Source organism: Streptomyces panaciradicis, assembly GCF_023516615.1.
In the GTDB taxonomy this organism is placed as follows: domain Bacteria; phylum Actinomycetota; class Actinomycetes; order Streptomycetales; family Streptomycetaceae; genus Streptomyces; species Streptomyces panaciradicis.
Window position 1 is genome coordinate 1 of sequence record NZ_JAMGBF010000046.1, and the last position, 55,246, is coordinate 55,246.

A 55,246-nucleotide genomic window follows, 5' to 3' on the forward strand; every position below is an offset into this window, starting at 1 on the left:
ATCGAGATCCGCAAGCAGAACCCCGCGTTCGGACTGGGCACCTTCACCGAACTGCAGTCCTCCAACCCGGCGGTGCTGGCGTTCCTGCGCGAGTACAAGGACGATCTCGTGCTGTGCGTGCACAATTTCTCCCGGTTCGCCCAGCCCACCGAGCTCGATCTGCGCGAGTTCGACGGGCGGCATCCGGTGGAGCTCATCGGCGGCGTGCGCTTCCCCGCCATCGGCGAACTCCCCTACCTGCTGACCCTCGCAGGCCACGGCTTCTACTGGTTCCGGCTCTCCCGAGTCGCATCCCGCATCGGCCGACGCCTTTGAACGTGCGCCGAGGAAAGGACGCGTCACCATGCCGAAGACCGCATCACTGAGTCCGAGACAGGCCGTCGTCACCGATCCCATGGCCTCGCTCGACGGGCTGCTGCGCGAGTGGCTGCCCAGGCAGCGCTGGTTCGCGGGCAAGGACCGGCCGGTCACGGAACTCGACCTGCTGTCCCTGACCGAGGTGTTCCCGGGCTGTCTGCATCTGCTGGTGCAGGCCGGACCGGACTGCTACCAGCTGCTGCTCGGCGTACGGGAGCATGTCTCGCCGCGCCTGGGCCGGGCCCTGATCGGCAGGGCCGAGACCGGTCCGCTGGCCGGCCTGACGGTGTACGACGCCCTTCAGGACCCCCGGTCGGCCCAGCTGCTGCTGGAGCGGCTGCGGTGTCCCGGCAGGTCGGGCCCGCTGCTCTTCGAGGCGGCGCCCTCCATGCCGGTGCCCGCCGGGCTGGTTCCGCGGGTCCTGGAGGCCGAGCAGTCCAACTCGTCGCTGGTGTACGGCGAGGAGTTCATCCTCAAGGTCTTCCGGCGCATCCAGCCGGGCGTCAATCCCGACCTGGAGGTGCCGGTCGCGCTGGCCGACGAGGGCTGCCGGCGGGTGCCGGCGCCGGTGGCGTGGTTCCGGACGACCTATCCGCACGAGGCGACGCTGGGAGTGCTGCAGCCCTTCCTGCGCAGTGCCTCCGACGGCTGGACGCTGGCGCTGCGCGCGCTGGCCACGGGCGACGACTTCGCCGCGCAGGCCCGCGAGCTGGGCCGGGCGACGGCAGAGGTGCACCTGGCGCTGAGCGCCGCCTTTCCCACCGGCACGCATGACGAGGGGGCGCGCACGGCCGCGGCGATGTCCGAGCGCCTGGACGCCGCCGCCCACGCCGTCCCCGCGCTGCGCCCGTACGTCCCCGGGCTGCGCACCGCGTTCGGCGCCCTGGTCGCCTGCGACCCCGGGCCGCCCGCCCAGCGCGTCCACGGCGACCTGCACCTCGGTCAGGTCCTGCGGGCCGGCCGGGAGTGGTTCGTCATCGATTTCGAGGGCGAGCCGTCCCGGCCCCTCGCCGAGCGGCGCGTCGCCCAGTCCCCGGTGCGGGACATCGCCGGGATGCTGCGCTCCTTCGACTACGCGGCCCGGCAGCGCCGCCCCTGGCGCCCGGAGTGGGCGCGCCGCTGCCGGGAGGCGTACTGCGCGGGCTACGCCGACCGGGCCGGCTGGGACCCGCGCAAGAAGCACGGCCTGCTGCGTGCCTATGAGACCGACCGGGCAGTGTACGAGGTGCTCTACGAGGCACGGCACCGACCCGACTGGCTACCCGTACCGATGGCGGCGATCGAGCGTCTCGCCGTAAGAGGAGGCTGACCCCATGGCTCTGCGCGAGACCTCGCTTCCCGAGCCCTCCGGCCCTGCCCTGTCCGGGGCCGCCCCGCCGATGGACGACGGGGACCGCGAGCGGCTGCTGTCCGGCCGCCACCACGATCCGCACGCGCTGCTCGGCGCCCATCCGGTCCCCGGAGGCATCGCGTTCCGGACCCTGCGGCCCTACGCCCGCGCCGTGAGCGTCGTGATCGGCAGGAAGCGCCACCGGCTGACGTCGGAGGGCGACGGTCTGTTCTCCGGCGTGCTCCCCCTGAAGTCGATCCCGCGCAAGTACAAGCTGGCGGTGGCCTACGAGGACGGGGAGCACCAGACGGCCGATCCGTACCGCTTCCTGCCCGCCCTCGGCGAACTGGACCTGCATCTGATCGCCGAGGGACGGCACGAGCAGCTCTGGAAGGCGCTCGGCGCCGAGCCGATGACCCACGAGGGCGTGACCGGCACCAGGTTCACGGTGTGGGCCCCCAACGCCCAAGGCGTGCGTGTCGCCGGTGACTTCACCTGCTGGGACGGTACGGCCCTGCCGATGCGCTCACTGGGTTCCTCGGGTGTCTGGGAGCTGTTCGTGCCCGGCATCGGTGAGGGCGCGCGCTACAAGTTCGAGATCACCTCCCGGCACGGCCACCGCTTCCTCAAGGCCGATCCGATGGCGCGGTGTGCGGAGGTGCCGCCGGACACGGCGTCGATCGTGCACGCCTCCCACCACAAGTGGGGTGACGCGAAGTGGATGGCGCACCGCGGTGACGTCCCGGTGCACGAGGCGCCCTTCTCGGTGTACGAGGTCCACCTCCCCTCCTGGCGGCCGGGCCTGACCTACCGTCAGCTGGCCGAGGAGCTGCCGTCGTACGTCCGGGACCTCGGCTTCACGCACGTGGAGTTCATGCCCGTCGCCCAGCACCCGTTCGCCGGTTCCTGGGGCTACCAGGTCACCGGGTTCTACGCGCCGACCTCGCGGCTGGGCACGCCCGACGACTTCAAGTACCTGGTGGACGCCCTGCACCAGGCCGGCATCGGCGTGATCGTGGACTGGGTGCCGGCCCACTTCCCCAAGGACGACTGGGCGTTGGCGCGCTTCGACGGCGACCCGCTGTACGAGCCCGGGGACTCCCGCCGGGCCGAGCACCCGGACTGGGGGACGTACGAGTTCGACTACGCGCGCACCGAGGTGCGCAACTTCCTCGTCGCGAACGCGACGTACTGGTGCGAGGAGTTCCACGTCGACGGTCTGCGCGTGGACGCCGTTGCCTCCATGCTCTACCTGGACTACTCGCGGGACTCCGGCCAGTGGGAACCGAACGTCTTCGGCGGGCGCGAGGATCTGGCGGCGGCGGACTTCCTGCGGGAGATGAACGCCACCGTGTACCGGCGCAACCCCGGGGTCGTGACCATCGCGGAGGAGTCGACCGCCTGGGACGGCGTGACACGGCCGACCGACAGCGGCGGTCTGGGGTTCGGCCTGAAGTGGAACATGGGCTGGATGCACGACTCGCTGCAGTACATGAGCAAAGAGCCGGTGCACCGCAAGTACCACCACAACGAGATGACGTTCTCGATGGTGTACGCCTACAGCGAGAACTACGTGCTGCCGATCTCGCACGACGAGGTCGTGCACGGCAAGCAGGCCCTGGTGTCGAAGATGCCCGGCGACTGGTGGCAGCGGCGCGCCAACCACCGCGCCTATCTGGGCTTCATGTGGGCCCACCCGGGCAAGCAACTCCTCTTCATGGGGCAGGAGTTCGCGCAGGGAGCGGAGTGGTCGGAGGCGCACGGGCCCGAGTGGTGGCTGCTCGACGCCGACTACTGCGCCGAGGGCGACCACCGCGGGGTGCGGGACCTGGTCCGCGACCTCAACCGTCACTACCGGCGCACGCCGGCGCTGTGGCAGCGGGACACCGATCCGGCGGGCTTCCGGTGGGTGCTGGGGGACGCGGCCGAGGACAACGTCTTCGCGTTCCTGCGGTTCGACGCCGGCGGCAGCCCCCTGCTGGCCGTCTCCAACTTCTCGCCGGTCGTCCGGCACGACTACGCACTCGGCGTCCCCGACGAGGTGCCCGTCTGGCGGGAGGTCCTCAACACGGACGCCGCGTGCTACGGCGGCGGTGATGTCACGAACGCCGACGACCTCAAGCCGGAGGACGGAAGGATCACCCTGACCCTGCCGCCGCTGGCGACGGTCTGGCTGGCCCCCTTGGCGTGACCGTCAGGGGGTACCCGGGGACGTCGTAGACCCCGCGATGTCCCGGAGGCAGTTCAGGTGCGCACTGTCGGAGTGGAGGAGGAACTCCTCCTGGTGGGCCCGGAGACGGGTGAACCCAAGGCGCTGTCCGGCGCCGTCCTCGCCCGTGCCGAGCACAGCGGCACGGGCGAGGGTGTGTTCGAGAAGGAGCTGTACGGCCAGATGCTGGAGTTCGCCACGCATCCGCAGGCCGACATGAAGGACCTCGGCGACGAGATCGTCCGGTGCCGCCGGGAGGCGGCCCGGCACGCCGGGGAGATCGGGTGCACGGTGGCGGCGCTGGCCTCCTCGCCGCTGCCCGTCAGCCCGTCCGTCGGGCGGGGCAGCCGCTACCAGTGGATGGCGGAGCAGTACGGCATCGCGGTTCAGGAGCAGCTGGTGCTGGGCTGTCACGTACATGTGGCGGTCGAGTCCGACGCGGAGGGCGTCGCGGTCCTGGACCGGATCCGGCCGTGGCTGTCGGTGCTGGCGGCGCTGAGCTCCAACTCGCCGTTCTGGCAGGGCAAGGACTCGTGTTACGCCAGCTACCGCAGCCGGGTGTGGTCGCGCTGGCCGTCGGCCGGGCCGACGGAGGTGTTCGGCTCCGCCGAGCGCTACCACCGGCGGGTGGCGGACATGGTCGCGAGCGGGGTGATCCTCGACGAGGGCATGGTCTACTTCGACGCCCGGCTCTCCCAGCGCTACCCGACGGTGGAGATCCGGGTGGCGGACGTCTGCCTGCGGGCGGAGACGGCCGTACTGATCGCCATGCTGGCGCGAGGACTGGTGGAGACGGCCGCGCGGGAGTGGCGGGCCGGTCGGGCGCCGGTGGGCCACAGTGTGAGCCTGATGCGGCTGGCGGCCTGGCGGGCCGCGCGCTCCGGCCTGGGGGAGGAACTGCTGCATCCCTCGACGATGCGCCGGCTGCCCGCCGAGACCGTGGTGGCGGGGCTGTTGCAGCACGTCGAGGAGGCGCTCGGGGAGAGCGGTGACCTGGAGCGGGCGCGCGCGGCGTGCGACACGCTCCTGGACGGCGGGACCGGTGCGCGGATCCAGCGCGAGCTGCTGGAGCGGACCGGGAGTCTGCGCGAGGTCGTGACCACCTGCGCACGCCTCACCCAGGAGTGAGGCCGCGCGGCGTGCTCAGAAGATCAGGACCAGCGCGTACCCGAGGAGGAACGCGGCGACCAGCACGACGAGAGCGATGATCAGCGTCAGGGGTCCCTTCGCCCAGCCCTTGGTCGGGTTGTGCGTCTCGCGGGGCCCCGCCTCGGGCATGCTGCTCTCCGCGGGCGGGGTCTCACCGGGCGGCACTCCCCCGCCCGGCTCCAGGCCTGTGGCGCGTTCGGGTTCCGGATCGGGATTGACGTAACGCATGCCCGCCGAGTCCCCGGATCGCCAGCAGATCATCACGGGTCCGCAACTTCGCACGTTCCGGTCACCATCCGCACGCACCTGGGCTAGATTCGAGCACCGCCGACAACGGAACCCGTCGGCATGGTCACCCTCCGTACAGCTCAGGAGCAGCGCATGCGCGACGTCGCCCTCGCTCCCCCCACCGTTTCCCCCCTGACCGGCGGGCTGGCCGACAGCATCTTCGACACGGCGGCCCTCGACCCCACTCTTCCGCTTCTCGCCCGCCGGGCCGACCCCGCCTCCCCCACATGGGAGGAGGTGAGCGCCGTGGAGGTGCGCGACCAGGTCGTGGATCTGGCCAAAGGGCTGGTGGCGTCCGGGATCTCGCCGGGCCACCGCGTCGCGATCATGGCGCGGACCCGTTACGAGTGGACGGTGCTCAGTCACGCGCTGTGGACGCTGGGCGCCGAGGTCGTGCCGTTGTATCCGACGTCCTCGCGCGAGCAGGTGGAGTGGGTCCTCCGGGACGCCGGCTGTGTGGCCGTCGTGGTCGAGGACGAGCAGGCGGTGATGACCGTCGGCTCGGTGTGCGGTGCGCTGCCGCGGCTGCGTCACGTCTGGCAGCTGGACGCCGGGGCCATGGACGACCTCGTCGCGCGGGGGCGGCTCATCCCGCTGGCCACCGTCGAGTCGCTGCGGCGCATCGTGCTGCCGGACTCCACGGCAGCCATCAGCTACACCTCCGGCACCACGGGCCGGGCCCTGGGCTGCGCCCTGAGCCACCGGAACCTCGCGAGCGCCTGCGACACGCTGCTGACCGGCTGGGGCCACACCGTGATTCCGCCGGGCGAGCGGCAGGCGTCGGTGCTGGCCTTCCTGCCCTTCTCGCACGTCTACGGCCTGCTGGTGCAGACCCTGTGCGTGCGCGGCGGGATGCTGATGGCGCACGAGCCGGACATGAGCGAGGAGGCCCTGGCCGCGTCCCTGCGCACCTTCCGGCCGTCGTATCTGTGCGCCGTCCCCTCCCTGCTGGAGAAGATCTACAAGAACTTCCTGCGCGCCGCCCAGGAGGCGGGGCGCGGGGCGCTGTTCGAGCGGGCCGCGGACACGGCCCGGGACTTCGCCGCGGCGCTGGAGCGGCAGCGGCTGGGCGGCGGTTCCGGCCCCGGGTTCGACCTGCGGCTGCAGCACGCCCTGTTCGAGCGGACGGTGTACCGCAAGCTGCGCGCCGCCCTCGGCGGCCGGGTGCAGCGGGCCACCTCCGGCGGCTCCTCCCTCAGCCGCGAGCTCTCCCTCTTCTACGAGGGCATCGGCATCTACGTCAACGACGGGTACGGCCTCACCGAGGCGGCCGGCGGCGTCACCGCGCAGCCACTGGGCCGGGAGATGTCGGGGACCGTCGGCCAGGCCGTGCCGGGCACCGACATCATCGTCGCCGACGACGGCGAGATCCTGGTGCGCGGGCCGTCGGTGTTCCAGGGGTACATCAACGCCGAGGCGGCGACCCGGTCCGTGCTGCGCGGCGGCTGGCTGGCCACCGGCGACCTCGGGCGGCTCGACTCGGAGGGTTACCTGACGATCACCGGCCGCAAGAAGGACATCATCGTCACCAGCAGCGGCAAGAACGTCGCGCCGGCCGCCCTAGAGCAGCGGCTGAGGATGCATCCGCTGATCCACCAGGCCGTCGTCGTCGGCGACAACCGGCCCTGCGTGGGGGCGCTGATCACCCTGGATCCGAAGTTCCTGGCCTACTGGCGCGGCTCTCTGTCGCTGCAGAGCGGCATGCCGAGCCACCAGGCCCGTGAGGAGAACGCGCTGCGTGAGGAGATCGGCCGGGCCGTGGCCGCCGCCAACAGCGCCGTCTCGCGCTCGGAGTCGATCCGGGTCTTCCGGGTGCTGCCGGACCAGTTCGACATGGCCAACGGACTGATGACCCCGTCCATGAAGCTGCGCCGGGACGCCATCGTGCGGCATTACGCGTTCGAGATCGACGCCATGTACCAGGCCCGCTCGCGAACGGCGCGGCAGACCGTGCCGGACGAGCTGTCGAGCTGGGACGAGTCCGACGACGTGTTCCGATGAGCGGCCGTGACGTACGGTGTTCGTCACGCCCGCCGGTTTCGGGACGCGTAGCCCTCGCGCACTCGGGAACCAGGAAACGACAGGGACAAAGGGGCGGGGCTGTGACGTGACCGCCGAGCGGGAAGGCGAGATGGCAACCGATCACCGTTGGCAAGGAAGTCCGGTCTCCGGCAACATGCCGGAGCGGGTCGCACGCTACCCGGGCGAGCTCCACAATGTGACGGACGCCCGTCTCGACGCGGAGCAGTTCCTCGACGATCTCGCCCAGGTCACACCACCGACCGCCCCGGAGCACTGGGACGACATACTGCTGGTCGTCACGGAACTCACGGCGAACGCGGTCCAGTACGCTCCCGGACCCATCGAGATCCGGCTGCGCCCGACCTTCGACGGGGTGCATCTCGTCGTTCACGACACGAGCAGCACCCCTCCGGCCCCGCGTCCGTTCCACCGGGACGGAAGCGGCGGGGTCGGCTGGCACCTGGTGCACGCGCTGTGCAGCCAGGTCAGCGTCGTCACCAACGACGCGGGGAAGGACATTCACGTCTTCCTGCCCTGGTGAGGGCGGTCACGGCGTGGCGCGCAGGGGCACCAGGACGCTGATCGTCTTGCCTCCTCCGCCGCGCCGGTCGATGACGATCTCGCGCGCCAGGCGGATGATGAGCGGCCAGCCGTAGCCGTTCCCGTGGTGGCTCACCGGCAGGGCCCCGGAGCCGTACGCGACGTCCGGGATGTCGTCGCTGTTGTCGTGCACGGCGAGCCGCACCCCGTCGGGGGTGAGGGCGACCTCGAAGGCCGCCAGCCCGTCACCGTGCCGGATGGCGTTGGTGACCAGCTCGGACACGACGAGGAGCAGGTCGACGACATCCTCTTCGCGCGCCGTCCGCGATGCCGTGTCCCACCGCTGCCGCACCATCGACCGGGCGTACTCACGTGCCTCGGCCGCGGTCGTCACGTGCGGTGTGGCCAGTGTCCCGCGGGGCATGCCGCCGTTCTCCTCGGCCGTCTGGTCGGACCGGCTCACCGCTCCGTCACTGCCCAGGGCATCTCCACAGCCGACCGGACGTCCGGGGCGAGGACGAAGAACCTCGCGGTGCCTGTCACTTCAAACAGCCTTTCGATGCTTTCGTTCAACGGTCCCGCCACCACCAGCGGCCTGCCACCCGCCAGGTGGGCCTGCTGTGCCTCCAGCAGCACGTGCAGGATGGCGGAATCGGCGAACTCGGTGGCCGAGAGGTCGACGACGGTGCGCGCGGACGAGGCCCGCTTCGCGTCGCTCAGCGCCTCCGCGAGCCGCGGGGCGCTGTCGATGTCGACGTCCCCGTGCACGCTCACCACGGTGACGTCCTTGTCTCCCTCTCGTACACGGTGCTGGACGACGGCAGGTCTCTGATCGTCGGACATACGGTTCACCTCCGGCTCAGGAGGTGAGGGAGTCTGTCGGCGCGGACCCCTCGTGGGGGCCGACGCTCTCCGGGCATGCCGGATCCATGGTCACGCTGCTCCTTCCAGAATCGGTGACGAGTCGCCGCCGCTTGCTTCACAGCAGCAGTTACCCGGCTCGCCCGATCACATTCGGTACGACTTTCCACGGGCGCCCCGCTCAGCCCGTCCCCGGCCGTCCCTGGCCGCCGGAGGCCTGCTCGGGGGCGGTGAGATGGCCGAGCGTGCCGGTCATCTCAAGGACGCGCTCCAGGGCGACGGGGCGCTCCTCGAGGACGAGCCGGACGCCCGCCTCGTCGGCACGGCGCCTGAGCAGCAGAAGGGCGGACAGGCCGGAGGAGTCCAGGCAGCGCAGGCCGGCGAAGTTCAGGCGCACCAGGTCGGCGCTCCGGTCCCGCGCCGAGTCGCCGGTGGTGAGCAACGGCGTGACCGCGTCCACGAGTTCACGATGGGTCTCGTAGTCGAGGTCGCCTTCGACGCGCACCACCGCGCCGTCCGGATCATGGTCGACCTGGAGGCCGAACAGCGGTGGGTGAGGGTTCGTCATACGTGCTGTCCGTCTCCTGGCTTCCTCGGTTCCGGCGAGTGTGTGGCGAGTGTTTCCCGTGCCGAGGCGAGAATGCGCGTCGCGCGAGGGAAGTCCTGGAGCCGTTGCGCGAGGAGTTCGAGCGCCGGGTCCAGTGACCGGGCGGGCACGTCACGGGCCGTCAGCACGTCGGCGGTCCAGGCGATGAAGTCGCGGAAGAGGTCCTCGTCGGCCACGTACAGGGCCGCCGCGAGGTGGTCGAGGATGTGGCCGATGTCCTCGGCCGTGCGCTGCCGCTGCCGATCACTGTAGGCGCGCATCGGCGGGAAGCGGTCCTCCAGCCCTACGAGGGTCTCCTTGAGCAGCTCCCGCCGGGTGCCGACCACCATGGTGTACTCCTGGTCGGTCAGGTGGGGCAGGTCGTCCACGGTCTGCCGGACGGCCGGCAGATCCGGCCGGGTGAGCCCCCGGTCGAGGACTTCGGCGGCCTCGCGGGCGTGCGCCGCCCAGGCGTCGGCGCCCAGGGCGCGGGCGTGGCGCCCGTCGGGCCCGAAGGCCGCGCCGCCCGCGACGACCGGCACCCCGACCGCCTGGCAGGCGGTGATCGCCGCGTGGGCCGTGGGCAGGTGCGGGGAGAGCGTGGCGGACAGGGCGACGACGCGGGAGCCCGTCTGGTGCAGATGGGCGATGAGGTGGGGGGTGGGCACCTGCGCGCCGAGGAAGTCGACCTGCCAGCCGCGCCGGCGCAGGACTTCGGCCAGCAGCCTGGCCGGCAGCGCGTGCCACTCCCCGTCCACGCAGGCCACGGTGACCCGGGCCCGGGTCGGGGCGGGACCGCGGTGCTCGGGGTGGTGGGCGAGGGCGGCCACCACCCGTTCGTGGATGGCCGTGGCGGCGTGTTCCTCGGCCACGGTGAGCCGGTTCGCCGCCCATTCCGTACCGACGCGCAGCTGGACGGCGCCTATCACGTCCAGCAGCACCGTTTCGGCATCGAGGCCGGAGCCGACGGCGTCGAGGACGGTGGCGCCGGCCTGGTACTCGTCACCGGCCCGCACCGCCGTCCAGAGTCTGTCGCGGACGGTGTCGAGGTCGGGACGCGTGGCGTGGTGAACGGTCATGCCGTGTACCTTCCCCGGGTGTGGCCGTCCACCGCGCTCAGATGGGCGTGGCGCGGGGCGGTCACGGCCACCAGCGCCATGTCGTCGTGCCGGCCGCGGCCGGCCCACTGCTCGGCCAGCATCCGCACATGGTCCACGACGGCCTCGGCGGGCATGCCGGCGCAGTGGGCGAGCGCTTCCTCGACCCGGTCGTGGCCGAACATCTCGTCGCCGAGCGGGCCGCCGCGGGCCTCGGTGACGCCGTCGGTGAACATCAGGCAGGTCTCCCCCGGGGCGAGTTCGACATGGGCGGTGGTCGAGGTGATGTTCCAGAAGACCCCGACCAGTGAGCCGCGTGTCTCCACGCGCTCCACCCGGCCGTCGGCGCGCACGACGAGCGGCGGCGGGTGGCCGCCGCTGGTGACCCGCAGATGCACCGTCCGCTCGACGCGCCGCACGGAGGCCAGCAGCAGGGTCGCGAACCGGGTGTGGTGGGAGTTGATCAGGGCGCCGTTGAGCAGGTCCAGCAGCCGCTGGTGGTCGCCGGCGAGCGGCAACAGGGCCTGCAGCGTGTTGCGGATCTTCCCGGTCAGTACGGCGGCTTCCAGGCCCTTTCCGCACACGTCGCCGAGCGCGACCATGGTCTCCCGGTCGGCGTCGGCGCCGGGGTGGACGTCGTAGAAGTCGCCGCCCACGCGGTCGCTCTCCGCGGACGGCCGGTAGGCCCCCGCGTACTCGACGCCGTGCACGGCCCTCAGTGTGGGCGGCAGCAGGTCGCGCATCAGGGTGGTGGTGATGGCGGCCTGCTCCGCGTACATGCGGGCCGCCGACATCGCCGCTCCGGCCCGGGCCGCGAACAGCCGGGCGAAGATCTCCTCGCTCTCCGAGAAGGCCCGCCGGTCTTCCGTGCGCAGCAGTATCAGCGCTCCCGCCGGCACGCCGTGCCCCGGCAGCGGGGTGACCACGGCCGAGCCGACACCGGGCAGGTCCTCGGGCACCAGCCAGGCGGGGATGCCCGCAGGATCGATCCAGCGCGAGGGCACCGGGGGGAAGCCGCGGAGTGCCTCGCCGAGCCCCGGGACGCCGGTCGGTTCGGCATCCACCAGACGGTGGACGATCCGGCCGTCGGTGCCGCAGTGGGTGACGGGGATCCGGCCGCCTCTGGCCGGGGCGACCACGACGGCGGCGTCCGCGAGGTGCTCGGCGGCGAGGGAGGCGGTGACCTCCATGCACCGTTCCAGGTTCAGTGAGGCGAGCAGCGCGCTGGAGGCGGCGGCCAGGAAGGCGGTGCGCCGGCGCTCCTCGTCGAGGCTGACCTCGGCCTTGCGCCGGTCGGTGTCGTCGACCAGCCACCACGCCACGTTGCCGTCGTCCGTGCGGGTGGGACGGCCCTGGAACACGCGGTCGCCGAGACAGCCGTGCGCGGCCGGGCCGGTCGCGTCGTCCGGGGTGGGCCGGCCGGGGGTGAGCCGCTCGTGGGCGCCGGCGATCCAGGCCGGCGCGACGTCCGCGAGACGGGTGCCGACCGCGGCCGCCGGCAGCAGTTCGGCGGCGGCCGGATTCAGGCCGACGACACCGCCCTGGGGGTCGGCGACGAGTACGGGATAGGGCGCGGCGCCCCAGGCCTCGGCCGAAGGGGCTTCGCGCGGGCCTGCGAGAGCGTGCTGGGATGTGTCCACAAACAAGGCACGCGGTGGCGCGCCCACCGCCTTCCGGGACGAGGACTGTTTCCTTCCGACAACTCTCCCCCGAGTGACACCGTAACGGCAAGGGGCCAAGTGCAAACCACCCGGAAGGGGACGCGGGACCGGCCGGCGGCGTCCAGGTGCGGAATCAGTTCGACCCGGCGGCGGCCGCGTAGGCCTCCCAGCGGGCCCCGGGCCACAGGTCGGCGGCCAGTTCGAGCAGCCTGGACGGCTGGGGCCGCAGGCCGCGGACCCGCAGCAGCCCGCCGCGTCCGCTGACGGACAGGTCGACGGTCCGCAGGACGTGGAGCAGCGAGGAGTCCACGAAGTCGACGCGGGCGAGGTCGAGTGTGAGATGCCGGACAGTGAGCGGCAAGCGGGCCGCGGCGCTCTCGATGCCGGGTCGTGCGCGGTCGTCGATGTCGGAGTCCACGGTCAGGGTCGCGGCGCGACCGCCGGGGCTCACTGCGATTCGAGTGCCCATTGTTTCGGGCCCCCTCTCCATGGGGGTGGTAGCCGTCGCAAACGGCCTCTGGGCACCTCCACCGTGTCATGTGCGGAGCCACGCGTCGAACCGCGCATGGGGCATCTTCGTGGTCGGGAGGCATGACGTGGGCGTTCAGGGGTAACCGCGGTTCCGCGGTGCACACCGCTCGCCGTTAAGCGCTGTTGTTGGAGGTAGATGTGTCCGTTGCCCAGAACCCCCTGTCCGTCGAGGTCAGCCTGCCCCGTGAGGATGTGGCCCTGATCACGGTGCAGGGTTACTTGGACGCCGACACCGCGACCGAGTTCCAGCACCATCTCGCCAACCAGCTGCATCACGGCCGCCGGCACTTCCTGCTCGATCTCGCGGAGGTGCCGTTCATGGACTCGTCCGGGATGAACATCATCCTGCGCGTCTACCAGGAGGCCCGTGTGCTGCCCGGCAGTGTGCACATCATCTCGCCGACCCCCGCCGTGCGGCGGATTCTCGACCTCACCGGAGTCAGCCTCACGGTGCCGGTGTCGGAGAGCACGGAGGAGGCCCTTGCCCTGGTCGACCAGCCGCAGCCCTGAGAGTCGTTGCCGTTTGACAACTGTTGACACAGGCAACACAGTGAGCTCGCACGTGGGCGGGAGAGATCGGGATGAGACGGGGTCAGGCGGTGACGGCGGTGGACTCGCCGTCGTCGTGGATCTGCGCCGCCGCGGCGGCGCAGAAGGCCTCCAGCCCCTTCAGCAGGGCGGACCGCTGGGCGGTCGGCATCTGTTCGAGGACGGACTGCAGCGCGCTTTCGCGGCGCCCGCGCAGACCGGTCAGGAAGGCCCGGCCGCGGCGGCTGAGGTACAGCTCCAGCTCCCGCCGGCTGGCGGTCGCCGCCCTGCGCTCGACGAACCCCACGGCCTGCAGCCGGTCGCACAGCCGGCTGGTCGACGGCGGGGTCGAGCCCAGCGCGTCCGCGAGCGTCCGCAGATTGATGCCTTCGTTGTGCTCGAGGATGAACAGGACACGCAGCTGGGAGGCGGAGACCGGTGCAGTCGAGGCCCGGCCCCACAGGACCTCCAGCAGTTCGGCCGCCTCGGAGGTCACACGCGCCACCTCCTGGGGCTCCGGGCGCGGGTGCGAGATCGTCACCCGCACACCTTCTCAGGCTTGCCCGTCGCTGTCAGCCCGCCCGGGTGCGCGGCGCACGGGACCGGACGCGGTCCGGACGGACCGGGTGGCTTCGTCGCGGCCGTACGCACGCGGCGGCGCGCCCTCGCACGGAACGGCATGACCGACGACGTGAACAGACTCGTGGCCGCCGGGCGCGCCCTGCGCACCGCGGCTCCGTACCACCTGGCGGCGACCGTCCGTGACGTGCTGTGCGGCCATTACGGCGCCGAGAACGCCGAGTTCCTCATGGTGGACTACGGGCTGAAGGTGCTGCAGCCCGTCTCCGCGCCCGCGGACCCCGCGCAGGCGGTGCCCGTGCACGGCAGCGCGGCGGGACGGGCGTTCGGGGCGCAGCAGCCCTTCGTGATGCGGGACGACGACGGCCGGTCGTGGCTGCACCTGCCGGTCACCGCGCGCGGCGACCGGCTGGGCGTGCTCCGCGTGACACTGCCGCCCGGCGCGCGCCCCGAGGACGACCTGACGGAACTGGCCGAGCTGGCCCGGATGCTGGGGCACGAGGTGCCGCCGGCCGAACGCGACACCGACTTCTACGAGCCGGCCCGGCGCACGGGCCGGCTCACGCTCGCCGCGGAGATGCAGTGGCAGCTGCTCCCGGCCCGGTCCTCGGCCGGACCTGAGTATGCCCTCGGCGCCCAACTGGAGCCCGCCTACGCGACCTTCGGCGACAACTTCGACTGGTCGGCGTCGGCGGACCGGCTGCTGCTGTACGTCACCGACGGCATGGGCGAGGGCATCGACGCCTCGCTGCTGACCAGCCTCGGGATCAACGCCCTGCGCAACGCGCGACGGGCCGGCATCCCCATCGCCGACCAGGCCGCCCTGGCCGACCAGGCGGTGTACGCCCAGTACCGGGGCCGGGCGTACCTGTCCGTCCTGCTGGTGGACCTCGAGCTGTCCTCCGGCCGCCTCCAGGTCGTCGACGCGGGATCGCCGCGGATGCTGCGCCTGCGGGACGGCGCGGTGACGACCGTCCGGCTCGAACCCCAGCTCCCGCTCGGCATGTTCGAGGAGACCGACTACACGGCACAGGAGGTGCGGCTGCGGCCGGGCGACCGCCTGCTGTTCGTCAGCGACGGGGTCCACGCGGTCACGGCTCCCGGCGGCGAGCAGTACGGGGAACGCGCCCTGGCCAGGGCCTTCACGGCCACGCGGCTGCTGCCGGCGGCCGATGTGCCGGCCGCGATCCTGCGGGAGCTCGGCGGCCATCGCGGCCGACCGGAACCGGACGACGACGCACTCGTGGTCTGTCTGGACTGGTTCGGAAAGCAGCCGATGGGCAGGTGAGACCCGGGCTTCGGCAACGAGACACGCTCGTTACAGTTGTCGCCCGGCAATGGTTTGCGTCGCCCCGGCCGCCCGAGCGGCCGCCCCGGTCCACGCAACGCGGACGACTCGGAAGAGGAGAGAGCAGGTGCCGGAACACCAAGCGGCAGTAAGTGAAGGAACGTCGGCTCGGCAGGTCGCGGAGTTCCTGTACCGCCACAGCGAGCGCATCGCCCAGCGCTGGGCCGACGAACCCCTGTTCCGCAGCGTGTTCACGGTCTCGCGGGACGAGGCCGTGGAGGCGGCCAGGGCGGTCGCCGAAGCCCTGGCCCGGGTGGCCGAGTCGGAGCGCGTGCACGACACGGACGCCACCGGCTTCGTCGTCGTACGCGAGCAGCTGGCGCGCATGGCCGCCGCGCGTTCGCGTGCCGGGGCCTCCATGGCGCAGGTGTCGGGCGAGGTGGAGGCCTTGCGTCCGCCCGTGGCGAGTCTGCTCGTCGAGGAGTGCGCGGACCTGCCGGCCGACGAGGTCCGGGAGTACGCGACCGCGCTGACCGTCTTGATGGGGACGCTGCGCCTGGTCGTCCTGGACACGGCGCTGTCCGAGGGACAGGCGCTCATCGAGCGGCAGCAGCTCCAGCTGCTGGAGGTGGCGACCCCGGTGATCAGGCTGTGGGACGGCGTCGTGGCCGTCCCCCTGATCGGGACGCTCGACAGCGCGCGCAGCCAGGTGGTGATGGAGACCCTGCTGGAGGCCATCGTCGAGCAGCACGCGCGGTTCGCCATCCTCGACATCACCGGTGTGCCGACGGTGGACTCGCTGGTGGCCCAGCACCTGATGAAGACGGTGGCGGCCGCCCGTCTGATGGGCGCGGAATGCGTGGTGTCGGGCATCCGCCCGGCGATCGCCCAGACCATCGTCCATCTCGGTCTGGATCTCGGCACGGTGGTCACCCGGGCCAGCCTCGCCGACGCGCTGGCGTACGCGCTGCACGAGCTGGGCGTGGGCATCGTCGCACCGGCGTCCGGCGGTGCGGGGGCGCGATGAGCGACCGACTCCAGCACGGCGTCACGAGCCATGTGCCGGTGCTCCGCCTGGGCGAGGTACTCCTGGTCACCCTCCAGGGCGACCTGCACGACAGCGACGCGCAGCAGCTCCAGCAGGACATCTGCGAGGCCGTCGCGAACAGCGGCGTGACCGGAGTGGTGATCGACATCTCCGGCGTGGAGATCGTCGACTCCTTCCTCGGCCGGGTGCTGGCCGAGATCGCGGCCAACGCCTCGCTGCTGGCCGCCCGGACGGTGGTGGCGGGCATGCGGCCGGCGGTCGCGATCACCCTGGTGGAGCTGGGCCTGACCCTGCCGGGGCTGCGCACGGCCCTCACCACGGAGGCCGCCATGGAACTGCTGACGCACCACGACCCGGCGGCCGGCCGCGGCAGGTTGTCCCAGGAGCTCGGTTGATGCCCTCTTCCACGGCCGTCGAGGCGAGCCTGCCGATCCAGTCGGAGATGGATCTGGCCTGGGTGCGCCAGCATGTACGACAGGCCGCCGCTCAGCTCGGCTTCGGTCTGGTGGCGCAGACCAAGCTGGTCACCGCCGCCAGCGAACTGGCCCGCAACACGCTCGTGCACGGCGGGGGCGGCCGCATGGAATCGGCGGCGGTCACGCGCGGACAGGCGCACGGCCTCCGGCTGGTCTTCTCCGACGAAGGGCCCGGCATCGCCGACCTGGACCGGGCGCTGACCGACGGTTACACCTCCGGTGGCGGACTGGGCATGGGGCTGGGCGGCGCCCGGCGCCTGGTGCACGAGTTCGCCGTGGACAGCACACCCGGCTCGGGCACCAAGGTCACGGTCGTCTGCTGGGTCACTCCGCCGCCCCGTCCCTACGGAGGCCTGTGATGCCACACGTGTGGGACGTTCCGGTGCACGACTCCACCCGGCTGCGCGACGCCCGGCTGGCCGTGGAGGAGGCCGCGTTCGCGGCCGGACTCGACGAGGCCCGGACGGCGGCCGCCGCACTGGTGGCCACCGAGCTGGCCACCAACCTGCTCAAGCACGCCGACGGAGGACGCCTGCTCATCGACGTCGTCCCTCCCCCGGCCCCGGTGGAGGGCGGCGACCGGACCCGGTTCGTCCAGATCGCCGCACTGGACCACGGCCCCGGCATCACCGACGTTCCGGCCGCCCTCGACGACGGCTTCACGACGGCCCGTTCGCTGGGCGCGGGGCTGGGCACCTGCCGGCGCCTCGCCGACGCCTTCGCCGTGCACAGCACGCCCGGCCGGGGCACGGTGGCGCTGGCCCGCGTCGGTACCGGCACGGCCGCCGCCGCGCCCACGGCGTGCGGGGTGCGGGCCGGTGGGGTGAACCTCCCCTACGCCGGGGCCGCGCACTCCGGCGACGCCTGGACCTCGGTCGGATCCGGCGACCGGGTGACGCTGATGCTCGCCGACGGTCTCGGACACGGCCCTCAGGCCGCCCACGCCTCCAGCGCGGCGGTCGAGGCGCTGCGGCAGTCGGCCCACCTGCCTCCGGCGGAGTCGCTGGACCGGCTGGACACCGCTCTGCGCGGCACCCGGGGCGCGGCCGTGGCCGTCGCCCAGGTCGACACCGCCGCCGGGACGCTCCGCTTCGCCGGGCTCGGGAACGCGAGCGCGTGGCTGTGGGAGGACGGCGCCTGGCACTGCCTGCTGTCCCGCCCCGGCATCGTCGGCGTCCACCGGCCCCGGACCCTCACCGACCAGCTGCGGCGCTGGGGCGGGGACCGGGTGCTGCTCCTGCACAGCGACGGTCTCCCCGGCCGGCGCACGCCCCCGTCGGCGCCGGACCTGCTGTCGGCCGACCCGGCCGTCATGGCCGCGGTCACCCTCCGCGACAGCGGAAGCGCCGCCCGGCCGCCCCGTGACGACACCACCGTGGCCGTCCTGTCCCCGGCACCGCGGGAGGGCCGATGAAGCGCACCTGGCGGATCGACACCGTCACCGACGCGGCCCGGGCCCGCATCGCCACCGCCCGCATGGCCTCGGCGTACGGCCTGACACCGCTCGAACGCACCCGTCTGACGACGGCACTCAGCACGCGGCTGCGGCAGTGCCTGGCCAAAGGCGGCTCCTGGCGGCTCACCCTGCACGTCAGCGCCGCCCCCGCCGAACAGGCGCGGCTGCACGTCACGCTCACCTCCTCTGATCCCGCCGAGCATCCGCCGTGGCGGACCGCCGTCCCCTGCGCCGGGCAGCCGGTCGCCGACGACGTGGCCGCGGCCGGGGGCCCGGCGGATCTGGCCGAATCCCTGATGGGCGCCGACGAGGACACGGCCCTGCTGCTCGACAAGCTCACCGAGCAGGAGCGGCTGGTCGCCTTCCACCGGGAGGAACTGCACCAGACCAACCAGGGTGTGCTGGCGCTGCACGCGGAGCTCGACGCCGCCGGGCAGGCCCAGCAGAAGGCCTTCGCCGCCGAGCGCAGGGCCCGTCAGGAGGCCGAGAGCGCCCGCCGGCGGCTGACCTTCCTGGCCGACGCCAGCGCCGCGCTGACCTCCTCCCTCAACCACGACGAGGTCGTGCGCCGCCTTCCGCAGCTGCTCGTGCCGGAGTACGCCCGCAGCGTCGAGGTCTGGCTCTTCGACGGCGACGACGACCGGCGCCCTCCGGGGCCCCGCCCCGCCGTCGCGGTCCTCGCGGCCCGCACCGGGCGGCCCCAGTACGCCGCCCGCGAGCCGGGGCACCTGCCGGGCGTCGACGACCAGCCGCCCTCGGCCCTCGACCCCGAACGGCCCCTGCTGTGCCTGCCGTTGCCGACCCGGCGGGCGCCGCTGGGCGTGCTGACCCTGACACCGCCCGGCGACCGCTGGGAGCCGGACGACGCGGTCATGCTCATCGAGTTCGCCCGGCGCGCCAGCATCGCGATCGACAACGCCCGGCGCTTCGAGCGCAACCGCGACATCGCCGAGACGCTCCAGCGGGCCCTGCTCACGGACCTGCCCGCCACGCCCGGCCTGAACCTGGCCGCCCGCTATCTGCCGGCCACTCACGGGCTGAACATCGGCGGCGACTGGTACGACGCCTTCCCCCAGCCCGACGGCTCCCTGATCGCCGTCATAGGGGACGTCACCGGGCACGGCTTGCACGCGGCCGTGATGATGAGCCAGCTGCGCACCGCGCTGCGGGCGTACGCGGTGGACGGCGGCAGCCCCGGCACCCTGCTGACCCGGCTGCACACGTTCCTGCACCATCTCCAGCCCGACCTGTACGCCACCGCCGTCATCGCCCGTTTCCAGCCCGGGCGGCCCACCCTCACCTGGGCCGCCGCAGGACACCCGCCGCCGCTGCTGCGCACCCCCGACGGGCAGGTGCACACTCTGGACGCCAAGCCCGGCGCGATGCTGGGCATCCCGCTGCACCAGCGGATCGAGGACCACACCGTGGACCTGCCGCCCGGGTCGACGCTGGCCCTCTACACGGACGGGCTGGTCGAGCGCCGCGCGGCGGGGATCGATCCGGGCATAGCGCGCCTGGCCACGTCGCTCGGCGGCTTCCGCCCGGGCGAGCTCGAGCGGGATCTGGACGGCTCCGCCGACCGCATCCTCGACCCCCTGCTCGTCGACTCCGAACGCGACGACGACGTGTGCCTGCTGCTGTGCCACACCACGGAGGGCTTCGTCTAGGCGCGGTCCGGCCATTTCCTTCACCGTTCACCTGGTGCGTTTCGGCCTCCGGAGGGGCAGGGTTGACCCGACGCGTTCGTCTGCCTGCCGCGCCCGGCTGGCGGTACGGCTCAGGGCACGGTGGGATCGATGTGGTGCAAGCAGAGATCCAGGGCAGGCGAAGGGCGTTGGAAGTGACCGCCCGGAGCCGCAGAGAGGGATGAAGAACCGTGACACGACCCAGGATCCTGGTGGTCGGCGCAGGCTTCGCCGGCGTGGAGTGCGTCCGCCGTCTGGAACGCAAGCTCGCGCCGGACGAGGCCGACGTCACCCTGGTGACGCCCTTCGCCTACCAGCTCTATCTGCCCCTGCTCCCCCAGGTCGCCTCCGGGGTGCTCACGCCCCAGTCGATCGCCGTCTCCCTGCGCCGCAGCAAGCGGTACCGCACCCGGATCATCCCGGGCGGGGCGATCGGCGTCGACCTGAAGGCGAAGGTGTGCGTCATCCGCACCATCACCGACCAGATCGTCAACGAGCCGTACGACTACATCGTGCTGGCGCCCGGAAGCATCACCCGCACCTTCGACATCCCGGGGCTGACGGACAACGCCTTCGGCATGAAGACCCTCGCCGAGGCCGCGTACATCCGCGACCACGTCATCTCGCAGCTGGACCTGGCCGACGCCAGCCAGGACCCGGCCGAGCGCGCCGCCCGGCTGCAGTTCGTGGTCGTCGGCGGCGGGTACGCCGGCACCGAGACCGCGGCCTGTCTGCAGAAGCTCACCCACGCGGCCGTCAAGCGCTATCCGCGCATCGACCCGTCCCTGATCAAGTGGCATCTGATCGACATCGCGCCGAAGCTGATGCCCGAGCTGGGCGACAAGCTGGGCCGCAGCGCCCAGAAGATCCTGGCCCGGCGCGGCATCGAGGTGTCCCTGGGCGTCTCCATCGAGAAGGCGGGTCCCGAGGAGGTCACCTTCACCGACGGCCGGGTGGTGCCGACGCGGACGCTGATCTGGACCGCGGGTGTCGTCGCGAGCCCGCTCATCGCCACGCTCGACGCCGAAACGATGCGCGGGCGGCTCGCGGTCACCGCGGAGATGACCCTGCCGGGCCAGGACGGGGTCTTCGCGCTCGGCGACTCCGCCGCGGTGCCCGACCTCGCCCAGGGCGACGACGCGATCTGCCCGCCCACCGCACAGCACGCCATGCGGCAGGGCCCGCAGGTCGCCGACAACATCATCGCCACCCTGCGGGGCCGGCCGATGCAGCCGTACCACCACAAGGACCTCGGTCTCGTCGTCGATCTCGGCGGCACGGACGCCGTCGCCAAGCCGCTCGGCATCGAACTGCACGGTCTGCCCGCCCAGTTCGCGGCCCGCGGCTACCACTGGGCGGCGCTGCGCACCAATGTGGCGAAGGTCCGCGTGGCGACGAACTGGACGCTCAACGCCGTCGCGGGCGACGACTTCGTCCGCACCGGCTTCCAGGCCCGAAGGCCCGCCAAGCTCAAGGACTTCGAGTACACCGACGCCTATCTGAGCCCGGAGCAGGTGCGGGCCCAGGTCGAGGGGACGCGTCCCGAACAGATCTGAGGGCGGGTGCCGGCCTTCCCGGCGAGCCGTGTCATGCTGGATACGGATCTTGATGTGAAGCGGGAGTGAGTACGGCGGCGTGAGGGCAGCGGTGGGGTCGGTCCGGGCGCGTCTGCGCGATCTCGTCGCTGCCAACGACCCGGGCCTGCTGCGCCTTGCCGCCGGCCTGCGGACGGTGGGGGCCATCGCCCTCACGCTCGCCGTGCTCGGCCTGCTGGGGACCGACGTACGCCATCTGGTGGCCGGCGCCATCGCGGCGATGGTCTCCACCTTCGCCATCCGGGAGAAGCAGCGGTCGCGGCAGGCCGTGACGCTGGCGCTGGGCCTTCCCGTGGCCCTGGCCTCACTGACGCTGGCGGCGGTCCTGAACTCCCGGGTGGGCGGCGACGTCGTCTTCGTCGCGCTGATCTTCTGCGCCGTCTACGCCCGCCGGTTCGGCGACCGCGGCACGGCGCTCGGGCTGATCGGCTTCCAGATCTACTTCATGTCCCTGTTCGTCGGCGCCACCGTCTCGGCCCTGCCGCAGCTGTACGGGGTGGTCGCGGTGGCGTTCGCGAGCAGCGCCCTGGTGCGGTTCGCACTCGTGCCCGAGACGCCCGCGGGCATCCTGGCGCGGCTGCGTGAGGCCTTCCGGGCCCGGCTGGCACAGCTGGTCACGGCACAGCTGGAGCTCCTCGACGCCGGTCCCGAGGAGATCGACGGGGCCCTCGCCCACGTCCGGGACGGGACCGCGCGGCTGCACGAGACGGCCATGATGATCCAGGGCCGGCTGGAGGACGGCACCGACGACGAGGCCGTGGCCCGGCTGGTGCAGCGGCGCATCGCGGACGCCGAGATCGCCGCCGAGCGCCTGGGCCTGCTGCTGCTGACCGCGCGCAGTGCCGAGCGGGCGGACACCCTCACCCTGCATCTGCCCGGCGCGCCCGTCCCGGAGGGCGGCCATCTGCCGGTCCGGGAGGAGGCGACCGCCACCCTGCGCCGGGACCTGCAGGCGCTGCGCATGCTGGTGCTGCGTCCCGTCTCGGCCGACACGGGGGCCGGCCTGGCGCAGGTGCGCAACCGGCTGCTGGGCTACCGGGACGAGGAGAACCTGCCGAAGGCCTCGCCCGCCGTGCAGGACGTCTTCCGCGGCGTCGGCGAGGCGGCGCGGGCGGTGCTGGGGCTGCGGATCGCGCTCGGCGGGGCGCGGGACGAGTCGGACGACTCGCCGTCGACGGCCCGCTCCCGTGAGGAGCTGGACGCCGAGGACGCGGCGATCGACGCCGGCGAGGAGACGGCCGAGGCCCCCGCCACGGGCTGGCAGCGGCCCACCACGCGGGCCGCCGTGCAGGTCGCGGTGGGCTCGTCCCTGGCGATCGTGGGCGGCGAGTTCCTGTCCGCGCAGCGCTGGTACTGGGCGGTGCTGACCTGCTGGATCGTGTTCATCAACACCGCCTCGACGGGCGAGATCCTGGTCAAGGGCTACCGGCGGCTGCTGGGCACGGTGCTCGGCGTCGTGGCCGGACTGCTCCTCGCGGGCCTCGTCGGCCATCACACCTGGACGGCGTTCGCGCTGGTGCTGCTGTGCGTGTTCGCGATGTTCTACACGGCACCGCTGTCGTACACGCTGATGTCGTTCTTCGTCACGGCGGCCCTCGGCGTGCTGTACACGCTGCTGCACACCTACAGCCTGTCCGTGCTGGTGCTGCGGGTGGAGGAGACGGCGCTGGGGGCGGCCTGCGGGATCATCGCCGCCGCGTTCGTGCTGCCGGTGCACACCGACCGCCGTACGAACGACCTGCTCGGCACGGTGCTGGACCGGCTCGCCGAGGTCACCGAGGCGGCGATCGACCAGCTCAGCGGCGGGCCGCCGCACGAACTGCTGGACCGGGCGCGGGATCTGGACCAGGCGCTGTCCGACCTGCGGGCGGCCACCCAGCCGCTGACGCATCCGGTCACGCCGTTGCGGACGCGGCGCAACACCGCCCGGTACGTCGTCGCCCTGCTGGAGACCTGCGCGTACCACGCGCGTTCCCTGGCCGCGATGGCCGAACTGCTGCCCACGCATCCCTCCATCGCGGCGGACCCGCGGCTGCGCCGGGCCGGGCAGCGCATCCTGGACAACATCGCGGCGATCGCCGCGCGCGCCGCGGACGAGCGGTCCACGGCGCAGGTGGAGACGGGCGCGAGCATCGCGTCCCTGGTGGAGTCCGAACTGCCGGGCGTCTCCCGCTACGGGCGGATCACCGACCGGGTGCTCAGGCACCTGCAGCGGCTGGACGAGGCCGTGGTGGGCCTGGCCCGGCCGCTGAAGGTGCCCGTGGCGGCGCCCAGGCGGTGAGCGCCGCTCAGAAGTCGGTGGGCAGACCGCTGACCTCGGCGATGCCGCGCAGTTCCTCGTTCTGGCGGTGCCGTTCCCGGATGAAGTCGGCTATCTCGCCGAGCCGTACCGGGTCCGCGGCGGTGTCCGCGTCGGTGACCACCCGGACGGGGCCGGTGTCCTCCAGCTGGATCTCCACGACCTCGTTGTCCAGCCTGCCGGTGACCGCCGCGGCGATGACCAGGGCGGCCTCGTCGCGGACCTCCTGGGGCAGGCCGTCGGCCTGGTCGCCGTCGAGCGCGAAGTCCAGCGCGGGCAGCTGCTCCTGGTCGATGGCCCGCAGGACGGGTTCGACCAGGTCGAGCAGTTGCAGGTAGTCGTCCGTGTCCATCCGGTTGCGCAGGAGTCCGAGGTACATGTCGACGGGCCGGTGCTCGGGTGAGAACTCGGATTCGTTCATTTCGTGCGTGTGCCCCGTCTCGCCCGCGTCAGACCCGCTGCCAGCGGGCGAGTGCGAACGAGAACACTCCGAAGAGGACGAACCCCGCCGCGACGCAGACCAGCAGCCACGGCCCGAGCGGGGTGTGGGCGAAGGAGCGCAGGGTGTCGTCGAGCCCCTTGGCCCGGTCCGGGCGGTAGTCGACGGCCGCGCGCACGGCGAAGCCTCCGGCGACGGCGAAGACGAGGCCGCGGGCGGTGCCGCCGGCGACGCCGGTGATGTCGACCAGCTTCGACGCCCAGCGAGGCATCCGGGCCTGCTTGAGCTTGCGCCGGTAGTCACGCCGTATGGCTCGCACCCCTACCCATATGCCGGCCACCACGACGCCGGCCCCGGCCACGCCGACGATCCACTGGCCCCCGGGCCAGTGCAGCACCCGCGCGGTGATGTCGCGGGACTGCGAGTCGCTGGAACCGCTGCCGCTGCCCCGCGGGCCGGCCGCGAAGGACAGCACGGAGTAGGCGACGAACGAGTAGAAGACGCAGCGGCCCAGGGCGAGCAGCCGCTTGTGCGCCTTGCGTCCGTCGGCTCCCGCCGATCCGAAGACCGCCTCGGACAGCCGCCACAGGGCCATTCCGACGAGCCCGAGGCCCAGCGTCCACAGCAGGAACTTGCCGAACGGCTGCTGCGCCAGTTCGCCGACCGCTCCCCCGCGGTCGGCCTGCCGGTGTGTGTCGCCGAAGGCGATCTGCAAGGCGATCACCCCGACCAGCAGATAGATCACTCCTCGTGCGGTGAGCCCCGCCCGCGCGGCACCCTCCGTCATCGAACCCCGCGCCGCCCGCTCGGCCTCCATGCGGCCGGAGCGCGCCATGGCACTCGCGTTCATGTGCACCTCCCGTCGTCCGGATGCCCCGCCGCGGCGGGACCACGCCCGGTGCCGCTCGGGACCCTGTCGTCCGGGGCGCGGACCCGGTGCTTCCGGGTCCGGGGCCGTGCGCCGAAGCCCCCGGGCCGGTGACCGGCCCGGGGGCTTCGCGCCCCTTCGTCTGCCCTCGTGCGACCGCAGCCGGGCCCGTGTGCGTGCGAAACGCACACGGGCCCGGCTGCGGCCCGCTGTCCTCTCCGCCCGGTCAGGCGGTGGACGGTGTCACTCGGCCGTGGGTGCGGCGGTCGGCCGGTGGCGGAGGTGTCATGGACTCGGCGGCGAGGAGACGGTGGGCGGTCTCCAGGGCCCGTCTGACGTCACGCGTACCGGTCGTCACGCACAGCGTGTAGGCCAGGTCCTGCGCCCGTGGACTCGACCAGCCGTTGCCGGTCTCGGCCTCCTCGGCCAGGAGTGCCTCGTACTCCTCCACGAGTTTGCGCAAAAGGGCGGGATGAGGAATCAGCATGGCTCTCGCTCCTTCTCGGTTCCGTGGGGTCAGGCCGCGCTCGGCCCGCGTCCGCCGCCCTTGCGGCCGCCCTGGCCCATGGCTTCGGCGCGGACCCGGGCGCAGCTGCGGCTGATCAGGCGTGAGACGTGCATCTGGGAGATGCCGAGCTGGTCGGCGATCCGGCTTTGTGTCATGTCCTCGAAGAAGCGCATGTAGAGGATGGCGCGCTCGCGCTCGGGCAGGCGGCGCAGGCTCTCCTTGGCGGACTCGCGGTCGACCACGACGTCGTACGACGCGTCGGGGGCGCCCAGGGTGTCCGCGAGGCTGTAGCCGTCGTCGCCGGCGAGCTCGGCGTCCAGGGAAAGGGTGCTGAAGCTCTCCAGGGCTTCCAGGCCGCAGTTGATCTCGTCCTCGGTGAGCCCGGTGTGGGCGGCGAGGGCCGCGACGGTGGGTTCGGGGCTGCCGGGCGTCTGGGTGAGCTCGCGGCGGGCCACGCGGACCTTGTTGCGCAGTTCCTGGACGCGGCGGGGCACGCGCAGCGCCCACATCCGGTCCCGGAAGTGCCGCTTGACCTCGCCGGTGATGGTGGGCACGGCGTAGCTCTCGAAGGCTCCGCGCTCCGGGTCGAACCGGTCGATGGCCTTGACGAGCCCGAGGGCGGCGACCTGGCGCAAGTCCTCCACCGACTCGCCGCGGTCGCGGAAGCGGCCGGCGATGCGGTGGGCCATGGGGAGCCAGGCGGTGACCAGTTCGTCGCGTACGGCCTCCCGCTCGGGGCCGTCCTCCAGGACGGTCAGGCGGGCGAAGAGCTCCGCCGTGTCGGGGGCGTCGTCGTGGCGCCGCGCGGCGGCGCTCTGCGGGGCCTGCGTGCCGGGACGGCTGGTCGAGGTGTCGATGAGCATGCGGTTTCGCTCCTGAACGAGGGGTTCCAGGGACTTACCGCGGGAGGGTCGACACCCGGACCTGCCGAGGGCCCGGGGCGGTCATGCCGCTCCCGCTGGGCGCCTCCGGTCCGAAGCACGAACCTCCGTCTGCCCTGCGATCGGAGGAACAAACTCCGCTGCTCGAAATAATGTGACCGGCACGGGTCCGCTCAGGTCAGAGCGATCACCGCGGTGATGCACTTGCCGCCGGCCGGCAGCCCGGACACCCGCACGTCACGGGCCAGCCGGCACACGATGGGCCAGCCGCGGCCGCCGGCCTGGAACCGCCCGCGCGGGTCGACGGACGGCCTGGTGACCGGTATCTCGTCACTGCGGTCGCTCACCGACACGCACAGACAGGGTCCGGTGACGTCGACGCGGAAGTCCGTGACCCCGCCGCCGTGCAGGATCGCGTTGGTCGTGAGTTCCGAGGCGACGAGGACGGCGTCACCGAGGGCCTGCGGGTCGCACTGCGTGTGCGTGACACGGCAGCGCTCGGCCACCGCCCGCTCGACGGCCCGGCGCGCCTCGGCCGGCCTGCGCAGCCGCGTCGGCCCGGAGCCCTGAGCACCCGACGGGTCGTGGGCTGGGTCGGTCGTGTGCCGGTCGCACATCGCCTGGCTCCCTGGGGGCTGAGAGAACGGACTGGTCAATCTGTGAACGGCGCGACGGCGCCCGGTCGGCCCGCGTGTGTCGCAGCGGGGTTCGCGCCCCGTCGCGCCAGGCTTTCTCACGCTGCGTAGCAAAGCGGGTCCTTACCTTCGGCTCACCTTCATACGTCCCGTCAAACCTCCCGGGCGGGCCGTGGTGCGGGCCATGGCGCGACGCGAGCGGGGTACAGGGGATTCCATGACCGATGTCGTGGACTCAGACGAACTGCTGCGTCGCCTCCAGCGCGCCCGGGCCTGCGCGCAGCAGGAGGAGCGGGCGTGGCGGGACCGGCGGGAGGACCTCGGGGCCGCCGACGCGGACCCCGCCCGCGACGCCGTGGTGCGGGCGCTGGCGTACGAGACCGTGGTGCGGGTGCTGGACGAGATCCTCACTCCGGGTAAGCACGACGAGCCGAGCTGACGGGGCGCCCCTCCGGCGGCCCGTCTATCGGCACCCGCGGCCGCGGAAACCCGGGGGCGCATGACATCTGATCACCACCGAGCACCCGTACTGGAAGCCCTGGTCGGCTACCACCGGCGAGGAGAGCTCGCGTTCTCGCCCCCCCGGGCCACAAACAGGCGCGGAGAGCGGACCCCTCGGTACGCGAGGTACTCGGTGACGCGGTGTTTGTCGGGGACATGCTGGCCTCGGGCGGCCTGGACGACCGCCTCAGGGAACTCGCGGCCGAGGTGCGCGCCGCCGTCGAGGAGATCGACGGCATGCACGTCGACGACCGTGACGACTTGTGCGGGCAGGGCCTCGCCGACGACTTCGACCCGCTGCCGTCCAGAAGGTGGGGCCGCTGGTCAGGCAGACACCGTCGGTGTCGTCGTCCTTGGGCTTGCAGGTGGACATGCACCTCAACGACCACCGCCGCATCGGCGGCCGGATCACCCATGCCGACGACCGGGACACCACGGCCCAGTTGCTCGCCGCGCTCAAGGACCTCGCGCAGGCCGCGCCCGACCTGCCGTGCGCCCCGCGCGTGGAGGTGCCGGAACCGGCCGAGCTCCGGCCGGCGCAGGCCGTGCCGCCCCGGGACGCGTTCTTCGGCCCGACGGAGGACGTGCCCGTCTCGGCCGCCGCGGGGCGGGTGACGGCGGAGATGATCACGCCGTATCCCCCGGGCATCCCGGCGATCCTGCCGGGCGAACGGCTCACCGAGCTGTCGTGCGCCATCTGACGACCGGTCTGAAGGCGGGGTGAACCTGCCCGACGCGAGCGACCCCGAGCTGAAGACGATCAGGGTCGTGGCGGCGGACGCGGATCCCGGCGAGTGAAACAGGTCACTCGACCCGGTTTCCGCTACGCGAACCTCTCCCGAATGGTTTACCGTTCATGCATACGTGGTGCCGGAGTGGACCGTACCGTCCTCCGCCATCACCGCTGACGGCCCTGGCTGGCCTCCCCCGTCCAGCCAGGGCTTTTTCATGCCCTCGGGCGGATCGGCACGAAATGCCGCCGTCCGCCGAGGTGCTCTCGTCGCTCCGAGCGGCTGAAATGGGCTGAGGCAGACACCGGACCCCGGCCGGCGAGGAGCCCCGCCCCATGACCAAAGCCATCAAACTGCTGACCGCCCTTCCCCCGCCCCAACGCGGGCGCCTGATGGCACTCGCCAAGGAGGTGTCCTTCCCCGAGGACACCCGGATCTTCGAGGCCGGGGGCCGGGCCGACCGATTCTGGGTCATCCGCTCGGGCGCGGTCTCGCTCGACCAGCGGGTCAACTCCCTGCACCGGGTGACCGTGGCGAGCCTGGGCTCCGGCGATCTGCTGGGCTGGTCGTGGCTGTTCCCGCCGCACGAGTGGGACTTCGGCGCCGAGGCGTTCAGCCCCGTGCGCGCCTACGAGTTCGACGCGGCCGAGGTGCTGCAGCTGTGCGAGGAGGACCCGCAGCTGGGGATCGTACTGGTGCGCAGCGTGGCCGAGATCCTGGCGCACCGGCTGGAGATGACCCGCGGCAAGCTCATGGAGCAGTACACCTCGCAGCGGCGCCGCTCCCTGTAGCGCCTCACACGCGGTAGCGGCGCAGCGCCGGCACCGCGGCGGCCAGGGCCAGCATCGCCGCGACGACCAGCAGGCCGCCGCCGGCCACGGCCGCGCGCGGGCCGAAGGCCGAACCCGCGGTGCCGTGCAGGACGTCGGCCAGCCGCGGGCCGCCCGCCACCACCACCGTGAACACCCCCTGCATGCGGCCGCGCATCTCGTCGGTGGCGGCGGACAGCAGGATCGCGCCGCGGAAGACCATCGAGACCATGTCGGCGACGCCGGCCACGGCGAGACAGGCGGCCGCGATCCACAGGTTGCCGCTCAGCCCGAAGCCGGTGATCGCCAGGCCCCAGGCGACGACCGCGCCGATGACCATGACGCCGTGCCGGCGGACCCGGGAGAAGGTGCCGGAGAACAGCCCGCCCAGCACGGCGCCGATGGGGATCGACGCGAACAGCAGGCCGAGGGCGAACCCCTCGCCGTAGGAGCCGTAGGTCTCGGCGGCCAGCTGGGGGAAGAGGGCCCGGGGCATGCCGAAGACCATCGCGATGATGTCGGCGAGGAAGGACAGCAGCAGCACCTTGTGCAGGGAGAGGTAGCGGAAGCCCTCCGCGATCGCGCGCACGCCGGCGCGCCGGGTCGTGGCGCCCGCGAGCGGCGGCAGCGACGGCAGCCGGTAGACCGCCCACACGGTGACGCACAGCGCGAGCGCGTCGATGAGGTACAGCTCCGGCAGGCCGATGACGGGGATCAGGACGCCGGCGAGCAACGGGCCGACGACCTGGCCGGTCTGCATGACGGTCGAGCCGAGCGCGTTCGCGGCGGGCAGCTGCCCCTCGGGCACGAGCCGGGCGATGGAGGCGTTGCGGGCGGGGGCGTTGAGTCCCCAGAAGGCCTGCTGCATCGCCAGCAGCGCCATCAGCACCGCCACCGACCCCAGCCCGGTGACCGCCTGGAGCCAGAACAGCAGCGAGGTGACCGCGATACCCGTGTTGGTGATCAGCAGCAGCTTGCGGCGGTCCATGCTGTCGGCGACGGCGCCGCCCCACAGCGCGAACACGATCAGCGGGAGCAGACCGGCGAGGCTCGCGGCGCCGACCCACGCCGAGGAGTGGGTGATGTCGTAGATCTGCTTGGGCACGGCGACCGCGGTGAGCTGGCTGCCGACCGCGGTGACGATCGTGGAGGACCACAGCCTGCGGTAGGCGGGGATGCGCAGCGGGCGGGTGTCCATGGCCCAGCGGCGCCAGCCGCGCCGGGGCGGGTCGACCGCGACCGGGTCCGGAGTCTGCGGTTCGGTGCTGCTCTCGCTGGTGTCCACGGGCTTCCTGGTTGCTCGCTACATCTATCGGGTGCAGGGTTCACTATCGCAGCACCGGACGGGAGTTCGGGACACACGGTCGCGAGCGGGCGGACGGTCAGGCCCTGACGACGAGCATGCCTCCGATGCCGATCATCGTCGCGGCGACGAGTCCGTCCAGGACCCGCCAGGCCGACGGTTTGGCCAGCACGCGTCCGAGCAGCCGGCCGCCGAAGCCGAGCGCCGCGAACCAGCAGAGGCTGGCGAGCGCGGCACCGAGCCCGAAGGTCCAGCGCAGCGCGCCGCGGTCGGCGGCGATCGAGCCGAGCAGGAACACGGTGTCGAGGTAGACGTGCGGGTTGAGCCAGGTCAGCGCCAGGCAGGTGAGCACGGCGCGCCTGCGCGACCCCGTCGCCTCCCCCTCGGTCCGCAGGGCGCCCTGCGGCCTGATCACCCGGCGGGCGGCGAGCGCGCCGTAGCAGAGCAGGAACGCGCCGCCGATCCAGCCGACCGCGGTCAGCGCCCGCGGATACGCCACCACGACGGCGCCGACGCCCCCCACCCCCAGGGCGATGAGGACGGCGTCGGACAGCGCGCAGATGCCCACCACGGCGAGGACGGCGTCACGGCGGATGCCCTGCCTGAGGACGAAGGCGTTCTGGGCGCCGATGGCGACGATGAGCGAGAGGCCGGTGCCGAATCCCGCGGCGGCGGCGGTGAGTGCGCTGGTCATGACGTCGACGTTAGGGAAGCGATCTCCTGGCGTACAGCTAAGGATTCTTACGTATCATTAGCAGCCATGAAGACGGAGCTGACCGAGCTTCCCCTCGACCAGGTGCGCACGCTGCTGGCGGTGGTGGACGAGGGCACCTTCGACGCGGCCGCCTCGGCGCTGCACGTGACGCCGTCGGCGGTCAGTCAGCGGGTCAAGGCGCTGGAGCAGCGCACGGGACGCGTGCTGCTGATGCGCACCAAACCGGTGCGGCCCACGGAGTCGGGCGAGGTCGTGGTGCGGTTCGCCCGGCAGCTGGCCCGGCTGGAGCGTGACGCCCGGGCCGAGCTGGGCATGAACGAGGCGGGCGAGCCGACCCGGGTGTCGATCGCCGTGAACGCCGACTCCCTGGCCACCTGGCTGCTGCCGGCGCTCACCCGGGCACGGCACGAGCCGCCGCTCTGCTTCGAGCTGCGCCGCGAGGACGAGACGCGCACCGCGTCCCTGCTGCGCGAGGGCCTGGTGATGGCGGCGGTCACCTCCTCGCCCGAGGCGGTCACCGGTTGCTCGGTGCGCGCCCTCGGCCGGATGCGCTATCTGCCCGTGGCCCAGCCGGACTTCGCCCGCGAACACCTCGACGGGCCGCTGCGGGACGTGCTCGCCGTCGCGCCCACGGTGGCCTTCGACCGCAGCGACGACCTGCAGGACGCCTTCGTCCGCCGGCTGCGGCGCGGCACCGGGAGCGCGAGCCGGGTAAGGCACTTCGTGCCCACCTCGGAGGGGTTCGCCGAGTCGGTGGCGGCGGGCCTGGGCTGGGGCCTGGTGCCCGAGGTGCAGGCCGAGCCGCTGCTGCGTGCCGGACGCCTCGTGGACTTCGCGCCGGGGCGCTGGCTCGACGTGCCCCTGTACTGGCAGCAGTGGAAACTCGACTCCCCCGCGCTGGCCACGGTGGCCGAGGCGGTCACTCGTGCGGCGGCGCAGGCGCTGCGCGCGTGACCTCCGCCCGCAGCGCCTCCAGCCGCGCGGCGGCACTGTCCAGCAGCATCTCCAGCGCCGTCGGGTAGGCGCTGTCGACCATCCGCGCGCTCAGCAGCGGGGCGGCCTCGGCGATCCGGGGATGTGTCGTGGCGGGCAGGCGGGCGTAGGTGGAGCGCCACATGTTCTCGTCGGCGCGCAGCGCGGCGCTCGGCAGGGTCAGGGAGGCGGCGTCGAGGGCGGCGAAGGCCAGGGTCTGGTCGATGAAGGCGTGGTAGACGCGCACGGTGTCGGCGAGCGGGAAGCCCGCGGTGCGCAGAATGTCCAGCACGGTCTCGTCGGCGGCCAGTTCGTTGGCCCGGCCGGTGACCCGGCTGGTGGTCAGCACGGCCGCCTGCGGGTGGGCGACGTAGACGGCGTGGATGCGCAGGCCGACGGCGCGCAGGTCCGCCCGCCACTGTCCCGTCGGCCGCCACCCGTCGAGGGCCTGCCCGATGAGGGCGTCGCCGATGGCGAGCGTGAGGTCGTCCATGCCGCGGAAGTACCGGTAGAGCGTGCTCGGGTCGGCGTCCAGGGCCAGCCCCAGGCGGCGGGCCGTCAGGCCGGCGCTGCCGTGCTCGCGCAGCATCCGCAGCGCCGTCTCCACGATCAGGCGCTCCGACAGCACGGTGCCGCTCTTGGTGGGCCGCCGCCTGCGCCGCTTCTCCTCGGGCACCACGGCCTTCGGCATCGCCGCTCCCCTTCGCTTCGCTTCCCGCTCTTATGCCAACGCCATTGACCTTACGTGAGGGCCGGGCGTTGTATCTGCGGCGGGGCCCCTCCTTCTTCGACCCCGATCGACAGGGAGTGCTTGTCATGCGTGTACTGCTCGTGGGTGCCGGCGGTGTCGGCACCGCCATCACCCGGATCGCGGCCCGCCGCCGCTTCTTCGACGCGATGGTCGTGGCCGACTTCGACCCGGCCCGCGCCGAGGCGGCCGTGGCCGCGGTCGGCGACGACCGGTTCGCCGCGGCCCAGGTGGACGCGAGCGACGAGGCGGCGGTGACCGGGCTGCTGCGCCGGCACGCCTGTGACGTGCTGCTCAACGCCACCGACCCGCGGTTCGTGATGCCGCTGTTCCGGGCGGCCCGCGCCGCCGACGCCACTTATGTCGACATGGCGATGTCGCTGTCCCACCCGCACCCCGAGCAGCCGTACACCGAGTGCGGGGTCAAGCTCGGCGACGACCAGTTCGCGCTGGCCGGGGAGTGGGAGAAGGCGGGCGCGCTGGCTCTGGTGGGCATGGGCGTGGAGCCCGGACTGTCCGACGTCTTCGCGCGCTACGCCGCCGACGAACTCTTCGACGAGATCGAGGAGATCGGCGTCCGCGACGGCGCGAACCTCACCGTCGACGGCTACGACTTCGCCCCGTCCTTCAGCATCTGGACCACGATCGAGGAGTGCCTCAACCCGCCGGTCGTCTACGAGGAAGGGCGCGGCTGGTTCACCACGGAGCCGTTCAGCGAGCCGGAGGTCTTCGACTTCCCCGAGGGCATCGGCCCCGTCGAGTGCGTGAACGTCGAGCACGAGGAGGTGCTGCTGGTCCCGCGCTGGGTCGACGCCGGCCGGGTGACCTTCAAGTACGGCCTGGGCAAGGAGTTCATCGACACGCTCAGGACGCTGCACCTGCTGGGCCTGGACAGCACCGCGCCGGTGACCGTGCCGAGCCCGGCCGGACCGGTGGCGGTCTCGCCCCGGGACGTCGTCGCCGCGTGCCTGCCCGACCCGGCGACGCTCGGCGAGCGGATGCACGGCAAGACCTGCGCGGGCACCTGGGTCCGGGGCACCAAGGACGGGGCGCCCCGCGAGGTGTACATCTACCACGTGGTCGACAACCAGTGGTCCATGAAGGAGTACGGCAGCCAGGCCGTCGTCTGGCAGACGGCCGTGAACCCGGTCGTCGCCCTCGAACTCCTCGCCGGCGGCGCCTGGTCGGGCTCCGGCGTCCTCGGCCCGGAGGCGTTCCCGGCCCGCCCGTTCCTGGATCTGCTCACGGCCTACGGCTCGCCGTGGGGCATCCGGGAGCAATGAACACCGTTTCTCTGCAACTTCCTTCGTTTCACATGCGCATCGACAGGTGACCCGAAAGCGAGTAAGCCATTCGCGAGGGCACGATGACTTTCGATCGCAGGTGACTTTTTCATGGACTACTGGCGAGACCAGGCCGCGTGCCGCAACGAGGACCCCGAGCTGTTCTTCCCGATCGGCACCTCCGGCCCCGCGTTGATGCAGACCGCACAGGCCAAGGCGGTGTGCGCCCGCTGCCCGGTGCAGGAGCAGTGCCTGGAGTGGGCGCTGGAGCACGGCGAGATCCTGGGTGTGTGGGGCGGCACCGGTGAGAACGAACGGCGCGCCCTGCAGCGCAGGCGTCGGCGGACGGCCGCGAGCAACGGCTGACCGGGGGCGCGATCAGCGTCCGGGCATCCCGGTTCCCGGCAGGCGGAGGGTGAACGTCGCTCCCCTGCCGGGTTCGCTCTGCGCCGTGGCCGTTCCGCCGTGCGCGGCGATCAGGTGGCGGACGATGGCCAGACCGAGGCCGCTGCCTCCGGTGCGTCTGCTGCGCGACTTCTCCGCGCGCCAGAACCGCTCGAACACATGCGGCAGATCCTCGGCGGCGATGCCGCTGCCGGTGTCCGTGACGGTGAAGACGGCGTCGTCGCCGTCGCGTCGGGCGGCCACCGTGACCGTGCCGCCCGCCGGGGTGTGCCGCAGCGCGTTGGAGACCAGGTTGCCGAGCGCCTGCCGCATGCGTACCGGGTCGGCGTCCAGCCACGGATCGCCGCCCACGTCGGTGCGCACCTCGACGTCCGCGGTGACGGCCGCGACGCGGTGGGCGGCGGCGACCTGGTCGAGGAGTTCCGCGGCGCGCACCGGCTCCCGGTGCAGGCGCAGGGTGCCCGCGTCGGCGGCGGCGAGGTCCTGCAGATCGTCGATGATGCGCTGGAGCACCAGCGACTCCTCGTGCAGGGAGCCGAGCAGGGCGGGGTCGGGGTCGACGACGCCGTCCCGGGTGACCTCCAGCCAGCCGCGGATGTTGGTGAGCGGGCTGCGCAGTTCGTGCGCGATGTCGCTGACCATGGCCTTGCGCTGCTCCTCCAGGCGTTCCCGGCGCTCGGTGAGGTCGTTGAAGGCCTCCGCGAGGATGCCGGTCTCGTCCCGCGTCGTCACCGGGACCCGTACATGCAGCTCCGGGGGCTGCTGGGCGGCCGCCGTGAGCGCCCGCAGTGGGCGCACCAGCCGGGTGGCGACGACGGCCGTGACCGCGACGGTGACGGCGAGGACCAGACCGACGACACCGACGATCTTGGCCTTGTTGGCCGGGGACATGTCGAAGCGGGGCGGGGTCGTCTCGTCGCCGCCCAGGTACAGGTCGGCCACGGGGGCGACGTACGGGTCGAGTTGGGCGCGCAGGGCGTCGTCGGTACAGGCCTGTGCGGTCTTCACGTCCGTCGTGTCGCCCGCCTTGGCGTACTTGCCGATGACGTAGCGGCTCAGCGGGTCCCTGCCGGTGGTGTTGATGAACAGGTACAGCCGTGAGCCCTTTCCCCAGCCGTGTGCGCGCAGACAGGCGAGGGAGGCGTCGCTGAGCGCGTCCAGGGCCTTGCGCTCGGTCCGCACGGGTGTGTTCAGACCGTAGCCGCACTCGTCGGGCAGGGTCTGGGAGGCGTCCTTGCCGTCCTGGTCGAGCAGCACCGCCCGGCCGCTGGGGATGTGCACGAGCTTGGTGTCGATGCCGTACCGGGTGAAGCAGAGGCGGAGTTTGCGGGTCGTCGTGTCCAGGTCGGCGCGTTCGCGGGCCGTGAGCCGGTACGGTCCCACAGCGCGCGGGTCGACGCCCCTGAGCTGTGCGCCGGTCTGGGTGTAGGTGTCGGTGTGCAGGGGGTCGACGGTGGCGGCTGCGCCGAGCGGCAGTGCGGTGCCCTTGCGCGCGGAGTCGGCGATGGGGGCGCGGTCGGGGGTGGTCAGGGCGATGCGCCGCCCCGTGCGGGTGGCGAGGCGGTCGACGAGGGGCTGCACACCCTTCCACTGCGGATGGGTGGCCGCGTACCCGCTGAGCTCGGCGAGGATCTTCATGTCGTCGGCGAGGTCCTGGCCCTGTTCCTCGCGCAGGGCGCGGGTGGTGGTCTCCACCGCCAGCCAGGTCGTGGCCGCCACCGAGCAGACCGCGATGAGAGCGGAGGCGAACAGCAGCCGCACCAGCAGGCGTTTGCGCAGCGGTATGCGGCGCTTCACGGCCGGCCGCCGCTGAGCTTGTAGCCCACCCCGAACACCGTCAGCAGCCGGACCGGCCGGCGCGGGTCGGCCTCGATCTTCTTGCGCAGGTTCATGATGTGCACGTCGACGGCGCGCTCGGTGGAGGACCGGTCGAAGCCGCGGGTGGCCTGCAGCAACTGCCGCCGGGTGAAGACGCGTTCCGGCTCGCCGGCCATGGCCAGCAGAATCTGGAACTCGGCCGGCGTGCACTCCACCGGCTCGCCGTCACAGCGCACCTCGTGCCGCTCCGGGTCGACGGCGAGGCCGGCCGCGCGGATCACGGGATCCTCGCGCACGCTCGCCGGGCGCCCGCTGCGCCGCAGCACCGTGCGGATCCGGGCCATCAGCTCGCGCGGACTGTAGGGCTTGGTCATGTAGTCGTCCGCCCCCAGCTCCAGGCCGAGCAGGACGTCGTCCTCCTCGGAGCGGGCGGTCAGCATCAGCACCGGGATGCCGTCGCCGTCGGGGTCCGATCCGCGCAGCACCCGGCACACGCCGAAGCCGTCGACCACGGGCAGCATCAGGTCGAGGACGACGAGGTCGGGTCTCAGCCGCCGGGCGGCGTCCAGCGCCGCCGCACCGTCGTGCACGACGGTGGCCGTGTGTCCCTCGGCCAGCAGGGAGCGGCGTATGAGTTCGGCCTGCATCTCGTCGTCCTCGGCGACCAGCACATGTGCGCACACGCGGCGGAATCCTAGGCGCTCAGCGGGCGAGGGCGTCCGCGTCGCCCATCACGACGACGGGGTGGCGGCCGGGGTCGAGGGCGCGCAGCAGCTCCTTCATGTGCTGCTCGGCGATGCTGACGCAGCCGTGGGTGGGGCCGCCGTGGTCCACGTGGATCCAGACGCCGCCGCCCCGCCTCGCGCCGAGCGGACGGGTCCAGTCGAGGGGTGAAGTGCCCGGCCTGCGGTTGTAGTTGATGGCGACGACATAGTCGAAGGAGCCCGCGAGGGACTCCCCCTCGAAGCCGGTGCCGGGCGAGGTGAAGCCCCAGGAGTGGTGGTACGGCAGCCGGGTGCCGGGGTCGGCGCGCAGGCCGCCCGCGTCGGTGAGGCCGTAGACGCCGATGGGTGAGCGCAGGTCGCCGGCCATGTGGTGGTCGCTCCAGCCGCGCAGGGCGTTGTGCGCGGGCCATGTCGCCTCGGCCCGCCAGCCGGTGGCGGTGCGCTCGTACAGGACGACCGTGGAGAGCGGGGAGTTCCTGCCTCTGCCGGTCACGACGACGGCCTGCCGGGCCGAGGCGGGTATCGCGGCCAGCGTCTTGGGTCCCAGTCCGGGCAGGCCGCTCGGGGCGGACTCGGCGGTCGTCGCCGAGGAGGGCTCGGGGACCGGTACGGCCGGGGAGGTCGTCCCGGGCGCGGCCGCGCCGGAGGGGTGGCCCGGCGAGGCCACGGCCCCGCCGCCGCATCCCGTCAGCAGAAGGGACGCGGCGAGCAGGACGCCGTGGTGTCTGCGCGTGATCATGAACGCATCCTGACGCAGACATGTAAGGAACTGGTCAGGAACTACGCCCTGTTCGGCTTGCCCGGCGCATAGAGCCAGGTCTGGAACAGGCTGTTCAGGTCCTTGCCGGACTCCTGTCGGGCCAGGTTCACGAACTGCTCCGTCGTGCCGTGCCCGCCCCGGTGCCGGGCGGCCCAGTGGCGCAGGATGCGGAAGAACACCGGATCGCCGACGGCCCGGCGCAGTTCGTGCAGGGCCATGGCGCCGCGGGCGTAGACGGGGGTGCCGAAGATGTTCTTGCCGCTGCCGGGGTCGCCGGGCGGGAAGGCCCACAGGCCGTCGCTCGCGGGGCGCGCGTAGAGGGTGTCGAAGATCTTCTGGGCGGTGGGGGCGCCGTGCTGCTCGCCGTAGAGCCACTCGGCGTACGTGGCGAAGCCCTCGTTGAGCCAGATGTCCTTCCAGGAGGTCAGGGAGACGGAGTCGCCGAACCACTGGTGGGCGTTCTCGTGGACGAGGGTGCCGAGGTCGGGTGCCTGGTCGTACAGGGGCCGCGACTGGGTCTCCAGGGCGTAGCCGACGTGCGCCCTGTCGACGATCGAGCCCGCGTCACGGAACGGGTAGGGCCCGAAGACCTTGCTCTCCCACTCGAGGACGGACGGGAGTTGCTTCAGCACGGGTGCGGCGGCGGCCGCCTCGCGCGGATCGACGGCGTTGTAGACGTGCAGGCCGTCGCGGGTGGTGTACTGCTCGACCTTGAACGTGCCGACGGTCGCGGTGGCCAGGTAGGCGGCCATGGGTTCGGTCTGGCGCCAGTGGAAGGTGGTGCGGCGGTGCGCGGTGCGCCGGCTCAGCAGCCGGCCGTTGGAGACGGCGGTGCGGCCCTTGGGGACGGTGATCGTGATGTCGTACGACGACTTGTCCTTGGGGTGGTTGTTCGCCGGGAACCAGGTCATCGCGCCCTGCGGCTCCCCGGCGACGAAGGCGCCGTCGTCGGTGGCGATCCAGCCGTCGGCCGAACCGTCGGGATCGGTCACCTTCCTGGGAACGCCGCTGTAGGTGACCTTCACCCGGAACTCCTGGCCCGGACGGAGGCTTCGGCGCGGGGTGACGACGAGCTCCTGGCCGTCGCGACGGAAGCGGGCGGCGGCGCGGCCGACCGTCAGGCCGGTGACCTTCAGTCCCTTGAAGTCGAGGTCGAAGCGGGACAGGCGCTGGGTGGCGCGGGCGGTGAGGACCGCGGTGCCGTCCAGGTGGCGGCTGCCGGTGTCGTAACGGAGCGTCAGGTCGTAGTGCTCGACGTGGTAGCCGCCGTTGCCGGCCAGCGGGAAGTACGGGTCGCCGACGCCGGAGGTGCCGGCGGTGTCGGCGACCGCCGTTCCGGCTCCGGCGAGCAGCGCCGCGACGGCGACGGGGACCGTCAAGGCCGTGGTGGTACGTCTGGCGGCCTGTCGGCGGGATGGGCTCACATGCGCTCCTTGGGGGGTGGCGAGTGACAGATCCGCCCCAGGCTAGGGTGCCGGGCCTCCCGCTTTCCTCCTCCTTTCGGTCAAGTCGCCCAGGATCACCCGACGCTCCCCGACTACGCTCGACGTCACCCGCCGTCACCGGAGGAAGAGGCCGAAGTGAGCGTTCGCCTGCGCCGCGTCTACGAACCGCCCGAGCCCGACGACGGGGTCCGCGTCCTGGTCGACCGGTTGTGGCCGCGTGGTCTGTCCAAGGACGCGGCGCACGTCGACGAGTGGCCCAAGGCCCTGACCCCGTCGACCGAACTGCGCCGCTGGTACCACGCGGGAGAGGGCTCCTACGAGGAGTTCGGCAGCCGGTACGAGGCGGAGCTGGAGGCTCCCGAGGCGGCCGGACTCCTCGACCGTGTGCGGATGTTGTCGGAGGAGGGGCCGGTGACGCTGCTGACCTCAGCCAAGGACCCCGAGCACAGTCACGCCGCCGTGCTGGTCCGCCTGCTCACCTCCCGTTCCAGGTAGTTCTCCGTGACGGCCAGCGCGGCCGCCATGATGCTCAGCTGCGGGTTCACCTCCGGGCAGCCCGGCAGCACGGAGGCGTCCACCACGAGGACGCCGTGCACGCCCCTCAGCCGCCCTTCGGGGTCGGCGGGGGCCCGTTGCGGATCGCCGCCCGCGGCGACCGTGCCGGTCGGGTGGAAGGCCGACAGGTGCAGATCGCGCGGGGTCAGGGTGGCGAGCACGGAGTCCAGTTCGGTGGGCGTGTAGACGCGGGGCGCCCGCGGGATTCCGGTGAGGACCTCCTGGGCTCCGGCCGCGAAGAGGATCCGCCCCATGGCGCCCACGGCCTCGATCAGCCGGGCGCCGTCGCGGGGGTCGAGGCGGTAGCGCACGAGCGTCCGGTCGCGGCCGTGCACCCGGCCCGACGGCCGGTCGGCGATCATGGCGCCGAGGACCGCGAGCCGGTCGGCGGCCTCCAGTTCGCGGCGCAGGGGGCGGCCCAGGCCGGGCAGTACGAAGCTGCTCATGCCGGGCGGGCTCGCGGTCGCCTCGATCAGGATGCCGCGCGAGTGCAGTTCCTCCACGCCCACGCTCTGCAGAACGCCCGACCAGGAGGTGACCGGTTCGGCGAAACGGCCCGCGACGCTGGTGGCGGGGTGGACGCTGAGGTTGCGGCCCAGCCGGGGGTGGCGGCCCAGGCCCGAGCGGCGCAGCAGCGCCGGGGTCTGCAGGGCGCCGGCGGCCGTGACGACCAGGGGGCTGAGGATCTCCAGTTCGCTGCCGTCGGCCCGGCGCGCAAGGACGCCCGCCGCCCGTGGCCCGCCCGGGAGGTCGCGGTCGAGGAGGACGCGCAGCACGCGGGCGCCGGTGACGATGCGTGCTCCCGCGGCGCACGCGTCGGGGAGTACGGACAGCTGGACGCTCTGTTTCGCCCCGGTGGGACAGCCCACCACGCACTGGCAGGAGCCCTTGCAGCCGGGGGCGTTGCGGCGCAGCGGTGCGGCCCGCCAGCCGAGCCGTTCGGCTCCGGCGAGTGCCAGCAGACCGTTGGCGCCGAGGACGTCGAGGGGCTGGGTGGCCACGCGCAGCGTGCGCTCGATCTCGTCGAGCCGGGCCGGCAGGCCGTCGGCGAGGTGGAAGCCGTACCGGCCGCTCCAGCGGTCGACGACATGGTCCGGAGTGCGGTAGCAGGTGCCGGAGTTGACGACGGTGGTGCCGCCGACGGCCCGTCCGACGGGCAGCAGGAGGGGCGGGTCGCCGAGGGCGGCGGTCGCGCCGCCGTCGCGGTACAGGTCGGTGAAGCGCTCCAGGGGTGCGCGGGTCCCGAAGGACGCCGTGGTGTGGTGCTCGCCCTCCTCCAGGACGACGACGTCGAGTCCGGCGCGCGCGAGGGTGCGGGCGGCGACCGCTCCGCCGGCGCCCGATCCCACGACGACCGCGTCGGCCCGGGTGCGGGTCGGCCACTCCGCTGCCGGGACGCAGTCCAGGGGCGGGTCGGCGGGGGCGGCGGACGGCCGGGGGGCCGGGGTGCGTTCGGTGGCCGCGGCGAGCAGGACGGGGACCTTCAGGAGGTCGAGGATCGGCAGGAGCCGGGGGCGGGCGGCGAGCGAGTCGAGGACCGCCTGCCGCTCGTCCGGTGTCAGGGCGTTCAGCCGGCGCCCGCTGTGCAGGACGGCGTAGGCGTCCACGGCGCCGGCTCCCGTGCGCACCGCGCCGCGCACGGGAGCCGGCAGTGCGGACAGGAACGCCTCCAGCCTCCCGGGCACACGGGCCGGCCACTCCTCCTCGCCGGTGTCGGCGAGCAGCGCGGCGACCAGCCCGGGCGCCGTCACCGGTCCCCCACTTCGGCGTGCGCGGTCCCGGACAGCGTCCAGGAGGCCTCGGTGCGCCAGCGGCCCCACCAGCGTTCCAGCAGGATCGTCGCGTCGGCGCTCTCGCTGTTGCGGCACACCGCCGGGGCTCCGTCGGGGTCGCGGTAGTCGAGCGCGAGGGTGCGCTCGGCGGGCTGGGTGACGTCGACGCGGATGCGGCGCAGCAGCGTGCGGCCGGTCACCGTCCAGCGGGGCAGACCGATGTCGGCGCGGAAGCGTCCCACGCCGAGCAGGCCCACCGCGGAGCGCTCAGCCCGGCGCGGCCAGGTGCGGCCCCGGTGTCGCAGGCGCAGGAAGACCAGCGGGGGCAGCCGCCGCAGCAGGGGTCTGGTCGACACGGCGGCGACCACTTCCAGCACGGCGCCGTCGCCCAGGTCGGCGTGCAGCCAGGCCCAACGGCGGGCGTTGCCGTGGCCGTTGATGCGGGCGGAGGCTCCGGGAGCACCGTGCAGGGTGAGCGTCCCGTCCGGGGTGGCGAACGTTCCGTCGTAGGTGGCCCGGGCGGCCGGGAGCATGTGGGTGGCGGGGAGCAGGGGGCGCCGCCAGGACCAGCGGGGGAAGGTGAACAGGGGCTCCGCCGCGGGCTGTTCGGTGAGGTTCCAGCTGAGGTCTCCGGCGCTGCCGCTGAGCCGGCCGGGGCCCGCCGTGACGTCGCCGGCCGTGAATCCGTGCGTGGGGCCGCTCCAGGGGACGGGGCCGAAGCGGGCGTGGGTGACCTTGCCCTCCGGTGGGAAGACGGCCGCCCAGCCGTGTGCCGTCGGCGCGGATCCGTCGGTGGGCGCGACCAGTTCGTGGTGCAGCCAGAGACCGGTGCCGGTGGCCGGGTCGGTCAGCGTCGTGTACCAGACCTCGGTGCGGCCGGGGCTGCCGTCCCAGCGGGGTGCGAGGAACCGGTCGCCGTCCTCGTGCCGGGGAAAGCGGAAGCTGAGCAGGAAGGGCGCGAGGCCCGTCGCGAGGGGGAAGCGGAGGGTGCCCTGTCCGATCGGTGCGCCGTCCTCGTACAGCGAGAAGGGCAGGACCGTCATCGACCGTACCGGGTGCCGCGCGGTCACCGACTTCCAGCCGTCCAGGGTGAGGCGGCGGCCCTGCGCGGTGAACGACAGCCGGTAGGCGATGCGGCGGCCGGCGAGCGGGGAGATCTCCAACTCGCCGGTGGCGTCCGGGTCGTCGGCCAGTCCGGCGACGCGGACGCGGCCGTCGACCCGGGCCCGGACCGTGCGGTGTGGGCGCAGGACCTCCTCGGCGCGGGCGCGCAGGTCGAGGCGGATACGGCGGACGGGGCCGCCCGGGTCGAGCCGGACCGTGCCGAGCATGGTCTCCGTGAACCGGGTGCCCCTCACGCCAGTCCCTCCAGCATGATCCGCTCGGTGTCCCGCAGGTAGGTGTCGGCGGCGGCGTGCGCCCTGCGGCCGTCGCCGGACACCACCGCGTCCACCAGCGGGACGAGTCGCCGGTGGGCGGTCTCGGCGTCGGTGAAGGGCCCGCGCAGCGCGGCCCGGACGGGGAGATACGCCTTGAAGAGGGTGTTGGTCAGCAGCGCGTAGACGCGGTTGCCGGTCGCCCGGGCGAGGGCCCGGTGCACCTCGATGTCGGCGAGCTGCACCGCGTCGGCGTCGCCCGCCTCCCGTACGGCTTCCAACAGGCGGCCCAGTTCGGCGTGTTGGGAGCGGGTCGCCCGCGCGGCGGCCCGCTCGGCGATCAGGGCACCGATCGAGCGCCGTACCTCGAAGATCTCGTGGAGCCACTTCGGGTCGTGGCGGACGAGCATCGGCAGCAGGTCGGCGCCGCCCTGCCGGGCGTAGTCGAGGACCTTGGTGCCGACACCGTGCCGGGTCTCCAGGAGCCCGGCCTGGACCAGCCGTCCGAAGGCGTGCTTGAGGGTGGTGCGGGTGACGCCGTAGCCGTCGGCCAGCCGGCGTTCCGGCGGCAGATAGCTGCCCGCGGGATGCCGGCCGGCGAGGATGTCCTCGCGCAGCCGTTCCTCGAGCACGTCCACGATCGTCTCGCGGGGCAGGGCCTCCACGGCTGTCTCCTCACGGTGCAGTGGCTCAGTGGCTGAGCCACTCAACCAAGAGGAGCGTGCGCGGGTCAATCCCCTTGCCGCCGAGCCCTGTTCACACGGGAGTGGGCGGCCGGCCGCCTGCACCGACCGCCCACGACGTCTTCGCCGGTCAGGCCGACTGCGCGGCCGCCGCCCGGCCGGCCGCCCGGCCGGAGAAGAGGCAGCCGCCGAGGAAGGTGCCCTCCAGGGCGTTGTAGCCGTGCACCCCGCCGCCGCCGAAGCCGGCGACCTCACCGGCCGCGTACAGGCCGTCGACGGGGGTGCCGTCGGTGCCGAGCGCGCGGGAGTCGAGGTCGGTCTGGATGCCGCCGAGGGTCTTGCGGGTCAGGATGTGCAGCTTGACGCCGATCAGAGGGCCGGCGGCGGGGTCGAGGATGCGGTGCGGGGTGGCGACGCGGCCGAGGCGGTCGCCGATGTAGCGGCGGGCGTTGCGGATGCCCTGGATCTGGGCGTCCTTGCTGTAGGAGTTGGCCAGTTGCAGGTCGCGGGCCTCGATCTGGCGGCGCAGCTCGGCCGCGTCGAGGAGCGGCTTGTCCGTCAGGTCGTTCATCTTCGCCACCAGCTGCTCCAGGTTCGGGGCGGTCACGAAGTCGGCGCCCTTGCGCAGGAAGGCGTCGACCGGGCCCGGGACGCCCTTGCCGAGGCGGTTCCTCAGGACGGCCGCCCGGTCCTTGGCGGTGATGTCGGGGTTCTGCTCGGAGCCGGAGAGCGCGAACTCCTTCTCGATGATCTTCTGGGTGAGCACGAACCAGGAGTGGTCGTGGCCGGCGAGGTCCTCGGTGGTGCGCAGGTGCCTGAGGGTGCTGAGGGTGTCGTAGCCCGGCAGGCACGGGTCCGGCAGGCGGCGGCCGAGCGCGTCGAACCACATCGAGGACGGCCCGGGCAGGATGCGGATGCCGTGACCGGGCCAGATCGGGTCCCAGTTGCGCAGGCCCTCGGTGTAGTGCCACATGCGGTCGCGGTTGACCAGGCGGACGCCCGCCTCGGCGCTGATGTCGAGCATGCGGCCGTCGACGTAGGCGGGCACGCCGGTGACCATCTCGGCGGGCGGGGTGCCCAGGCGCTCGGGCCAGTAGCGGCGCACGATGTCGTGGTTGGCGCCGATGCCGCCGGTGGTGACGACGACGGCCTGGGCGGTGAGTTCGAAGTCGCCGATCCGGTCGCGGTTGGAGGCGACGCCGCGGGCGGAGCGGTCCTCGGCGAGCACCGTGCCGCGCACTCCGCGGGCGGCGCCGCCCTCGACGACGAGCTCGTCGACCTGGTGGCGGTGGTGGAAGGTGAGCAGCCCGTCGCGGGCGGCCCGCCGGGCGGAGTCCACGAAGGGCTCGACCACACCGGTGCCGGTGCCCCAGCTGACGTGGAAGCGGGGCACGGAGTTGCCGTGCCCGTCGGCGCGCAGGTCGCCGCGCTCGGCCCAGCCGACCGTCGGCAGCAGCTTGATGCCGTGCCCGTCCAGCCAGGACCGCTTCTCCCCCGCCGCCCACTCGACGTAGGCGCGCGCCCAGCGCACCGCCCAGGAGTCCTCGTCGGCCACCCGGTCGAACCGTGCGCTTCCCTGCCAGTCGCTCCAGGCGAGGTCGAAGGAGTCCTTGATGCCCAGCCGGCGCTGCTCCGGGGAGTCGACGAGGAAGAGACCGCCGAAGGACCAGAACGCCTGGCCGCCGAGGTTGGCGGCGTTCTCCTGGTCGACCAGGGCGACGCGCCGCCCCTTGCTGGTGAGTTCGTGCGCGGCGACCAGGCCCGCGAGGCCCGCTCCGACGACGATGACGTCCGCATCCATGGCGACCGTTCCCTTTCTCAGTGGGCTCGTGGGGAGCTGCCGCTGCCGTCGGTCAGCAGGGCGGTGAGCAGTTGCTTGAGCCAGACACGGGCGTGTTCGACGTCCTTGTCCAGCAGGAGCTGGGTGGTGACTCCGTCGTAGGCGGCGACCACGGCGTGCGCCGCGCCGTCGATGTCGCCGAGCACGGCGGGCGGCGGGGTGAAGCCCCGGGCACGGGCGAGCCGGTCCGCGATCGCGCCGCGCAGCCTCGCCCGGTGCTCCAGCAGGGTCTCGGCCACCTTCGGCTCGCGGGCCGCGTGCACCAGGAAGTCGGTCTTCACCAGGAGCCAGTCGAGGTCGAGGAGCAGCACCTCGGTGACACGGTCCACGGCCGCGGGCACGTCCAGGTCGGGGCCGTCCAGGGCGAGGGCGCCGGAGACCTGCTCGGCGATCAGGTCGGCGCGCTGCCGGTAGAGGGCGAAGAACAGCCCGTCCAGGCTGTCGAAGTTGGAGTAGAAGGCGCCCCGGCTGTAGCCGGCGGCCTCGCAGACCTCCTCGATCGAGACCCGCCCGAAGCCCTTGGCCGCGAACACCTGGAACGCGGCGTCGAGCAGGTTCGCGCGGGTGCGCACCCGGCGCCTGGTCACGCGTCGCGTGGTCTCCTCGGTCTCCAATGGCCCGCCTCCGTTCGATACGGGAATGTATCCGATACACAGATGTATCGAAAGACGTGCGCCCACATTTGAGGGGAACGTATTTTCGAATCGGGAGTACGCTGAATCCATGACCACGCACCTCCAGGGCTCGCTCTTCGACCAGACCGACCAGCTGCGCCTCGGTCCCCTCGACGAGGTGCGCCGGACGTGGCTCGGGTCCGGCGCCTGGATCGACGTGCTGCCCGGGTGGCTGAGCGGTTCGGACGAGCTGTTCGAACGGCTGGCCGCCGAGGTGCCCTGGCGGGCCGAGCGGCGCCAGATGTACGACCAGGTCGTGGACGTGCCCCGGCTGCTGGCGTTCTACGGCGCGGACGACCCGCTGCCGCACCCGGTGCTGGACGAGGCCCGCGCGGCCCTGAGCGCGCACTACGGCGAGGAGCTCGGCGAGCCGTTCACCACGGCCGGCCTGTGCCACTACCGCGACGGCCGGGACAGCGTGGCCTGGCACGGCGACCGGATCGGCCGGGGCGCGCGGCAGGACACCATGGTGGCCATCCTCTCCGTGGGTGCCCCGCGTGACCTGCTGCTGCGGCCGGTGCGCGGGGGCGAGACCGTGCGGCGGCCGCTGGGGCACGGCGACCTGATCGTGATGGGCGGCTCCTGCCAGCGGACCTGGGAGCACTGCGTCCCCAAGAGCACACGGGCCGCGGGGCCGCGCATCAGCGTCCAGTTCCGCCCGCACGGCGTGCGCTGAGGCGGAGAGGCGGCCGCTTCGGGCGCACGCGGGGGCGGCCTCCGGCGGACGGTGCCGGAGGCCGCCCTTCCTCCGGCGTGGGCCCCGGACGAGGTTGGCGCGGACCCGACGCCTCCACTCCCGCCCCGGTCTGCTTTGCTGATCCCGTCGGACAGCAGCGGAGGACGTGGGGCGGTCATGCGGGCAGACGTACGGCAAGTCGCCGACGGCATTCATCTGGTGCACGGCAGCAACACCAACTGGGTCATCCTCACCGAGGGCGACGAACTCACCCTGGTCGACACCGGCTACCTCGGCGACCGGCAGCAGGTCCTCGCCTCCCTCACGGCGGTGGGCGGCTCGCCGGAGGCGGTCGCGGCGGTGCTCGTCACCCACGCCCACAACGACCATCTGGGCTCGGCCGAGTACCTGCGCTGCACCTACGGCACGCCCGTCTACCTGCACCCGGCCGAAGTACCGCACGCCCGCCGGGAGTTCCTGCACCAGGTGACCGTCGGCCAGGCGGCCCGCAACAGCTGGCGGCCCGGTGTGCTGCCGTGGGCGCTGCACGCCCTGCGCTCCGGCGGTATGACCGACGTCCCGGTCGCCGCCCCCGAGTCGTTCCCGGCGCCGGGCGCCCTGGACCTGCCCGGCCGGCCGGTCCCGGTGCACACACCCGGCCACACCGACGGTCACGTGGTCTTCCATCTGCCGCACGCCGGCGTGGTGATCGCCGGTGACGCGATCGCCACCGCCCATCCCACCTCGCGTCTGAGCGGACCTCATCTGCTGCCCGACATGTTCCAGCACGAGCGCGCCCGGGCCGTCGCCTCCCTCGACGTCATCGCCGCGCTGGAGGGCGATCTGCTGTTGCCCGGTCACGGTCCGGAGCACCGCGGTCCGATCCGTGAAGCGGCACTTCAGGCCAAGGAGCGTGCCCTCTAAGGTGAGGTGACGATCACGGCGAGGCGAGGACAGGCGACCCATGGCACTGCAGATCAGCGCGACGAACCCGGAGCACCCCGCGCTCCTGCTGGAACTGCCGTGGCACCTGCCCCTGGAGGAGTGGCCGGAAAGGTACCTCGTGCCGCTGCCGCGCGGCATCTCCCGGCACGTGGTGCGCTACGCCCAGGCCGGGGACGAGGTGATCGCCGTCAAGGAACTCGCCGAACGGCCCGCGCTGCGCGAGTACGAGCTGCTGCGCGACCTGGACCGGCTCGGCATCCCCTCGGTCGACCCGCTGGCCGTGGTCACCGGCCGCATCGACGCCGAAGGCGACCCGCTGGAGCCGGTGCTGATCACCCGTCACCTGCGCGGCTCCCAGCCCTACCGCTCGATGTTCGAGACGACCATGCGCCCGGCCACCATGCACCGCCTCATGGACGCCCTCGCCGTGCTGCTGGTCCGCCTGCACCTGGCGGGCTTCGCCTGGGGCGACTGCTCCCTGTCCAACACCCTCTTCCGGCGCGACGCCGGCGCCTACGCCGCCTACCTGGTCGACGCCGAGACCGGCGACCTGCACCCCCGGCTGAGCACCGGGCAGCGCGAGTACGACCTCGACCTCGCCCGGGTCAACATCAGCGGCGAGCTGCTGGACCTGGAGGCGTCCGGCGCGCTGCACCCCTCGGTGGACCCGATCGAGTTCGGCATGGAGATCTGCGCCCGCTACCGCGGCCTGTGGGACGAGCTGACCCGCACCTCCGTGTATCCGGCCGGCAAGTACCACTACATCGAGCGCCGGATCCGCCGGCTGAACGAGCTCGGCTTCGACGTGGCCGAGATGCAGATCCAGCACTCCTCCAACGGCGACACGGTCACGTTCGTGCCCAAGGTCGTCGACGCCGGCCACCACCAGCGCCAGCTGCTGCGCCTGACCGGCCTGGACACCGAGGAGAACCAGGCCCGGCGGCTGCTGAACGACCTGGAGAGCTGGATGGCCACCCAGGACGACTACGCCCCGGGCGACCCCCTCGCCGCCCGCCCCGAGGTGCTGGCCCACCGCTGGGTGCGGGACGTCTTCCGGCCCACCGTGCGCGCCGTGCCGCTCGAACTGCGCGGCTCCATGGACGCGGCGGAGATCTACCACGAGCTGCTGGAGCACCGCTGGTACCTGTCCGAGCGGGCGCAGCAGGACATAGGGCTGGACACGGCGGTCGAGGACTACATCACGAACATCCTCCCCAAGGCACGCGAGACGCTGCAGCCCACGACCGCCGAGTGAGCTCAGGCGTGCGGGACGACGGCCACCGGGCAATCCGCGTGATGCAGCACCCCGTGCGCCACCGAGCCGATCCGGGCGCCCACGGCCGTACGGTGCGCCCGCCGACCGACGACCATCAGCTGGGCGCGCGCCGCCACCGACAGCAGCACCTGCCCGGCGCTGCCCATCTCCACGTGCTCCACGACGGCCACGTCCGGGTAGCGCTCCCGCCACGGCCGCAGGGCCGCCGACAGGGCCTTCTTCTCGAACGGCTCCAGTCCGCCGGCCTGGTCGAGGATCTGCATGGAACCGGGGCTGTAGGCGAACACCGGCGGCAGCGTCCAGGCCCGTACCGCGCGCACCGAGGCCCCTCGGGCGTGCGCCGTCTCGAAGGCGAACCGCAGCGCCTCGGCGCTGTCCTCGGGGTCGCCCTGCTGGCCGACGACGATCTCCCGCCCGGCCGCCTCGGCCGAGGGCCGGTCCCCGGCGCGCACCAGCACCACCGGCCGTCTCGCCTCGGCGATCACCTGCTGTCCCACGGAGCCGAGCAGGAAGCCGACGACCGGGCCGTGCCCGCGTGAGCCGAGGACCAGCATCTCGGCCTCCGACCCGGCACCGACCAGCGTGTCGACGGTGTCCCCCTCCAGCACGTCGGTGATCACCTCCAGGCCGGAGTGCCGGGCCTCGACGGCCCGGGCCGCGTCGGCCACCGCGCCCTTCACCCATCCCGCCTGCGTCTCCCGGTCGCCGGCGTCGATCGCCTCGTACGGCTGGAACCGCCAGGCCTGCACCACCCGCAGGGCGAGGTTCCGGCGGACGGCCTCCCGGGCCGCCCACTCCAGCGCGGCGAGGCTCTCCTCGGTTCCGTCGACCCCGGCGGTGATCGGACGCGTCATGCGGTTGCCTCCCAGTGTCGTGCTCACGTCGGTCGGAGCCAGTCTTCACTACACTGTGCCCGTGATCTTGGAATGGGAACAGGTGATCGTGGACGCCGCCGATCCCGTGGCTCTGGGCCGCTGGTGGGCCGAGGCGCTGGGCTGGGTCGTGGTCGACGAGTCGCCCGACGAGTACGAGATCCGGCCCGCGAAGGACCGGCTGCCGGGGCTGCTGTTCGGCCGCTCCACCGACCCGAAGACCGTCAAGAACCGCCTCCACCTCGACTTCCGTCCCGAGGACCAGGAGGCCGAGGTGGCCCGGCTGCTGGCGCTGGGCGCGCGGCACGCGGACGTCGGGCAGACGGGCGACGAGCCGTGGGTGGTGCTCGCCGACCCCGAGGGCAACGAGTTCTGCGTGCTGGGGCCGAGGCGCGGCTGATCGTGCCGCCGTCCGCCACATGGCGGAGCGAAGCGGGACGATCGAACATACGATGGGCGGAAGCCGACGCGGCGACCGCTTCCTTCGGACGGCGTCCGCCGTGCCGTCGGTCCGATCCGCTCGGGGTGGGAGAGGTATGGCACAGGCGTCCGACGCCGCACGGACCGTGATCATGACCGTGGACGACGACCCGGGAGTCTCCCGCGCCGTCGCCCGTGACCTGCGGCGCCGTTACGGCGAGTCGTACCGCATCGTGCGCGCCGAGTCCGGCGAGTCCGCGCTGGAGGCGCTGCGCGAGCTGAAGCTGCGCGGTGACCTGGTGGCCGTCATCCTGGCCGACTACCGGATGCCGCAGATGAACGGCATCGAGTTCCTGGAACAGGCCCTCGACGTGTATCCGGGCGCCCGCCGCGTCCTGCTGACCGCCTACGCGGACACGAACGCGGCGATCGACGCGATCAACGTCGTCGACCTGGACCACTACCTGCTCAAGCCGTGGGACCCGCCGGAGGAGAAGCTCTACCCGGTGCTGGACGACCTGCTGGAGGCCTGGCGGTGCAGTGACTTCCGGCCGGTGCCCAGCACCAAGGTCGTGGGACACCGCTGGTCGGCGCGCTCGTCGGACGTCCGGGAGTTCCTGGCCCGCAACCAGGTCCCCTACCGCTGGTACTCCGCCGACGAGCCGGAGGGCAGGCGGCTGCTGGCGGCCGCCGGGGTGGACGGGCAGCGGCTGCCGCTGGTCATCACGCCCGACGGCACACCGCTGGTGGAGCCGGAGGCCCCCGAACTCGCGGCCCAGGTGGGGCTCGCGACGACGCCGGCCGCCGACTTCTACGACCTCGTCGTCATCGGCGGCGGGCCCGCCGGGCTCGGTGCCGCGGTGTACGGCGCCTCCGAGGGGCTGCGGACCGTTCTCGTGGAGCGGTCGGCCACCGGCGGCCAGGCCGGGCAGAGCTCCCGGATCGAGAACTACCTCGGCTTCCCCGACGGCGTGTCGGGAGCACAGCTCACCGATCGGGCGCGGCGCCAGGCCGCGAAGTTCGGCGCCGAGATCCTCACCGCGCGCGAGGTCAGCGGACTGGAGGTCAACGGGGCCGCCCGCACGGTGCGCTTCTCCGACGGCTCCGCGGTCGCCGCGCACAGCGTGATCCTCGCGACCGGCGTCTCCTACCGGCAGCTGACGGCGCCGGGCTGCGACGACCTCACCGGATGCGGGGTGTTCTACGGCTCTGCACTGACCGAGGCCGACTCCTGCCAGGGACAGGACGTGTACATCGTCGGCGGCGCCAACTCGGCCGGACAGGCGGCGATGCACCTGTCCAAGCGCGCCAAGTCGGTGACGCTGCTGGTGCGCGGACCGGACCTGGCGGCGTCGATGTCGCACTACCTGATCCAGCAGATCAACGAGGCGCCGAACATCTCGGTGCGCGCCCGCACGGTCGTCGAGACCGCGCACGGCACCGACCACCTCGAACAGCTCACCCTGCGCGACGTCGACACCGGCGAGACCGAACTCGTCGACGCGCAGTGGATGTTCGTGTTCATCGGCGCGGCCCCGCTGACCGGCTGGCTGGACGGCACGGTCCTGCGCGACGAGCACGGCTTCATCCTGGCCGGACCCGACCTCACCCCGGACGGCCGGCCACCGGCCGACTGGGAGCTGGACCGGCCGCCGTACCACCTGGAGACCAACGTCCCCGGCGTGTTCGTGGCGGGCGACGCGCGCGCCGAGTCCGCGAAGCGCGTCGCGTCCGCCGTCGGAGAGGGAGCCATGGCCGTGATGCTCGTCCACCGGTACCTGGAGCAGTCGTGAGCGGGCGGGCGCTGCCCTGCAGCCCGCAGGAGATCGGGTCGCTGTTCCTGTTCGAGAAGCTGTCCCCCGAGCAGCTGGGGCAGCTGTGCAGCGCGGGCCGGGTGGAGCGGTTCGAACCGGGTCCCGTCTACACCGAGGGCGACGCCGCCACCTGCTTCTACGTGATGATCGAGGGCACCGTCGTGCTGTCGCGGCGGGTCGGCGCCGACGACGTGGAGGTCACCCGCACCTCCCAGCGCGGCGCCTACGCGGGCGCGATGCAGGCCTACCTCGGCGACCGGGTGCGGCAGGTGTACCACAACTCCATGAGGGTGACCGAGGCCTCGCGGTTCTTCGTGCTGCCCGCCGAGAAGTTCGCACAGTTCATGGAAGAGAACTTCCCGATGGCGGTCCATCTCCTGGAGGGCCTGTTCTGGGGTTCGAAGAACACCCAGCGCGCCGTCGGCCAGCGCGAACGGCTGCTGGCGCTCGGCTCGTTGTCGGCCGGTCTCACGCACGAGCTCAACAACCCCGCGGCCGCGGCGGTTCGGGCCACGGCGACCCTGCGCGAGCGGGTCGGCAAGATGCGGCACAAGCTCGCCGTGATCTCCCAGAGCGCGTACACGCCCGAGGACTTGGCGAACCTGATCGACATCCAGGAGCGCACCGCCGAACGCGTCGCCAAGGCCCCGGTGCTCAGCCCCTTGGAGGCCTCGGACCGGGAGGACGCCCTCGCCGACTGGCTCGACGACCACGGCATCCAGGAGGGCTGGCGGCTCGCGCCCACCTTCGTACAGGCCGGACTGGACGTGGACTGGCTGGAGCAGGTCGCGGCGGCCGTCGACGAGGAGATCCTGCCGAACGCGATCGGCTGGCTCAACTACACCGTCGAGACCGAGCTGTTGATGGACGAGATCAACGACTCCACGGCCCGCATCTCGCACCTCGTCGACGCCGCCAAGCAGTACTCGCAGCTGGACCGGGCGCCCTACCAGGTCGCCGACGTCCACGAACTCCTCGACAGCACCCTGCTGATGCTCTCGGGGAAGATCGGCGAACGGATCAAGGTCGTCAAGGACTACGACCGGACGCTGCCGAAGATCCCGGCCTACCCGGCGGAGCTCAACCAGGTGTGGACCAACCTGATCGACAACGCGGTCTCCGCCATCAACGACACCGGCGGGGACGGCACGTTGACCGTGCGGACGGCCCTGGACAACGACCGGCTGCTGGTGGAGTTCAAGGACACCGGACCGGGCGTGCCGCGGGAGATCCGCGACCGTATCTTCGACCCGTTCTTCACCACCAAGCCGGTGGGCGAGGGCACCGGGCTCGGGCTGGACATCTCCTGGCGGATCGTCGTGAACAAACACCACGGCACGCTCCAGGTGGTGTCCGAACCCGGCGACACCCGCTTCCAGGTCCTGCTTCCGTTGACGGCTGCGGCCGACGAGACACCCGAGGAGAGCGCATGAGCAGCGGCGACGGTATCGACCCCGGCGTCCCGCCGAGCGGCACCGGCTGCGTGGAGTGCGAGGAGGCGGGCGGCTGGTGGTTCCATCTGCGGCGCTGCGCGCAGTGCGGGCACATCGGCTGCTGCGACGACTCCCCCGCCAAGCACGCCACCGCGCACTACAAGGCAACCGGACACCCGGTGATCCGCAGTTACGAGCCGGGCGAGGAGTGGTTCTGGGACTTCGAGAGCTCCCAGCTCTACGAGTCGGGGCCCGAACTGGCGCCCCCGGCGAACCATCCGGTGGAGCAGCCGGCGCCCGGGCCCGCGGGGCGCGTGCCGCAGGACTGGGCGCGGACCCTGAGGGGATGACCCCCCGGGGGAACCGCGGGGCGGCGAGCGCGGGGTGCCCGCGGCTCGTCGCCCTCCCCATATCGGACGCCCGCTGTCAGTGGTGGGTGCCAGGATGGGCGTGTGACTGAAACCGGCTTCGCCACTCCGCTGATCGGGCGCGACGAGGATCTCGCCCGGCTCGACGACGTCCTCGCGCGTGCCCGGCGGGGCGAGGCGGGGGCCGTGCTCGTGGCAGGGGACGCCGGAGTGGGCAAGACCCGGCTGCTGGACGAGGTCGCCCGACGGGCCGCGGGCGCCGGCACGACCGTGCTGACCGGGCACTGCGTCGACCTCGGTGACGTGGGCCTGCCCTATCTGCCGTTCACCGAGGTCCTCGGGATGCTCGCCGCCGACGAGCGGTTCGCGCCGGTGCTCGCGGCGCATCCCGTGGTGGACCGGCTGCTCGGATCGGGGCCGGAGGCGGTGCGGGACGCGGGCGGCCGGCTGCGGCTGTTCGAGGGCATGGCCCAGCTGCTGGCCGACCTCGCCGACCGCGCACCGGTGCTGCTGGTCCTGGAGGACCTGCACTGGGCGGACCAGTCCTCCCGCGACCTGCTGCGGTTCCTGCTCAGCCGGGGCGTCCTGCAGCGCCCCGCGGGCGGCGCCCCCGCCCACCGGCTCGCGGTCCTCGCCTCCTACCGCTCCGACGACCTGCACCGCCGTCATCCGCTGCGTCCCCTCCTGGCCGAGCTGGTGCGACTGCCGGCCGTGGAGCGCCTGGAACTGCGGCCTCTGGCGGACGCCGAGGTGACCCGCCTGGTGCGGGCGCTGCGGACCCGGCCGCTGCCTGAGGCCACGGTCCGCCGCATCGTCGAGCGGGCCGAGGGCAACGCCTTCTACGCCGAGGAACTGGTCGCCGCCACCGGCTCGGAGGCCGGCGGAGTGCCGAGCGGCCTGGCCGACGTGCTGCTCATCCGCGTCGAGCAGCTGTCCGACACCGCCCAGCAGGTGCTGCGCACGGCCGCCGTCGCCGGCCGCCGCGTCGAGCACGACCTGCTGCGGGACGCCATCGGGCTGCCCGAGGACGAACTGGAGTCGGCGCTGCGCGAGGCCGCCGGGCACCAGCTCCTCGTCCCCGGCGACCGGGACACCTACGCCTTCCGGCACGCACTGGCACGCGAGGCCGTCTACGCGGATCTGCTGCCCGGCGAGCGGGCCCGGCTGCACGGCGCGTTCGCCCGGCTGCTCGCGGGCCGGGGCCGCTCGGGCGAGACCGCGGCCGAGCGGGCCCACCACTACCGCGAGAGCCACGACCTGGCCGAGGCGCTCGCCGCCTCGCTGGAGGCCGCCGACCACGCCCAGCGGGTGGGCGCTCCCGCCGAGGAGCTACGGCACCTGGAGACCGCGCTCGACCTGTGGGCGTCGGTGGACCCGGCGGCCCGCCCCTCCGGCGAGGGCGTCGACCGGG

Annotated in this window: 55 protein-coding genes and 1 pseudogene (1 of these 56 cut by a window edge); 30 read left to right on the plus strand and 26 right to left on the minus strand. The window is 72.8% G+C overall.

All coding sequences use genetic code 11. From position 1 onward, the window contains the following. The 4 genes from M8J74_RS17565 to M8J74_RS17580 all read left to right on the plus strand — a co-directional run. The coding region (locus tag M8J74_RS17565) for an alpha-glucosidase C-terminal domain-containing protein (RefSeq protein ID WP_249837319.1) at positions 1-315 on the plus strand (315 nt) is incomplete at its 5' end. 28 nt (positions 316-343) lie between these two features. Beyond that, on the plus strand, positions 344-1,666 hold the full coding sequence (locus tag M8J74_RS17570) for a maltokinase N-terminal cap-like domain-containing protein (RefSeq protein WP_249837320.1): 1,323 nt from the start codon (positions 344-346) through the stop codon (positions 1,664-1,666). 4 nt (positions 1,667-1,670) lie between these two features. Continuing rightward, complete coding sequence (gene glgB, locus M8J74_RS17575) at positions 1,671-3,878, plus strand: 1,4-alpha-glucan branching enzyme (protein WP_249837321.1); 2,208 nt, start codon at positions 1,671-1,673, stop codon at positions 3,876-3,878. 57 nt (positions 3,879-3,935) lie between these two features. After that, positions 3,936-5,024, plus strand: coding sequence for a glutamate--cysteine ligase 2 (locus tag M8J74_RS17580; RefSeq protein WP_249837322.1), 1,089 nt, complete (start codon positions 3,936-3,938; stop codon positions 5,022-5,024). Between the two features lie 15 nt (positions 5,025-5,039). On the opposite strand, the gene M8J74_RS17585 is transcribed toward M8J74_RS17580, so the two are convergent. Further along, a complete protein-coding gene (locus M8J74_RS17585) occupies positions 5,040-5,273 on the minus strand; it encodes a DUF6480 family protein (RefSeq protein WP_249837323.1) in 234 nt (77 codons plus the stop codon). A gap of 153 nt (positions 5,274-5,426) precedes the next feature. Between M8J74_RS17585 and M8J74_RS17590 the strand changes: the two genes are divergently transcribed. Together M8J74_RS17590 and M8J74_RS17595 are read left to right on the plus strand one after the other, a co-directional pair. Continuing rightward, positions 5,427-7,334 (plus strand): AMP-dependent synthetase/ligase, encoded by a 1,908-nt coding sequence (locus M8J74_RS17590; RefSeq protein ID WP_249837324.1) that lies wholly within the window; start codon positions 5,427-5,429, stop codon positions 7,332-7,334. A gap of 130 nt (positions 7,335-7,464) precedes the next feature. Further along, complete coding sequence (locus M8J74_RS17595; RefSeq protein ID WP_249837325.1) at positions 7,465-7,896, plus strand: ATP-binding protein; 432 nt, start codon at positions 7,465-7,467, stop codon at positions 7,894-7,896. A gap of 6 nt (positions 7,897-7,902) precedes the next feature. Here the strand turns inward: M8J74_RS17595 and M8J74_RS17600 are convergent, their stop codons facing one another. The 6 genes from M8J74_RS17600 to M8J74_RS17625 all read right to left on the minus strand — a co-directional run bounded on the left by M8J74_RS17600 (position 7,903) and on the right by M8J74_RS17625 (position 12,569). Continuing rightward, entirely contained in the window at positions 7,903-8,319 is a 417-nt protein-coding gene (locus tag M8J74_RS17600) for an ATP-binding protein (protein WP_249837426.1), read from the minus strand. A gap of 35 nt (positions 8,320-8,354) precedes the next feature. Continuing rightward, positions 8,355-8,738, minus strand: coding sequence for an STAS domain-containing protein (locus tag M8J74_RS17605; RefSeq protein ID WP_249837326.1), 384 nt, complete (start codon positions 8,736-8,738; stop codon positions 8,355-8,357). A gap of 199 nt (positions 8,739-8,937) precedes the next feature. Further along, positions 8,938-9,324, minus strand: a complete 387-nt coding sequence (locus M8J74_RS17610) for an STAS domain-containing protein (protein ID WP_249837327.1) — start codon at positions 9,322-9,324, stop codon at positions 8,938-8,940. Next, positions 9,321-10,421: a cobalamin B12-binding domain-containing protein gene (locus M8J74_RS17615; protein WP_249837328.1), complete on the minus strand. Its 1,101-nt coding sequence runs from the start codon at positions 10,419-10,421 to the stop codon at positions 9,321-9,323. The genes M8J74_RS17610 and M8J74_RS17615 overlap by 4 nt, the downstream gene beginning before the upstream one ends. Beyond that, positions 10,418-12,079, minus strand: coding sequence for a PP2C family protein-serine/threonine phosphatase (locus M8J74_RS17620; protein WP_249837329.1), 1,662 nt, complete (start codon positions 12,077-12,079; stop codon positions 10,418-10,420). Before M8J74_RS17620 ends, M8J74_RS17615 begins: the two co-directional genes overlap by 4 nt. 154 nt (positions 12,080-12,233) lie before the next feature. Further along, positions 12,234-12,569 (minus strand): STAS domain-containing protein, encoded by a 336-nt coding sequence (locus tag M8J74_RS17625; protein WP_249837330.1) that lies wholly within the window; start codon positions 12,567-12,569, stop codon positions 12,234-12,236. A 200-nt stretch (positions 12,570-12,769) separates the two neighbouring features. Between M8J74_RS17625 and M8J74_RS17630 the strand changes: the two genes are divergently transcribed. Next, a complete protein-coding gene (locus tag M8J74_RS17630) occupies positions 12,770-13,141 on the plus strand; it encodes an STAS domain-containing protein (RefSeq protein ID WP_249837331.1) in 372 nt (123 codons plus the stop codon). An 82-nt stretch (positions 13,142-13,223) separates the two neighbouring features. Here M8J74_RS17630 and M8J74_RS17635 read toward each other — a convergent pair whose 3' ends face one another. After that, the gene (locus tag M8J74_RS17635) at positions 13,224-13,706 is read right to left on the minus strand and encodes a MarR family winged helix-turn-helix transcriptional regulator (RefSeq protein ID WP_249837332.1); all 483 of its coding nucleotides are present in this window, start codon (positions 13,704-13,706) and stop codon (positions 13,224-13,226) included. Positions 13,707-13,838: 132 nt separating this feature from the next. Here M8J74_RS17635 and M8J74_RS17640 point away from each other — a divergent pair, with 132 nt between their 5' ends. The 8 genes from M8J74_RS17640 (at position 13,839) to M8J74_RS17675 (ending at position 23,567) form a co-directional block, all read left to right on the plus strand. Further along, on the plus strand, positions 13,839-15,026 hold the full coding sequence (locus tag M8J74_RS17640; RefSeq protein WP_249837333.1) for a PP2C family protein-serine/threonine phosphatase: 1,188 nt from the start codon (positions 13,839-13,841) through the stop codon (positions 15,024-15,026). 127 nt (positions 15,027-15,153) lie between these two features. Beyond that, on the plus strand, positions 15,154-16,053 hold the full coding sequence (locus M8J74_RS17645) for an STAS domain-containing protein (RefSeq protein ID WP_058927345.1): 900 nt from the start codon (positions 15,154-15,156) through the stop codon (positions 16,051-16,053). Then, the gene (locus M8J74_RS17650; protein WP_249837334.1) at positions 16,050-16,469 is read left to right on the plus strand and encodes an STAS domain-containing protein; all 420 of its coding nucleotides are present in this window, start codon (positions 16,050-16,052) and stop codon (positions 16,467-16,469) included. The genes M8J74_RS17645 and M8J74_RS17650 overlap by 4 nt, the downstream gene beginning before the upstream one ends. Further along, positions 16,469-16,909 carry an anti-sigma regulatory factor gene (locus M8J74_RS17655; protein WP_249837335.1) on the plus strand — a complete coding sequence of 147 codons (441 nt, stop codon included), beginning with the start codon at positions 16,469-16,471 and terminating at the stop codon, positions 16,907-16,909. The genes M8J74_RS17650 and M8J74_RS17655 overlap by 1 nt, the downstream gene beginning before the upstream one ends. Continuing rightward, positions 16,909-17,964: a SpoIIE family protein phosphatase gene (locus M8J74_RS17660; RefSeq protein WP_249837336.1), complete on the plus strand. Its 1,056-nt coding sequence runs from the start codon at positions 16,909-16,911 to the stop codon at positions 17,962-17,964. Before M8J74_RS17655 ends, M8J74_RS17660 begins: the two co-directional genes overlap by 1 nt. Further along, positions 17,961-19,673, plus strand: a complete 1,713-nt coding sequence (locus tag M8J74_RS17665; protein ID WP_249837337.1) for a PP2C family protein-serine/threonine phosphatase — start codon at positions 17,961-17,963, stop codon at positions 19,671-19,673. The genes M8J74_RS17660 and M8J74_RS17665 overlap by 4 nt, the downstream gene beginning before the upstream one ends. A gap of 209 nt (positions 19,674-19,882) precedes the next feature. Further along, a complete protein-coding gene (locus tag M8J74_RS17670) occupies positions 19,883-21,247 on the plus strand; it encodes an NAD(P)/FAD-dependent oxidoreductase (protein ID WP_249837338.1) in 1,365 nt (454 codons plus the stop codon). 79 nt (positions 21,248-21,326) lie between these two features. Next, entirely contained in the window at positions 21,327-23,567 is a 2,241-nt protein-coding gene (locus tag M8J74_RS17675) for an FUSC family protein (protein ID WP_249837339.1), read from the plus strand. A gap of 7 nt (positions 23,568-23,574) precedes the next feature. Here M8J74_RS17675 and M8J74_RS17680 read toward each other — a convergent pair whose 3' ends face one another. From M8J74_RS17680 to M8J74_RS17700, 5 genes are all read right to left on the minus strand, one after another. Next, positions 23,575-24,006, minus strand: a complete 432-nt coding sequence (locus M8J74_RS17680; RefSeq protein ID WP_058927338.1) for a hypothetical protein — start codon at positions 24,004-24,006, stop codon at positions 23,575-23,577. Between the two features lie 28 nt (positions 24,007-24,034). Further along, positions 24,035-24,874, minus strand: a complete 840-nt coding sequence (locus M8J74_RS17685) for a DUF1206 domain-containing protein (RefSeq protein ID WP_249837340.1) — start codon at positions 24,872-24,874, stop codon at positions 24,035-24,037. Between the two features lie 244 nt (positions 24,875-25,118). After that, on the minus strand, positions 25,119-25,379 hold the full coding sequence (locus M8J74_RS17690) for a DUF5133 domain-containing protein (protein WP_058927336.1): 261 nt from the start codon (positions 25,377-25,379) through the stop codon (positions 25,119-25,121). A 29-nt stretch (positions 25,380-25,408) separates the two neighbouring features. Beyond that, positions 25,409-26,263 (minus strand): SigB/SigF/SigG family RNA polymerase sigma factor, encoded by an 855-nt coding sequence (locus tag M8J74_RS17695; protein ID WP_249837341.1) that lies wholly within the window; start codon positions 26,261-26,263, stop codon positions 25,409-25,411. A 191-nt stretch (positions 26,264-26,454) separates the two neighbouring features. After that, complete coding sequence (locus M8J74_RS17700) at positions 26,455-26,898, minus strand: ATP-binding protein (RefSeq protein ID WP_249837342.1); 444 nt, start codon at positions 26,896-26,898, stop codon at positions 26,455-26,457. Positions 26,899-27,133: 235 nt separating this feature from the next. On the opposite strand from M8J74_RS17700, the gene M8J74_RS17705 reads away from it, so the two are divergent. The 3 genes and pseudogenes from M8J74_RS17705 (at position 27,134) to M8J74_RS17715 (ending at position 28,939) form a co-directional block, all read left to right on the plus strand. Next, positions 27,134-27,355 (plus strand): hypothetical protein, encoded by a 222-nt coding sequence (locus tag M8J74_RS17705; protein WP_249837343.1) that lies wholly within the window; start codon positions 27,134-27,136, stop codon positions 27,353-27,355. Between the two features lie 254 nt (positions 27,356-27,609). Then, positions 27,610-28,215 (plus strand): annotated as a pseudogene (locus M8J74_RS17710) (Orn/Lys/Arg family decarboxylase); the annotation flags it as partial. Between the two features lie 268 nt (positions 28,216-28,483). Further along, positions 28,484-28,939 (plus strand): cyclic nucleotide-binding domain-containing protein, encoded by a 456-nt coding sequence (locus M8J74_RS17715; RefSeq protein ID WP_249837344.1) that lies wholly within the window; start codon positions 28,484-28,486, stop codon positions 28,937-28,939. A 4-nt stretch (positions 28,940-28,943) separates the two neighbouring features. Here M8J74_RS17715 and M8J74_RS17720 read toward each other — a convergent pair whose 3' ends face one another. Together M8J74_RS17720 and M8J74_RS17725 are read right to left on the minus strand one after the other, a co-directional pair. Continuing rightward, positions 28,944-30,242 carry an MFS transporter gene (locus M8J74_RS17720; RefSeq protein ID WP_249837345.1) on the minus strand — a complete coding sequence of 433 codons (1,299 nt, stop codon included), beginning with the start codon at positions 30,240-30,242 and terminating at the stop codon, positions 28,944-28,946. Between the two features lie 97 nt (positions 30,243-30,339). Further along, positions 30,340-30,954, minus strand: coding sequence for a LysE/ArgO family amino acid transporter (locus M8J74_RS17725; RefSeq protein WP_249837346.1), 615 nt, complete (start codon positions 30,952-30,954; stop codon positions 30,340-30,342). Between the two features lie 66 nt (positions 30,955-31,020). Here M8J74_RS17725 and M8J74_RS17730 point away from each other — a divergent pair, with 66 nt between their 5' ends. Continuing rightward, the gene (locus M8J74_RS17730; RefSeq protein WP_249837347.1) at positions 31,021-31,929 is read left to right on the plus strand and encodes a LysR family transcriptional regulator ArgP; all 909 of its coding nucleotides are present in this window, start codon (positions 31,021-31,023) and stop codon (positions 31,927-31,929) included. Here the strand turns inward: M8J74_RS17730 and M8J74_RS17735 are convergent. After that, the gene (locus M8J74_RS17735; RefSeq protein ID WP_249837348.1) at positions 31,895-32,638 is read right to left on the minus strand and encodes a TetR/AcrR family transcriptional regulator; all 744 of its coding nucleotides are present in this window, start codon (positions 32,636-32,638) and stop codon (positions 31,895-31,897) included. The two genes, M8J74_RS17730 and M8J74_RS17735, sit on opposite strands and share 35 nt — an antisense overlap. Before the next feature lie 125 nt (positions 32,639-32,763). Here M8J74_RS17735 and M8J74_RS17740 point away from each other — a divergent pair, with 125 nt between their 5' ends. Both M8J74_RS17740 and M8J74_RS17745 read left to right on the plus strand, forming a co-directional pair. Then, entirely contained in the window at positions 32,764-33,978 is a 1,215-nt protein-coding gene (locus M8J74_RS17740; RefSeq protein ID WP_249837349.1) for a saccharopine dehydrogenase NADP-binding domain-containing protein, read from the plus strand. A gap of 111 nt (positions 33,979-34,089) precedes the next feature. Further along, the gene (locus M8J74_RS17745) at positions 34,090-34,344 is read left to right on the plus strand and encodes a WhiB family transcriptional regulator (protein ID WP_249837350.1); all 255 of its coding nucleotides are present in this window, start codon (positions 34,090-34,092) and stop codon (positions 34,342-34,344) included. A 12-nt stretch (positions 34,345-34,356) separates the two neighbouring features. Here the strand turns inward: M8J74_RS17745 and M8J74_RS17750 are convergent, their stop codons facing one another. From M8J74_RS17750 to M8J74_RS17765, 4 genes are read right to left on the minus strand one after another with little or no spacing between them, the layout of a single operon-like run. Further along, entirely contained in the window at positions 34,357-36,180 is a 1,824-nt protein-coding gene (locus tag M8J74_RS17750; RefSeq protein WP_249837351.1) for a HAMP domain-containing sensor histidine kinase, read from the minus strand. Next, positions 36,177-36,884, minus strand: coding sequence for a response regulator transcription factor (locus tag M8J74_RS17755; protein WP_249837352.1), 708 nt, complete (start codon positions 36,882-36,884; stop codon positions 36,177-36,179). Before M8J74_RS17755 ends, M8J74_RS17750 begins: the two co-directional genes overlap by 4 nt. Positions 36,885-36,903: 19 nt before the next feature. Further along, positions 36,904-37,665 carry a L,D-transpeptidase family protein gene (locus tag M8J74_RS17760; protein WP_249837353.1) on the minus strand — a complete coding sequence of 254 codons (762 nt, stop codon included), beginning with the start codon at positions 37,663-37,665 and terminating at the stop codon, positions 36,904-36,906. 41 nt (positions 37,666-37,706) lie between these two features. Continuing rightward, complete coding sequence (locus M8J74_RS17765) at positions 37,707-39,110, minus strand: M1 family metallopeptidase (protein WP_249837354.1); 1,404 nt, start codon at positions 39,108-39,110, stop codon at positions 37,707-37,709. Positions 39,111-39,266: 156 nt separating this feature from the next. Between M8J74_RS17765 and M8J74_RS17770 the strand changes: the two genes are divergently transcribed. Next, on the plus strand, positions 39,267-39,626 hold the full coding sequence (locus tag M8J74_RS17770) for a DUF488 domain-containing protein (RefSeq protein ID WP_249837355.1): 360 nt from the start codon (positions 39,267-39,269) through the stop codon (positions 39,624-39,626). Here M8J74_RS17770 and M8J74_RS17775 read toward each other — a convergent pair. The 5 genes from M8J74_RS17775 to M8J74_RS17795 all read right to left on the minus strand — a co-directional run bounded on the left by M8J74_RS17775 (position 39,581) and on the right by M8J74_RS17795 (position 45,971). Then, positions 39,581-41,437 carry a GMC family oxidoreductase gene (locus tag M8J74_RS17775; protein ID WP_249837356.1) on the minus strand — a complete coding sequence of 619 codons (1,857 nt, stop codon included), beginning with the start codon at positions 41,435-41,437 and terminating at the stop codon, positions 39,581-39,583. The genes M8J74_RS17770 and M8J74_RS17775 overlap by 46 nt on opposite strands. Beyond that, complete coding sequence (locus M8J74_RS17780) at positions 41,434-42,816, minus strand: tocopherol cyclase family protein (RefSeq protein ID WP_249837357.1); 1,383 nt, start codon at positions 42,814-42,816, stop codon at positions 41,434-41,436. The genes M8J74_RS17775 and M8J74_RS17780 overlap by 4 nt, the downstream gene beginning before the upstream one ends. After that, positions 42,813-43,499 carry a FadR/GntR family transcriptional regulator gene (locus tag M8J74_RS17785; RefSeq protein WP_249837358.1) on the minus strand — a complete coding sequence of 229 codons (687 nt, stop codon included), beginning with the start codon at positions 43,497-43,499 and terminating at the stop codon, positions 42,813-42,815. The genes M8J74_RS17780 and M8J74_RS17785 overlap by 4 nt, the downstream gene beginning before the upstream one ends. A gap of 148 nt (positions 43,500-43,647) precedes the next feature. Further along, positions 43,648-45,318, minus strand: a complete 1,671-nt coding sequence (locus tag M8J74_RS17790) for an FAD-binding dehydrogenase (protein WP_249837359.1) — start codon at positions 45,316-45,318, stop codon at positions 43,648-43,650. A gap of 17 nt (positions 45,319-45,335) precedes the next feature. Beyond that, positions 45,336-45,971, minus strand: a complete 636-nt coding sequence (locus tag M8J74_RS17795) for a TetR/AcrR family transcriptional regulator (protein WP_249837360.1) — start codon at positions 45,969-45,971, stop codon at positions 45,336-45,338. Positions 45,972-46,080: 109 nt separating this feature from the next. Between M8J74_RS17795 and M8J74_RS17800 the strand changes: the two genes are divergently transcribed. The 3 genes from M8J74_RS17800 (at position 46,081) to M8J74_RS17810 (ending at position 48,907) form a co-directional block, all read left to right on the plus strand. After that, on the plus strand, positions 46,081-46,707 hold the full coding sequence (locus M8J74_RS17800; RefSeq protein ID WP_249837361.1) for an alpha-ketoglutarate-dependent dioxygenase AlkB: 627 nt from the start codon (positions 46,081-46,083) through the stop codon (positions 46,705-46,707). A gap of 177 nt (positions 46,708-46,884) precedes the next feature. Then, entirely contained in the window at positions 46,885-47,631 is a 747-nt protein-coding gene (locus M8J74_RS17805; RefSeq protein WP_249837362.1) for an MBL fold metallo-hydrolase, read from the plus strand. Positions 47,632-47,671: 40 nt separating this feature from the next. After that, positions 47,672-48,907 (plus strand): DUF4032 domain-containing protein, encoded by a 1,236-nt coding sequence (locus M8J74_RS17810; RefSeq protein WP_249837363.1) that lies wholly within the window; start codon positions 47,672-47,674, stop codon positions 48,905-48,907. 2 nt (positions 48,908-48,909) lie between these two features. Here the strand turns inward: M8J74_RS17810 and M8J74_RS17815 are convergent, their stop codons facing one another. Then, complete coding sequence (locus M8J74_RS17815; RefSeq protein ID WP_249837364.1) at positions 48,910-49,782, minus strand: universal stress protein; 873 nt, start codon at positions 49,780-49,782, stop codon at positions 48,910-48,912. A gap of 61 nt (positions 49,783-49,843) precedes the next feature. Here M8J74_RS17815 and M8J74_RS17820 point away from each other — a divergent pair, with 61 nt between their 5' ends. The 5 genes from M8J74_RS17820 to M8J74_RS17840 form a co-directional block, all read left to right on the plus strand. Continuing rightward, a complete protein-coding gene (locus M8J74_RS17820) occupies positions 49,844-50,200 on the plus strand; it encodes a VOC family protein (RefSeq protein ID WP_058928613.1) in 357 nt (118 codons plus the stop codon). 136 nt (positions 50,201-50,336) lie between these two features. Continuing rightward, entirely contained in the window at positions 50,337-52,013 is a 1,677-nt protein-coding gene (locus tag M8J74_RS17825; protein WP_249837365.1) for an NAD(P)/FAD-dependent oxidoreductase, read from the plus strand. After that, positions 52,010-53,467, plus strand: coding sequence for an ATP-binding protein (locus M8J74_RS17830; RefSeq protein WP_249837366.1), 1,458 nt, complete (start codon positions 52,010-52,012; stop codon positions 53,465-53,467). Before M8J74_RS17825 ends, M8J74_RS17830 begins: the two co-directional genes overlap by 4 nt. Next, positions 53,464-53,817, plus strand: coding sequence for a UBP-type zinc finger domain-containing protein (locus M8J74_RS17835; protein WP_249837367.1), 354 nt, complete (start codon positions 53,464-53,466; stop codon positions 53,815-53,817). Before M8J74_RS17830 ends, M8J74_RS17835 begins: the two co-directional genes overlap by 4 nt. A 102-nt stretch (positions 53,818-53,919) precedes the next feature. After that, positions 53,920-55,246, plus strand: the start of a protein-coding gene (locus M8J74_RS17840) for a helix-turn-helix transcriptional regulator (protein WP_249837368.1). The gene runs 1,628 nt beyond the window's last position; only the first 1,327 of its 2,955 coding nucleotides appear in the window; it begins with the start codon at positions 53,920-53,922; the stop codon falls past the right edge of the window.

What these genes read in the sequence shown, in the direction of transcription:
- M8J74_RS17570 (WP_249837320.1), top strand. Translation starts at nt 344, where the DNA reads ATGCCGAAGACCGCATCACTGAGTCCGAGACAGGCCGTCGTCACCGAT.
- glgB (WP_249837321.1), top strand. Translation starts at nt 1,671, where the DNA reads ATGGCTCTGCGCGAGACCTCGCTTCCCGAGCCCTCCGGCCCTGCCCTG.
- M8J74_RS17585 (WP_249837323.1), bottom strand. Translation starts at nt 5,273, where the DNA reads ATGCGTTACGTCAATCCCGATCCGGAACCCGAACGCGCCACAGGCCTG.
- M8J74_RS17590 (WP_249837324.1), top strand. Translation starts at nt 5,427, where the DNA reads ATGCGCGACGTCGCCCTCGCTCCCCCCACCGTTTCCCCCCTGACCGGC.
- M8J74_RS17595 (WP_249837325.1), top strand. Translation starts at nt 7,465, where the DNA reads ATGGCAACCGATCACCGTTGGCAAGGAAGTCCGGTCTCCGGCAACATG.
- M8J74_RS17600 (WP_249837426.1), bottom strand. Translation starts at nt 8,319, where the DNA reads ATGCCCCGCGGGACACTGGCCACACCGCACGTGACGACCGCGGCCGAG.
- M8J74_RS17605 (WP_249837326.1), bottom strand. Translation starts at nt 8,738, where the DNA reads ATGTCCGACGATCAGAGACCTGCCGTCGTCCAGCACCGTGTACGAGAG.
- M8J74_RS17610 (WP_249837327.1), bottom strand. Translation starts at nt 9,324, where the DNA reads ATGACGAACCCTCACCCACCGCTGTTCGGCCTCCAGGTCGACCATGAT.
- M8J74_RS17615 (WP_249837328.1), bottom strand. Translation starts at nt 10,421, where the DNA reads ATGACCGTTCACCACGCCACGCGTCCCGACCTCGACACCGTCCGCGAC.
- M8J74_RS17625 (WP_249837330.1), bottom strand. Translation starts at nt 12,569, where the DNA reads ATGGGCACTCGAATCGCAGTGAGCCCCGGCGGTCGCGCCGCGACCCTG.
- M8J74_RS17640 (WP_249837333.1), top strand. Translation starts at nt 13,839, where the DNA reads ATGACCGACGACGTGAACAGACTCGTGGCCGCCGGGCGCGCCCTGCGC.
- M8J74_RS17650 (WP_249837334.1), top strand. Translation starts at nt 16,050, where the DNA reads ATGAGCGACCGACTCCAGCACGGCGTCACGAGCCATGTGCCGGTGCTC.
- M8J74_RS17655 (WP_249837335.1), top strand. Translation starts at nt 16,469, where the DNA reads ATGCCCTCTTCCACGGCCGTCGAGGCGAGCCTGCCGATCCAGTCGGAG.
- M8J74_RS17660 (WP_249837336.1), top strand. Translation starts at nt 16,909, where the DNA reads ATGCCACACGTGTGGGACGTTCCGGTGCACGACTCCACCCGGCTGCGC.
- M8J74_RS17665 (WP_249837337.1), top strand. Translation starts at nt 17,961, where the DNA reads ATGAAGCGCACCTGGCGGATCGACACCGTCACCGACGCGGCCCGGGCC.
- M8J74_RS17680 (WP_058927338.1), bottom strand. Translation starts at nt 24,006, where the DNA reads ATGAACGAATCCGAGTTCTCACCCGAGCACCGGCCCGTCGACATGTAC.
- M8J74_RS17685 (WP_249837340.1), bottom strand. Translation starts at nt 24,874, where the DNA reads ATGAACGCGAGTGCCATGGCGCGCTCCGGCCGCATGGAGGCCGAGCGG.
- M8J74_RS17690 (WP_058927336.1), bottom strand. Translation starts at nt 25,379, where the DNA reads ATGCTGATTCCTCATCCCGCCCTTTTGCGCAAACTCGTGGAGGAGTAC.
- M8J74_RS17695 (WP_249837341.1), bottom strand. Translation starts at nt 26,263, where the DNA reads ATGCTCATCGACACCTCGACCAGCCGTCCCGGCACGCAGGCCCCGCAG.
- M8J74_RS17700 (WP_249837342.1), bottom strand. Translation starts at nt 26,898, where the DNA reads ATGTGCGACCGGCACACGACCGACCCAGCCCACGACCCGTCGGGTGCT.
- M8J74_RS17705 (WP_249837343.1), top strand. Translation starts at nt 27,134, where the DNA reads ATGACCGATGTCGTGGACTCAGACGAACTGCTGCGTCGCCTCCAGCGC.
- M8J74_RS17715 (WP_249837344.1), top strand. Translation starts at nt 28,484, where the DNA reads ATGACCAAAGCCATCAAACTGCTGACCGCCCTTCCCCCGCCCCAACGC.
- M8J74_RS17725 (WP_249837346.1), bottom strand. Translation starts at nt 30,954, where the DNA reads ATGACCAGCGCACTCACCGCCGCCGCCGCGGGATTCGGCACCGGCCTC.
- M8J74_RS17730 (WP_249837347.1), top strand. Translation starts at nt 31,021, where the DNA reads ATGAAGACGGAGCTGACCGAGCTTCCCCTCGACCAGGTGCGCACGCTG.
- M8J74_RS17735 (WP_249837348.1), bottom strand. Translation starts at nt 32,638, where the DNA reads ATGCCGAAGGCCGTGGTGCCCGAGGAGAAGCGGCGCAGGCGGCGGCCC.
- M8J74_RS17740 (WP_249837349.1), top strand. Translation starts at nt 32,764, where the DNA reads ATGCGTGTACTGCTCGTGGGTGCCGGCGGTGTCGGCACCGCCATCACC.
- M8J74_RS17745 (WP_249837350.1), top strand. Translation starts at nt 34,090, where the DNA reads ATGGACTACTGGCGAGACCAGGCCGCGTGCCGCAACGAGGACCCCGAG.
- M8J74_RS17760 (WP_249837353.1), bottom strand. Translation starts at nt 37,665, where the DNA reads ATGATCACGCGCAGACACCACGGCGTCCTGCTCGCCGCGTCCCTTCTG.
- M8J74_RS17790 (WP_249837359.1), bottom strand. Translation starts at nt 45,318, where the DNA reads ATGGATGCGGACGTCATCGTCGTCGGAGCGGGCCTCGCGGGCCTGGTC.
- M8J74_RS17800 (WP_249837361.1), top strand. Translation starts at nt 46,081, where the DNA reads ATGACCACGCACCTCCAGGGCTCGCTCTTCGACCAGACCGACCAGCTG.
- M8J74_RS17805 (WP_249837362.1), top strand. Translation starts at nt 46,885, where the DNA reads ATGCGGGCAGACGTACGGCAAGTCGCCGACGGCATTCATCTGGTGCAC.
- M8J74_RS17810 (WP_249837363.1), top strand. Translation starts at nt 47,672, where the DNA reads ATGGCACTGCAGATCAGCGCGACGAACCCGGAGCACCCCGCGCTCCTG.
- M8J74_RS17815 (WP_249837364.1), bottom strand. Translation starts at nt 49,782, where the DNA reads ATGACGCGTCCGATCACCGCCGGGGTCGACGGAACCGAGGAGAGCCTC.
- M8J74_RS17825 (WP_249837365.1), top strand. Translation starts at nt 50,337, where the DNA reads ATGGCACAGGCGTCCGACGCCGCACGGACCGTGATCATGACCGTGGAC.
- M8J74_RS17835 (WP_249837367.1), top strand. Translation starts at nt 53,464, where the DNA reads ATGAGCAGCGGCGACGGTATCGACCCCGGCGTCCCGCCGAGCGGCACC.